Genomic DNA, 57,671 nt, shown 5'->3' with positions numbered 1-57,671 from the left:
GCATTACAACGACTTGATTCTCATTCGAAGCAAAAAAATCAGCAATTAATTGATTAGAAATTTCAAAATTAACTACCGCTTTTCCAAAATGATTATTTGTTTTTATCAATTCGCGGCTGTCTTTATAAGCACTATTTTTTAGATTTTGTTTTAATGCTTCAGCGATAATATAAGAAGACAATAATTCACCAAAACTTAAAATGGTATCCGAGGTTCTAGGAGATAATTCCCCTAAAAGAAAACAACCGTCTAACAGCGTTTCAAGATGATTGATAATTCTTTTTATATGGCTTAACAGGCTGCTTTGTTCACTTACGGGGATAAGTTCTTTTAAGGCGTCTAAATGTTTTTTCTCTAAATCGGCAAGAATTTCTTTAAAACTTTCATCTCCAGAAGCGGCTTTTTGGGAAGCAAGTTGAAGCAAATCAGTGACTTTGCTAAAAGCAGAAACCACAACGATTAATTTTTCTTCTTTTGCTTTATTGATGACGATATCTAAAACCAGTTTTATATTTTGTGCATTGGCAACCGAAGTTCCACCAAATTTTAATACTTTCATTTTTGTTTGTTTTATTTTAAAAATGCAAATGTTTATTGTATATCCAAGTACTTTCTTTCTTTAGAAAAAAAATATAACAATTGGATTATATGTAAAATGTATACCCCTAAGGGGTAGTAGTTGTTGTAGTAAATGTAACAGAAGAAGCAACCCAAAGTTGAGTTGTTATCGAAGAGTGATATGTTGTTCTGTTGTTTGTCATTTGATTTCTCAAAAGTACAGTTTTTTATAAAAAGGGAAGCCTTTAATTGTATTTTTTGCGAATATTTTAATTTTTCAATTCCAATTAGAGGATTATTGAATATTGCTTAATTTTAGGAGCTTATGTTGAAACTATTCGTATTTATATTGAAAAACCTAAAGGGTTAGTATTTCATTTTATAACTTTATGCAAATAATTAGCTTCGCTATTTTGACTTGTTTTATGAAGCATTACTGAAATTTAGTGTCGTCACTCCTTAATAATTAAAGCTTTATAGGGTATCTTTTAGTTAATTTGATTTGTAAAGTTTTATGCATAAAATATAATGTCAGGTTGTTTTTTAGTTTGAATCTTAAATTATCATCAATAAATGTTGTTTATTAATATAGATTTATTGAATTTTACCCTTTAATTATAAAATAAAAATGGACAATACACACTATATAAGTACTCAGTTACTCAGTTTTGAAACGTTAGAAGAAATTATTTCGCATCATAAATCATTGGCTTTGTCTGAAGAAGCTAAAGTAAACATCCAAAAATGCAGGGATTATTTAGACCAAAAAATGGCTTCTCATTCGGAACCTATTTATGGAATAAATACTGGTTTTGGATCGCTTTGTAATGTCAAAATAGCAAATGATAATTTATCAAAACTTCAGGAAAATTTAGTAAAATCACATTCTTGTGGTACCGGTGAAGAAGTGCCAAGTGAGATTGTTAAACTGATGTTGTTGCTTAAAATTCAATCGTTGAGCTACGGTCATTCCGGAATTCAGTTGCAGACAGTGGAGCGATTGGTTGATTTTTACAATAATGATATTCTGCCGGTAATTTATACGCAAGGTTCACTTGGAGCTTCAGGAGATTTAGCTCCTTTAGCCCATTTATCTTTACCATTATTGGGTGAAGGCGATGTTTATTTTGAAGGTAAGAAAGTGCATTCAAGTGAAGTTTTAAAACATTTTAATTGGAAACCAATCGTATTGCAATCCAAAGAAGGATTGGCTTTATTAAATGGAACCCAATTCATGAGTGCGTATGGTGCGCATATTTTGATGAAAGTCAGCAAATTTTCGTATTTGGCAGATTTGATAGGAACTATTTCATTAGAAGGATTTGATGGTAGAATAGAACCTTTTAATGAATTAATACATTTTATTAGACCTCACAAAGGACAAATTGTAACAGCAAATCGTGTAAAAGGTTTTCTGGAAGGAAGCGAAATTATCGAACAAGCAAAAGCACATGTTCAAGATCCATATTCATTTAGATGTATACCACAAGTTCACGGTGCATCAAAAGATGCTTTTGATTATGTGAAAAAAGTTTTCAAAACAGAGATTAATTCGGTGACAGATAATCCTAATATATTCATCGAAAGTGACCAAATTATTTCTGGAGGTAATTTTCATGGACAACCACTGGCATTAGCATTGGATTTCATGGCAATCGCTTTGGCAGAATTAGGAAGTATATCAGAACGTAGAACGTATCAATTGATTTCAGGTTTGCGAAATCTTCCTGCATTTTTAGTAGATAATCCGGGGTTGAATTCCGGCTTGATGATTCCGCAATACACAGCGGCAAGTATTGCCAGTCAAAATAAACAATTGGCAACTCCTGCCAGTATAGACAGTATTGTTTCTAGTAACGGGCAAGAGGATCACGTAAGTATGGGGGCGAATGCAGCTACGAAGGCTTTACGGGTTTTGGATAATTTAGAACGAATTTTAGCTATCGAACTGATGAATGCTTCACAAGCTATTGAATACAGACGTCCATTACTATCCAGTGATTTTATAGAAATGTTTTTAAGTGCGTATCGTGAGGAAGTTCCTTTGATAAAAGAAGACAGAATTTTACACTATGATATTGAAAAAACGGTTTCTTTTTTAAATAGTTTTCAAATCGAAGATGATTTGTTAACATTAGCTTAACATTAACTTTAAATAATGAAGTAATTTTGCCGAACTAAAATTTTAATGAAATGAATATAAATAATTTTTTCCAATTTTTGGTTCCTAAAGATAAAAAGTTCTTTCCTCTTTTTGAAGAAGCATCAAGTAATTTAATTGAAATTGCTACAAATTTGCACGAAGCAGTAAATCTTCCTTTGAAGGAACGTGAAGCTCTTTTTCAAAAAATAGACGCATTAGAGCAAAAAGGTGAAGACATAACGCGTCAAACTAATCTTGAGTTGAGCAGAAATTTTATTACTCCATTCGATAGAGAAGACATACACTCATTAATAACTTCTATTGATAATGTTGCTGATAATCTTCATGGTGCTGCCAGTAGAATGAAGTTGTATCAAGTGGATAAAATTACAAAATCCATTAGAAAACTGACGGAAATTAATCTTGAAGCGTGTCAAAATATTGATGTTGCGGTAAGAGAATTGAGAAGTTTCAAGAAAATCAAGAATATTACGGACGCTTGTGTGAGAATCAACAAGTTAGAAAATAAATCAGACAATGTTTATGATAAAGCAGTTCTTGATTTGTTTGAAAATGAAACCGATGCAAAAAACATTATCAAGTACAAAGAAGTGTTGTCAGTTTTAGAAACTGCAGCGGATAAATGTAAAAGTGTAGCTAGTGTTTTAGAATCAATTTCTGTAAAACATTCTTAATTCAATCGGTTTTATTCTGAAATTATAATTATGGAATTTACTCTACTTATAGTTATTATAGTCTTGGCTTTAATTTTTGATTACATCAATGGTTTTCATGATGCTGCCAATGCTATAGCAACCGTTGTTGCCACAAAAGTACTAAGCCCTTTTCAGGCGGTAGTTTGGGCGGCTTTTTTTAACTTTTTAGCGTATTGGGTTTTTGGTTTTGGTGTAGCAGATACTGTTGCGAAAACGGCCAATACCATGGATATCAACTTAGTTGTAATCCTGGCAGGTGTATTAGCGGCTATCATTTGGAATTTATTTACTTGGTGGCAAGGAATTCCTTCGAGTTCATCACATACCTTAATTGGTGGTTTTGCCGGAGCAGCGATAGCTCATGCAGGTTTTGGTGTAGTTTCTTGGTACAAAGCAGGAAAAGATGGCGGTATGCCTTCAGGAGTTTTAATCATTGTTGCTTTTATTATACTGGCACCATTGTTAGGAGCTTTAATCTCTTACTTGATATCGATATGGCTTCTTAATGCCTCTAAAAAGAGCATTTATCCAAAGATTTTTACAAGTTCTTTAATGGTTTTGACAATTTGGTTTGTAGAAAGCCAAATGGTTTATTACGATCAAATTGAAAAACCTCGTTTCGATTCTCATTTTTGGAGTGTCGCTTTTGAAGCACATAATATCAAATGGTTTTTGGTAGCTTTTATAGTCTTGACAATAAGTACTTTCTGTTTAATATTTAGTAGTTTAAATTTACATCAGGCTACTGCATGGTTGAAAAAAATGCAATTGCTATCTTCTGCAGCCTTTAGTTTAGGACATGGTGGGAATGATTCCCAAAAAGTGATGGGTATTATTGCTGCTGCTGTTGCTGTTTATATTCACACTAGTGGAGTAGCACAAGAAACATTACCAGCTTGGTTAGATGTAGTGCTGCCAAATGATGAAGGTGCCTTTAAAATGCCAGGATGGATTCCTTTAGCTTGTTATTCTGCAATTGCGGCAGGAACCTTAAGCGGAGGATGGAAAATTGTGAAAACAATGGGGTCAAAAATTACAAAAGTGACTTCTTTTGAAGGTGTTGCCGCAGAAACTGCCGGAGCATTGACATTATATTTTACAGAACATTTTAAAGTGCCTGTAAGTACAACGCATACTATTACTGGATCTATCATTGGAGTAGGACTTACTAAAAGAGTTTCAGCCGTACGATGGGGAATGACCGTTAGCTTATTATGGGCTTGGGTTTTAACGATTCCAATTTCGGCAATTCTGGCTGCAGTAATTTACTATATCTTTAGTATTTTTATTTAATGCTAAAATAACAATCATAAAAAAACCATTCTCACTGAGAATGGTTTTTTTATGCTCTAAAAATTAATTTTTTTAAAACAATAGATCTTGTATTTCTTTAGTTCTGTCAAATACACTTTTAGCAAAAGGACATAATGGTAAAATTTTGAGATTATTTGCCCGTGCATAGTGTACCGCTTCCATTACCAATTTTTTGCCCACACTTTGCCCTGCAAAATCAGGATTTACTTCGGTATGGTCAATAATAAATTTATCAGTTCCTGCCCAGGTATATGTCATTCTTCCAGCTTCGATGTCGTTATCAGCGGCTCTAAAGTAGCCGTTTTTGGTTTCGTTTATTTGTTCAATTATCATAAGTTTCTAATTTAATACTGTTGTTATTTCGATTGGGTTTGTTAAAATTTTGTGTATCGGACATTTATCGGCAATGTTTAATAATCGGGCTTTTTGATCATGGTCTAAATCTCCGAATAATTGAATGTTACTAATTATTTTGAATTTGTTTTCCACTGAATCAGTATCAAAAGTGACTTCAACTTTTACATCGGTTAAATTCCAACCTTTTCGGTTCGCATACATGCGCAAAGTGATGCTCGTGCAAGCTGCCAAAGAGGAAGCCAGTAATTCCTTTGGCGCAAAGCCTAAATCCTTTCCTCCATTACTTTCGGGTTCATCAGAAATAATAAAATTTGTTTCTGATTGTACTTCTGTTTTATAAAGTTCGGTACCAATATGTGCTGTTATTTTACCCATTATTTGTATTTTTTATTTTGCTCTGGAAGTGGAACAAATTCGGTTTCACCGGGAACTTTATCAAACGTTTGTGCCAGCCATTTTTCTTTTGCTTTTTCTATCAGTTCTTTGGTTGATGCTACAAAATTCCAATAGATAATTCGTTCTTCGGGAAAAGGTTCTCCTCCAAAAATATAAATGGTGGTGTTTTCTGCCATATCAAAGGTGCAGAGTTTACTGTCTTTGGCAATCAGAATTTGCTTTGGACCAAAAACATTTCCTTCACTTTCAATACTACCTTCTAAAATGTATAAAGCACTTTCGCCAAATAAATGCTCGCCTATAGTTACTGTTTGTTGCGTAGTACTTTTCAGTTCTAAAAGATACAGCGGACTGTAAACTGGAACAGGTGATTTTTTGCCAAGTACTTCACCGGCTATAAGTTTAAAAGCAATGTTATCCGTTTTCCACTCTGGAATTTGATTTTCAGGAACATGGAAAAAAGAAGGTTCCATTTCTTCCAATTCCTTCGGTAATGCTACCCAAATTTGAAGTCCGTGTAGCATTTTATCAGAACTACGCAAATACTCGGGTGTTCGTTCAGAATGTACGATGCCTTTTCCTGCAGTCATCCAATTGATTTTCCCGGGTTTGATTTCCATTTCAGTTCCCAAACTGTCTTTGTGCATAATGCTTCCTTCAAACAAATACGTCAAAGTTGAAAGTCCAATGTGCGGATGTGGCGGAACATCTAAATTTTCGTAATCACTCATACAGGTTGGTCCCATATGATCGATGAATGCAAATGGTCCAACCATTCTTTTTTCTTGAAAGGGAAGCAATCGCCCAACCATAAAGTTACCAATATTGCTCGGGCGTTCTTCTATTATCAGTTTGATATTTGACATTTTTAGGTGTTTTAAAATATAAAAATAAGGAAATTATTCTTCCAAATAACCGAATTTTCCCATATTCACATCATTGAATGCCTGTATGATTTCGGCTTGGGTATTCATTACAAACGGACCATGAGATGCAATTGGTTCATTAATAGGTTCTCCACTTAAAATCAAAACGATTGCATTTTCAGTTGCTTCAATTGTAAATTCTTCTCCTTCATTTTCAAATAATGCAAAATGGTCTGCAGGAACATTTTCACTGTCATTAACTTTTATGCTTCCTTCAATTACCAATAAACCAGTGTTGTAATTTGCAGGGAAATGGAAAGATGCTTTTGCTCCTTTATTCAATTTGGCATTTTGTAAATGAACAGGTGTGAATGTAGAAGCAGAACCTTTCAAATTTTCGTATTCTCCAGCTATAACTTCAATTACACCACCATTTACAGGAAGCTCAAATTTATTGATTTGGTCGTTTGTAATCCCTTGGTATTTTGGTGTTGACATTTTGTCTTTTGCCGGAAGATTGACCCAAAGCTGTACCATTTGAAAATCACCGCCATTTTTGCTGAACTCTTCTTCATGGTATTCTTTGTGTAAAATTCCCGAAGCTGCAGTCATCCATTGCACATCTCCTTCACCAATGATACCACTGTTTCCCGAACTGTCGTGATGCGCTACTTTTCCCTTATAGGCAATCGTAACGGTTTCAAAACCTCTATGTGGATGGACACTTACGCCTCTGGGTTGGTCCGTTGGCGGAAAATAAAATTTAGAATTATAATCCATCATAATAAATGGACTCATTCTTTTCATGTCTAAATGATACCCACTCGGGATAAAATTGTGGACTCTAAATCCGTCACCAACCATGTGTGGTGGAGGTGGAGCCAATACTAATTCAATATTTTTTGTTTTCATTGCTATGTGTTATTTAAATTATAGTACAAATTTACTATGGATTAAAACCAGATGCATTGATGTAGGATAAGAAATGTATGGGCGATGAATTAATAACCTGGACTTGATTAATATCAAAATGTAAAACACATTCTAAATGATTTTTTCTAAACCACATAGAAACATAGAATTTTGCATTTTAAAAAAGTCGCGTTGCTCTATTTCAGATAGTATAACTACGTTTTAAAAAATATTTTTTCTATACATCTCTTTTTTTCTATATATCTATTGTGGTTAAAAATTGATAATCTAACTGAGGTTAATACCGTTTAAAATTCCTTTTGGCTAATTCCTTGCGAACCCTGCTTAGGGTTTCAGGCGTAATGCCTAAATAGGAAGCAATCATCCATTGTGGAATTCGTAAAGTAAGGCTTGGGTAAATGGTTATGAAATCCAAATACCGTTGTTCAGCTGTTGCTCCCAATAAAAGATTGACTCGTTTTTGAAGTTGTCGAATGTGATTGTGTAAAGCAATATTGTCTTGTTGTCGAAAGGAAATACTGATTTCAGCTGCGGCATTTATGAAGTTTTTGTCGATAAAAACAATTTCGGTTTCTTCAATGGCATCAATAAACAATTCAGAAGGCTCATTGAAATAAGAACTGCTTCTATCTGAAATGATCCAATTTTCAGCCGCAAATTGAATGATGTGTTCTTTTCCGGTTTCGTCTATGGTATACGAACGCAACAATCCTTTGGATACAAAAAAAGAATGATGACAAATATCGCCTTGATGGAGTAGGACAGTGCCTTTTTCTACTTTTTTGGATTGCAACATATCTGTAATCGAAAGAAACTGGTCGTCCGTTAAATTAGTTTTGGATTGAAAGTATGTTTTGAATGAATCGAGCATAATTATTCAGGATTATAGTGACGCAATTCGTTTATTTTTAAACTCCTTCAAATATCTTTTGAGTTGGTTCATGCTAATTTATTCCACCCAAATTTTTATGAATGCGTTTGCGTTTGTAATGGGTTTGGCGAAGATTATTTTCACCGGATATAATACTGATATTTCCATCTATTTCTAGCATCGCCAATTTTACATCTTTAAAATATTCAATTCCATGTTCGCGCATGGCCTCTTTCAATTCATCAGAAGAAATATTTAATTTGCTTAATGCTTTAAAATCCAGATTCCCGTTATGGATTAGAATTTCGGGTTTTTCCTGCATAAAATCTCCAAATTTCTTGTATTTGTACATCAATTTCTTTAAAATAAAATTGATGGTAAACAATACAGTTGCTGCCGCTATTCCGCCATAAAGACTCGTGTTATTGCCAACCATAGCATTCTGAACGGAGTTGCTTATCAGTAATATCAATATCACGTCGGCGGTGTTCAGTTGAGATAATTCTTTTTTACCAAAAAGACGCAATGCAATAACCATAAAAAAATATACGGCAGCACTTCGAATAATGATTTCTAGATATGTATTCATCTATTTTGTTATAAGTTATAACCTGTTGGGTGTAATTATTCAAAACGTCAGTTCGAGTGTTTTTTGTGGATTAAAACGGAACAAAAAATGTATCGAGAACCGTTTTTAATTCAAAATTTTCTTGTTCTTGATACGATTTTCTCACGAAAATCACTCGAACTGACGAAAATTAAAATTAAAAACTAATTACACCCAGCGGGTAAGTTATAGGTTATATGTTGTAGGTTTTGATAAAACTCTTAACCCATAACTTATAACTTTTTATTTCAATTTAAAATTCTTCTCAATCGCTTTTATCATTTCGCCAGCTATGTCTTTATTGGTAGCTCCTTCAATTCCTTCCAGTCCTGGTGATGAATTTACTTCCAATAATAAAGGCCCTTTTGAAGAACGAATGATGTCAACTCCTGCCACTTTCAGGTCCATTGCTTTCGTTGCTTTTATAGCGATTTTCTTTTCTTCTGCAGTAACTTTTATAACCGATGCAGTTCCTCCAAGATGAATGTTGGCCCTAAATTCTCCCGGCATAGCTTCACGCTGAATGGCTGCAACTACTTTTCCGTCAATCACAAAACAACGAATGTCTTTTCCGTTGGCTTCTTTGATGAATTCTTGAACTAATATGTTGACATTTAAGCTTTTGAATGCATTAATAACACTCTCGGCGGCTTTTTTTGTTTCGGCTAATACGACCCCTTTTCCTTGTGTTCCTTCGAGTAATTTTACGATTAGAGGAGAACCGCCAACCATTTTTATCAAATCATCGGTGTCTAAAGGTGAATTGGCAAATCCTGTTGTCGGGATGTCGATTCCGCTATGCAATAGTAATTGCAGGGAATATAATTTATCACGGGATTGCGTAATTGAAGTGGATGAGTTCAGACAGAAAACATCCAAAGCTTCAAACTGGCGCGTTAAAGCACAACCATAAAAGGTAATACTAGGGCGGATTCGAGGGATAATAGCATCAAATTGATTTAATATTTTACCACCACGATAATGAATTTCTGGCGTTTTTGCATCCAGTTTCATATAACATTCCTTGATGTTCAGAAAATGCATTTCGTGACCCCGCATTTCGCCCGCTTCCATAATACGTTTGTTGCTGTACAATTCAGGATTACTTGCCAAAAGCCCAATGCGTAAACCTGAACTCGCTTTCTCAGAGTTTTTATATAATTCTTTTAAAGTATCTGAAGTAGGCTGACCTAAAAGATATTTTTGTTCCGGATCAACAAGAACTCTTCCGCTCATAGCTTCACGGCCTAAAAGCATTCTGAAACCCATGGAATCTCTGTTAGTCAACGTCATTTCAATAGGCCATTTTGAACTTCCTATTTGTAGATTTGTTTGAATAACATAGCGTTGTTCTCTAAATCCGCTGGAACTTTTTACGATGCGTTTGTCTACCAAAGGTGCTTCACAATGAATCACCGTTTTTAGATTATTTTGAATCGGGTTGATGTCAAATTTTACCCAGTTGCTTTCATTTTTAATAAATGGAGCAATGTTTATAGCATGTAAAGCTGATGTTTTTGCACCTGAATCCACTCGGGCTTTAATAGTAGGAATTCCTAACTCTGGAAAGGAACACCATTCTTCACTACCTAAAATAACTTTGTTATCTGACATAAATTAATTTTAATTAACCTTTTTTATAAAAATCAAATGTAAATATTTGTTTTCAAAAAAAGTGTGTTTACTGTAAAGAATAAACCCGTTATGTTATAAAAACGTAACGGGTTTATTTTACTATAATTGGTTATAAATTTAAGGATTTGTTGGTTCCCCAGCTTTATGAATCTGCACAGTTAATTCTTGTGAACCTTCTTCAATATCCATAAAAATCTCATCTCCGGAAGTAATTTTGGAAGTGATAATCTCTTCGGCAAGAGCATCTTCAACATATTTTTGAATGGCTCTTTTTAATGGTCTGGCGCCAAATTGTCTATCGAAACCTTTCTCAGCAATAAAAGCTTTTGCTTTGTCAGAAAGATTCAATTGGTAGCCTAATTCAGCAACACGAGCGAATAATTTTTTCAATTCGATTTCGATAATCAAATCAATATCATGTTTTTCTAAAGCATTGAATACAATTACATCGTCAATTCTATTAAGGAATTCAGGAGCAAAAGTTTTTTTCAATGCGTTTTCAATGATGCTTTTCGAATTATCATCGGCCTGAGCCACTTTGGCAGCAGTTCCAAAACCAACACCTTGTCCAAAATCTTTCAATTGTCTGGCTCCAACATTCGAAGTCATGATAATTATAGTGTTCTTGAAATCAATTTTTCGGCCTAAACTATCTGTTAAATAGCCGTCATCCAAAACTTGCAATAACATATTGAAAACATCAGGATGCGCTTTTTCTATTTCATCCAATAAGACAACGCAGTATGGTTTTCTTCTGACTTTCTCGGTTAATTGTCCTCCTTCTTCATATCCTACGTATCCCGGAGGCGCTCCAACTAAACGAGAGATTGCAAATTTTTCCATGTACTCACTCATGTCGATACGAATCAATGCATCTTCAGAATCGAATAATTCTTTAGCCAATACTTTAGCTAATTGTGTTTTACCAACACCAGTTTGTCCTAAGAAAATAAAAGAACCAATTGGACGATTCGGATCTTTTAATCCGGCACGATTTCTTTGGATAGAACGAGCAATTTTCATTACTGCTTCTCTTTGTCCAATTACTTTACCTTCAATAAGTTCAGGTAGTTTAGCTAGTTTATTACTTTCAGTCTGTGCAATACGATTTACGGGTATTCCGCTCATCATAGAAACGACATCGGCAACGTTGTCTTCAGTAACTTCAATTCGGTTGCTTTTAGCGTCTTCTTCCCATTGTTCCTGGGCAATAGCTAAGTCTTTTTCAATGCGTTTTTCGTCGTCACGAAGTTTAGCTGCCTCTTCATATTTTTGTTTTTTCACAACAACATTCTTCAGTTCTCGAACATCTTCTAATTGTTGTTCTAAATCCAAAATTTGTTTTGGAACTTCAATATTGGTAATGTGAACTCTTGAACCCGCTTCGTCTAATGCGTCAATCGCCTTGTCCGGCAAGAAACGTTCCGACATGTATCTGTCTGTTAATTTTACACATGCTTCGATTGCTTCTTGTGTATACGTAACATTGTGATGGTCTTCGTATTTGTTTTTGATGTTATTCAAAATGGTAATTGTTTCCGCAACAGAAGTTGGTTCCACGATTATTTTTTGAAAACGTCTTTCTAATGCTCCGTCTTTTTCTATGTATTGTCTGTATTCGTCTAATGTTGTGGCACCAATACATTGAATCTCTCCACGAGCCAATGCAGGTTTGAACATGTTAGAAGCATCCAGTGAACCTGTTGCGCCACCAGCACCAACAATGGTATGGATTTCATCTATAAAAAGAATGATATCATCATTTTTTTCCAGTTCGTTCATCACCGCTTTCATGCGCTCTTCAAACTGTCCTCGGTATTTTGTACCTGCAACAAGACTGGCTAAATCCAAGGTAACGACACGCTTATTGAATAAAGTACGAGATACTTTTTTCTGAATAATTCGCAACGCTAAACCTTCGGCAATAGCTGATTTTCCAACTCCCGGTTCTCCTATAAGTAAAGGATTGTTTTTTTTACGACGGCTCAAAATTTGAGAAACGCGTTCAATTTCTTTCTCGCGTCCCACAACAGGATCTAGTTTTCCTTCTTCGGCCATTTCAGTTAAATCCCTTCCAAAATTATCCAAAACAGGTGTTTTAGATTTTTTATTGGATTTATTGGCGGGATTGTTGAAAGTTCCTTCTTTTAGACTGTCATCTTGTCCTGAATCGTCATTGTACGATTCGTTTCGTGGCAAATTTTCTATAAAATCTTCTTCGTTTGGAGTCATGTTTAGATATTGTTCTTTAGCTACATCATAATCAATTTTCAATTTATTCAATAGCTTGGTTGTTGGATCGTTTTCATTTCTTAAAATACACAACAATAAATGCGCTGTGCTGATAGACGAACTTTGAAATACTTTTGCTTCCAGAAAAGTGGTTTTAAGCGCTCGTTCTGCCTGGCGTGTCAGGTGTAGGTTTTTCTTTTCGACATTAACTTCTACACTAGGGCTTGCAGGGCTTAGAATCTCTACTTTTCTGCGTAAATGATCTAAATCGACAGATAGGTTGTTCAATATTTGAATTGCTTTCCCATTACCGTCTCTTAAGATACCCAGCATTAAGTGCTCAGTTCCTATAAAGTCATGACCCAATCGCAAAGCTTCTTCTTTGCTATAGGTAATGACGTCTTTTACTCTTGGTGAAAAATTATCATCCATAATATTATTGGTAATTTGGTACTGTAAATTTAGTGAATTAGTGATTTAAAAACAAAAACCATTCCTTTAAGAAGTGGTGTCAGCTAATAGACAAAAATAATAATGATTTTAAAGTTAAATTTCCCTTAATTTATTAACTAAAAACGAAGTGAATTTTGTTAATAAATCATTGAAATAAGTATTCTGAAATAGGCTAAAAAATTTCAAAAAGCCGTATATTGGCACGTTTTGAAACTAATATAATTTTTTAATATAACAACTTATGTCTGAAGGAGAAAAGTTAATTCCTATTAACATAGAAGATGAAATGAAAACGGCCTATATCGATTATTCGATGTCGGTAATTGTATCAAGAGCACTTCCAGATGTTAGAGATGGCTTGAAACCAGTACATCGAAGAGTACTATTTGGAATGCATGATTTGGGTGTTAACTCAAGATCAGCCCACAAAAAGTCCGCAAGAATTGTCGGGGAAGTTCTGGGTAAATACCACCCTCATGGTGATACATCAGTTTATGATGCCATGGTTCGTATGGCTCAAGAATGGAGTATGCGTTATTTATTGATTGATGGTCAGGGTAATTTTGGGTCTGTGGATGGTGATAGCCCTGCAGCAATGCGTTATACAGAGGCTAGAATGCGAAAGATTTCGGAAGAAATCTTGGCGGATATAGATAAAGAAACCGTAGATTTTAAATTAAATTTTGATGATACGTTAGAAGAACCAACAGTGATGCCAACGCGTGTTCCTACCTTATTAATAAATGGGGCAACAGGAATTGCGGTAGGTATGGCGACCAATATGCCACCACACAACTTAACCGAGGTAATCAACGGTACGTTGGCTTACATGGATAATAATGATATTGAGATTGACGAGTTGATGACGCATATCAAAGCCCCGGATTTTCCTACTGGTGGTATAATATATGGTTACGAAGGTGTTCGTGAAGCTTTCAAAACAGGTAGAGGTAGAGTCGTAATGCGTGCCAAAGTTGGTTTTGAAGAAGTGGATGGTCGTGAGTGTATCATCGTTACCGAAATTCCTTATCAAGTCAATAAGGCAGATATGATTAAACGTACTGCTGATTTGGTGAATGATAAAAAAATAGAGGGTATTGCAAATATCCGAGATGAATCGGATAGAAACGGGATGCGTATCGTTTATATTTTGAAACGTGATGCTACGCCAAACGTAGTTTTGAATACGCTTTATAAGTTTACGCAATTGCAATCTTCTTTCAGTGTAAACAATATTGCCATTGTAAAAGGGCGTCCACAAATGTTGAATCTGAAAGATCTGATTCATTATTTTATAGAACACCGTCATGATGTGGTGACTCGCAGAACGCAATTTGAATTGAAAAAAGCGGAAGCAAGAGCGCATATATTAGAAGGTTTGATTATCGCCTCGGATAATATTGACGAAGTAATTGCTTTGATCAAAGCTTCAAAAAGTACGGAAGAAGCTAGAGAAAAATTAATCGAAAGATTCAATTTGTCAGATATACAATCCCGTGCCATTGTAGAAATGCGTTTACGTCAATTAACGGGTCTGGAACAAGATAAGTTAAGAACGGAGTACGATGAAATTATGAAGTTAATAGAGCATTTGAAAGCTTTATTAGCGGATGTAAACTTGAGAATTGTTTTGATTAAAGAGGAGCTTACGGAAATTAGAGATAAATATGGAGACGCTCGTCGTTCTCAAATTGAATATTCAGGAGGAGATGTAAGTATTGAAGATTTAATTGCTGATGAAAATGTGGTAATTACGATTTCTCATGCGGGTTATATTAAACGTACCAATCTTACCGAATACAAAACCCAGAATAGAGGAGGAGTTGGACAAAAAAGTGCTGGAACAAGAGATCAAGATTTCTTGGAACACATGTTTGTGGCAACGAATCATCAATATATGATGTTCTTTACCCAAAAAGGAAAATGTTTCTGGATGCGTGTTTACGAAATACCGGAAGGAAGTAAAACCGCTAAAGGTAGAGCAATCCAGAATCTTGTGAATATAGAAAGTGATGATAAAGTGAAAGCCTTTATTTGTACCCAAGATTTAAAAGATAAAGACTATATCAACAGTCATAACCTTATTATGGTGACCAAAAAAGGTCAGGTTAAGAAAACTTCTTTAGAGAAATATTCTAAACCAAGGGTAAATGGAGTTGCTGCAATTACTATTAAGGAAGGCGATGAATTATTGGAAGCAAAATTAACAAATGGGGAAAGTCAAATTATTTTGGCTGTGAAATCCGGAAAATTAGTTCGTTTTGAAGAAACTAAAACCCGTCCAATGGGAAGAACAGCTTCTGGAGTTCGTGGAATTACCCTTAAAGATGATACGGATGAAGTAATTGGCATGGTTACTGTAAATGACATGAGCAGTGAAATTCTTGTTGTTGCCGAAAACGGTTACGGAAAACGTTCAAGCCTAGATGAATACCGAATTACTAACCGTGGTGGTAAAGGAGTGAAAACCTTAAATATTACGGAGAAAACGGGTAAACTTATTTCGATAAATGCGGTTACGGATGCGGATGATTTGATGATTATCAACAAATCTGGACTGACTATCAGAATGGCTGTTGAAGATTTGAGAGTAATGGGACGTGCTACACAAGGTGTAAAACTGATCAACATTAAAGGAAACGATTCGATTGCAGCGGTTACTAAAGTTATGAAAGATGATGTAACAGAAGTAGTAGTTGATGAAGACGGCAATGTTATAGAAACAGAAACAATCGAAAGAGTGAAACCAGTTTTAGAAGTTCTTGAGGACGAAGGCACTGAGGAGGATGACGATGACGATGATTCTGAAGGAGATGAAGCTGATGATGAGGCAGAAGGTGATGACGAAGATGACGACGCATAAATGTAAATTAGAAACCCAAGAATAATTATTTAACAAAAATAGAATATTATGAAAAGTAAATATGTATTACTAGCATCAGCATTATTGATATCAGTAGCTACTTTTGCTCAAAAAGATCAAATTAAAGCCGCTGAAAAAGCATTGAAAGCTGGTAAATCTCAAGAAGCAGTTACCATTTTGATGGAAGCGGAATCTTTAATAGCTAATGCTCCAGATGCTGAAAAAGCACAATTTTTCTTTGTAAAAGGAAATTCTTTATTGGATTTAGCAAATAAGAATGTTGATGCTAATATCAATCTTTCGCTTGCAGCAAAAGCATACCAAGATTTAATTGCTGTTGAAAAAACTTCTGGAAAAGTGAAATTTTCAACTCAAGCTGCGACTTCAATTACCGATATTAAATTCAAATTAATTAACGGTGCAATTGCAGATTCAAAAGTGGATAAGCATTCTGATAGTGCTAAAAAATTATATGACGCTTATTTGTTAGATAAAAAAGACACTATAAATTTATATTATGCAGCTTCTACTTATGTAAATGCTAAAGATTATGATACTGCACTTAAATTGTATGATGATTTAAAAACCTTAAACTATTCTGGAAAAGGAACTAGTTATTTTGCGGTTAATAAATTGACAAGTCAAGAAGATTTTTTTACTACACTTCAAGAAAGAGACAGAATGGTGAAAATGGGAACGCATGAAAAGCCAAGAACTGAAGCGGTTTCTTCCAAAAGAGGTGAGATTTATAAAAATATGGCTTTGATTTTAGTTGAAAAAGGTAAAACGGAAGAAGCTAAAAAAGCAATCTCTGAAGCTAGAAAAGCAAATCCGGAGGATACTTCTTTGACTTTGACAGAAGCTAATCTTTACTTGGAAACAAAGGATTTTGAAATGTACAAAAAGCTTATTGCTGAAGTATTGGAAAAAAATCCTAATGATGCTGATTTGATTTTTAACTTGGGAGTATTAAGTGCTAATGCTAAAAATGTAGCTGACGCTGAAAAATATTACAAAAGAGTTATAGAAATTAACCCAAAATATATTAATGGGTATATTAATTTAGCTGCCTTGAAATTAGAAAATGAGAAAGTTATCATTGACGAAATGAATAAACTGGGAACCTCTACTAAGGACATGAAGCGTTATGATGAATTGAAAAAGAAAAGAGAAGAGTTATTTAGAGCTACTATTCCTTATCTTGAAAAAGCGGTTGAACTAGATCCTAAAAACGTTGATGTTTCTAAAACTCTTTTAGGAGTTTACAGCGCATTAGAAATGACTGCAGAGTACAAAGCGTTGAAAGCAAAGATGTAATCAATTTTTTAATTTAGTTGTAATCATTTTGTTTTTACAATACATTATTCCCGACTATATATTTATAGTCGGGTTTTTTTATAAAAGATATTGAAATTTCATGACCTGCTAGAATTGTTAATTAGTTTTTGTATCAGTTTTAAAATTATGGAATAAGTCTTTTGGATTAGAATTGCAGCAAACGGTTTGACCTGTTTGATTAGATGCATCATTTGTCAATTCAAGTAGTTTTGATATAGTCCAATTTAATTGATGAACTAAAGACCGAGGTTTAATTGGAAAAATTTGGATTTTTTAAAAAATACACAGACAACTTTACAATATATATCATTGATGGTATTGTTTTTATTTTCAAAGTATTAAGTTTTACTTAAGCAAATGTAGTATTACTTCTTTGTAAAGTATAATATTATTGTATTTTGTGATTATTAGTTAATAAGGCTAATTTTATTTACTAATTTTATTTGTTTAATGAAAATAATATTTTATTTTGGTCAAATATTGCTAAATAAAATTAACCATCTAATAATAAGAAAAACTTTAACCAATTTACAACCCTTACCTAACCAAAACCTACGTAATATGAAAAAAAAATACTTAGTAAGATTGTTGCTGTTCTTTATTTCTGTATCTGCAGTGGCTCAAAAAGATGAGATTAAAACTGCTCAAAATGAATTGAATAATGGGAATCCACAAGCTGCTTTGTCTACTCTGAAAGCTTGTGAATATTTGATTACTAATGCTAAGGATCAAGACAGATCTGATTTCTTTAATTTAAAGGGAAAAGCATTTACCAGTTTAGCTAATAAAAACATTGAAACAGCTAAAAATCTTAGTCTTGCAGTTTCTGCTTATGAGGAACTAATAGTTTCTGAAGTGGATTCAGGAAATTTAAAATATGCAGTTCAAGCTAAAACTGCTATAAAAGAGATAAAAGATAGTTTAGAGAAAAGTGCTAATGAAGATTCCAATGTCAATAAATATGCAGACTGTGCGAATAAAATGTATTATTTGTATCAAATGGATAAAAAAGACACTTTAAAATTATATTATGCAGCTTCAAATTTTATGAATGCAAAAGAGTATGATTCGGCATTAAAGAATTTTGAGGAATTAAAATCATTAAATTTTACAGGAAAGGGAATTCAATATTTTGCAACAAATAAAAAAAGTAAAATTGAAGAATTATTTGCTTCTGCAAATCACAGAGATTCAAATATAAAGGCGGGAACGCATGAGATACCTAGGAATGTAATGGCACCTTCTAAAAAAATAGATGTTTATAGAAGTTTAGCCCAAATATATACTGAAAAAGGTAATACTGATAACGCTGAGAATTATTATAAAAAAATTATAGATTTAAATCCCAAATATATTGATGCTTATATTAGTATGGCTTACCTGAAGCTGGATAAAAGAAAAGCTTTGACTGATGAAATTAGTAACCTTGGAACTTCTGCAAAAGATATGAAAATCTATGAAGAATTGAAGGCGAAAAAGGATTTAGTAATTAAAAGTGCCGTTTCTTACTTGGAAAAAGGAAATACTATTGAACCTAAAAACATAGAGATTTCAAAAATGTTATTGAATTTATACCGAGCTTTAGATATGACTAACGAGTATAATGCTTTAAAAGCTAAAATATAATATTGCTTTTTTTAGATTAAAAAACCTATCTTGAATACTAATTCTTGATAGGTTTTTTTTATACTATTTTTTTGATAACCCTTAATTTGTGGGTATGCTTGTTTGTCTCGGCATTAAATATCCCTAAATGATCGATACGGTCAATTCGTACTTTTCCACTGGCGTGAATGATATAATTATCGGCCATTATTATTCCTACATGGATGATGTTGCCTTCTTCATTGTCAAAAAAAGCTAAGTCTCCCGGCTCGCTTTCTTCAATAAAACTTAATGCTTCACCTTGTGTTGACTGTTGAGAGGCATCTCGCAATAATTTGTATCCATTGAGTTTATACACCATTTGAGTAAATCCGGAGCAATCAATGCCAAAAGGAGTTTTCCCTCCCCAAAGGTAAGGAGCATTCAAATACATAAAGGCAGTATTGATCAAGCTTTCTTTAGTTTTCTCTCCACTGGTTTTAGTTCCTTCAAAATCAAAATTTGAGATATTTATCTCATTATGATGTATAAAAGATACCGAAGAACCAAGCGGAATAGGGATCAATACATTATTTGGTGCAGTAATATATTCTATTAAATCTGCATTAAGAATGATGGCTTCAGTAGACAATTGATTAAAACTGGATTCGGAAATCAGTTGTAATTGTTTGGAATCTATCCAGCCTTCATAATCATCATATTGCATTCTGATGCGGGACCATTGTTTCAATTGTTCTAAAATTTCAAAATGTTCACCAAATAAAACTTGAGAAACGATTTCGCTTCTATCACTGGGTTCAAAGCGAAGTGGGATAATGGCTAGATTACAAATTCCGAACATTGGATAGGGTTAATAGGTTATGGGTTATAGGTTGAAAGTTAAAAATTATGAGTGAAATTACGGATAACGCTTAACTCATAACTCATAACTTATAATTATTTAAGCTCTTTCGATAACAATTGCCGAAGCACCACCACCGCCGTTACAAATAGCTGCGGCGCCAATTTTACCGTTATTTTGCTCTAAAACGTTTAGTAAGGTAACAATAATTCGAACACCGGAACATCCTAGTGGATGCCCTAAAGATACAGCGCCACCGTTTACATTTATTTTATCGTTTTCTAATTCTAGAATTTTAGCATTGGCTAAGCCTACAACAGCAAAAGCTTCATTAAATTCAAAATAATCTACATCATCAATGGATAATCCTGCTTTTTTTAATGCCTTAGGAAGTGCTTTTGCAGGACTTGTGGTAAACCATTTTGGTTCTTGAGCATAATCCGCATACCCTTTAATATAAGCCAAAGGTTTTAGTCCTAGTGAAATTGCTTTTTCTTCGCTCATTAATATTACTGCTGCTGCTCCATCGTTTATTGTTGATGCATTGGCTGCAGTTACGGTTCCGTCTTTGGTAAAGACAGGGTTTAATGACGGTATTTTGTCTAATTTCACATTCGTGAATTCTTCATCTTTAGAAACTATAATAGGATCTCCTTTTCTTTGTGGAACAGCTACAGGAACTATTTCATTATCAAATTTTCCCGAATCCCAAGCTTTTGCACTACGCTCATACGATTGAATTGCGAAGTTATCTTGATCTTCACGGGTGAAATTATATTCTGCAGCACATAAGTCAGCACACACTCCCATAGCGCTGTTATCGTAAGCATCAGTAAGTCCGTCTTTCTGCATTCCGTCAATCATGGTTGCAGGGCCAAATTTAGTTCCATTTCTTAAATTCAAGTAATGTGGAATCAAACTCATGTTCTCCATTCCTCCGGCAACTACAATTTCGGCATCACCACATTGAATTGCTTGTGCGCCTAACATAACTGCTTTCATTCCGGAAGCACATACTTTATTTATTGTGGTACAGGCCACGGAATTTGGTAAACCGGCAAATATTGCGGCTTGACGAGCAGGAGCTTGACCTACGCCAGCCTGGACAACGTTGCCCATAAATACTTCATCAATTAAATTCGGATCTAACTTTATTTTATCTAAAGCACCTTTAATAGCGATTGCTCCTAATTTTGGAGCAGTAACTGAAGATAATCCCCCCATAAAACTTCCGATAGGTGTCCTAACGGCAGAAACGATAACAACTCTTTTGTTCATGACTTTTTATAATGTTGGTTTATGTAGCAAATTTAATCTTTTTTAAACAATTTCAAATTTTGATTCTGTCATTATCTTTTTTTAAATTTATTTTTCATTCTATATGTTTGATTGTGAAGTGTTTTTGTAAAAACGATAAAAAATATTGAAAAAAAGGCCCTAAATAGTTGTGAGAAACGTAAACATGTCTTAAATTTGCAACCGCAAAACAGGACACGTTTCCTAAGAGTTTTGGAGAGGTGCCAGAGTGGTAATGGAGCAGTTTGCTAAACTGTCATCGAGTAATCGGTGCCAGGGTTCGAGTCCCTGTCTCTCCGCTTGATAATTTTGTGTTTAGAGTACTAGCATTACTCGGTTATCAATTTGATAGCTTTCATGAAAATATTATTTGGCATTTTCGGGGTGTAGCGTAGCTCGGTTATCGCGCCTGCTTTGGGAGCAGGAGGCCGCAGGTTCGAATCCTGCCACCCCGACTGATTTTTTTTTTACATGAGCAATGGAGGCATAGCTCAGCTGGATAGAGCACCTGCCTTCTAAGCAGGCGGTCGAAGGTTCGAATCCTTCTGCCTTCACAAAAACCCTTATAAGCGACTGATTTATAAGGGTTTTTTAATTTAGTTGCCATTTTCGTTGCCATTTTATACTTAGGTAGTACCTAAAATATGTTTTTTTTTTACAAAAGGAACGAAGCTTTTCTACCATCTTTTTTTTTTACGATATCTACCATTAGCGAAGAGTAACCTTTTTATTTCATTTATATTATCTACATATCAAATGCATTTATACACTCTTAAAATTGTATTATAGTATCTATATGATTTAGCGCTTAAATGTGATTAAAAATCCTGAAAAAAATCCTGAAAAATTCTAAAAATGTACTCCCATACCCCTTTATAATACGGTTTCCTTTCTCTTCCCCTTTAATGTAAAGCCTATTACCCTCTCAAATACACTACTATAAATCAAATTTTTATTTTTTTTCATTGATATAATAAAAAATAAACGTCTAATTATCAGTAACTTTATGTTTATTTTTTGATAAAAAGATACTATTAATGTTTAGGTGTGAGCGCTAATTGGTTATGTGTATTTCCTGCTCAAAAAGTCAGAACCTAAGTAGAGCATTCTTTAATTCAAAAGAGATTTTTATAAGATTAAATAATTATTAGACATGAAGAAGAAAACCACGCAATCTGATACCGAGAAGTCAGTACCGAAAAAAGTACCGAGTTACTTAGAACTGCTAAAATCAGTGCCGACCAACGACAAAGTGGGTCAAACCTTCGTAATGTTTACTAAACGGCAACCGCCAAAAGCCAAAGATTCTTAGATATGAAACAGAAGCCTACGCAATCGAATCCCGATACGTCAGTACCGAAAAAAGGACAGGGTTACTTGAAAATGCTAAACATAGAGTACATCAACGACAAGGTGGGGCAAACCTTCGTAACCTCTATGAAAAGGCAGCCGCCCAAAACCAAAGATTCGTAATACTGATAACTTTTAAATAAAAATTGATGAGAGGAAATATTATGCCCAAAATTATAGGTTAGATATTACTTATTCCCACAATAATTTTATCTTTCGGTTAAACACTTTTAATTCAAGAATAAAACCAACTTCCCATTATGCCTATTGCCCAAATCCGTTGTAGTAGCTGTTAGGCGTAGTTTATTTATTAGAATATAATTCAATTAGCTTTTTAGATAAATCTGCTTTTGTCTCTTCTTTAAGTTGTAAGTGTTTTTCATCAATACTTTCAATGATTTGTACGGACATTCCAACGGCATTAATTCTTTCTAGAACATTTACGTAATCTTTAGCTTGTTCCATTGTTGATTTATACATAACCAAAAATGTTGCGCCAATGAAATTAACAATCAAACCTGAAATTGCGGTAATGATAGCAGGTTCAATATTATCTGTCTGCTGAAATGACATATATGAGCCATAAATTATGAGGCCAAATCCTATTATCATAGCGAAAATCGACAAATGATAAATTGATTTTATTTGAGAAAGATTTCTGTCCAAGTAGCTTTCAAGCTTTATTCTAGCCAAATCCCACGCTAATTTTGGTTCGTTAGGATTTTCCGCAACTTTCTTCTCTTGTTCATTTATGATTATTTCCTTTTCCTGTTCTTTGAGTTTTTGGTTATATGCCTTAGCTGAAGATAGTATGGTTGCGCCAACTGATAATGTAGTCAGGATAATTACAAAAATAATTTGTGCCTCTTTATGAACCATATCTTCAATTCTTGGGTAAAATATTACTCCAACAATCATTGCAAAGAAAGCGATCATAAAAAAGAATGTTCCTATTAGTATAAGTATGCGTACGACTTTATTTCCATTAGTATAATTTGCAATTATTCCCAACTTGTTTAGTTTTGATTTCATTGATGTTTTTTTTTAAAATTGCCACTAACGTTCCCGCGCTCTTGCGATGGTGGGGGATTAATAATTATTTATTTTTCTGTTTTGCCGATTTTCAGCAAATACAAACTGATTTTTAAATTCAAGACTATTACCCCACTATTGCAAAGAGTGTGTTATGCGTTCGTGCTATTCTTTCGGTATTGCAAGTCAAGTAGAGTCCAAATGTGAGTGCAAGTAATCGTTTGAATAGTTGTGTTTGTTGTATCCATTTTTATATTTTAAAATGCTTGGGATTAGTCAATTTAGAGACTAATTATCCCAAGCATATTTTTAAATTTATTTCTGTTATTAGACTTGTTTAATTGCAATGTCAATCTCAATACTCCCAGCTACATTAGGAATACTTATACTTTCAATTCCAAATCTAGAGTTAACAACTGGTACGCAAGCTATAAAACTACCAGCATCAAAGATTGGAATTAATTTATTCTGTAATTGGCTATTTGCAATACCTTCTAGTGGTATTTCTCTAAGAATTGGATAGTCTAATCTTAACTTGTTAATATGTGCTTTGGCGTTAAGTATTTTACCGTTAATTAATATTTCAATGGATGCATCCAAATCAACTGTAACGCCCACACTAACAGATGACAACCGTACCCATTTCCAAGAAACTGTCCAACGAGTACACCATCTACTGCAATGAAATGTAGGAATGTGAGCCCAAAGTTCTCCTGTTGCTTTTACGGTTATTTTCGAATTTGAAATGCTTACTTTAGGGCCATTCAGCCCTAAATTAGGTTTATTATTAGCAATTACTCTTAGGTTAGAACATATCGCTTTTAACTCAAGCCCATTAGTAGTACTTAATAACGCTTCTACACCTCCATTAACAATATCCTTCAAGTATTTTTCGTCAGGAAATGAAAATATTTGGTCAGCAGAAGTTGGTATTTGAGGAGCTTCCATCGCACTTAAGCATGCTTTTGCACTTTCTATAGTTTCAGAAATATTGCTTAGAGCTTCAAGGTTAAATTTTGTTTCTATATCTGGTATTTTGGATCTACTTGGGATATTTGTTTCACTAGCTTTTGCAAAGGCCTTTAATAATTCTTCAACTCGTGGCGGGTTTAAAATTATTTCATAATCATTTACAGTTTCAGTTGTCAATAAATTTCCAGGTGGCGGTGTGTTTATGGAAACTAAAGTTAATGGAAAATGAACCGAATTAAGAAGTTTTTCGGCTGCTGATTGGTCGATTTTAGCCGAAAGGTCATTTCCGCTACCTACTAAATTTGCTTTTGAAATCATTTTAATTTGTATTTGATTTTTTGCTTACTCTATTCAGTTTTCAGCATCCCTGATGTATACTTTATTATTTGGTGTCATTGTTCTTCTTTCGCATTTGAATTAGCTTTTCAAATTTCTCAACTTCAAATTTCATTCTTTTTTTACTTACTTTTTATTGTTTTTTTCTACTTTTCCTTTATCAAAGAATTTACAATGGCTTTGAGAATAGCTGTAGTAGATTCGCTTGAGTTTTCAATAATTTTTTTATTATTCTCAGCTTTTATTTTGTAAGGATTTGTTTCTGTTGCTGTAATTTCAACTTCATATAATCCTGTATTTATTTTTAACTTTTCATAATCTACATCATTTGATTTTTTTGTAGTTGTTTCTAGATTAATCGTATCTTTTACACCTGCATTATTAGTTGTAATTGTGGTTTTTTCCTCTTTTTTTGCTTCCGCTATTTTTTTCTTTGTCGACATCGGAGGCAATGGAATCCATCCACTGTAAATTGTGTCTGTGAGTTGTTTTGTATTGCCTACATGAATCATCGGTATCGAAATTGCCGTAGTTCTCAAATCATTAATATTATATGCATCTTTGTCAATGGAAATGCTTTTGAATTTTATTTCAAGATTTAAATCAATGTAATCATAATAGCTTTTAGTTTTTGCTACTGAATAATTATAGACACATTTATCTTTAACATAGTATCTAAAAGCGGTTTTGTCTGTTGAAATATCTGGTACAAGTTCAATTTCAACAGCGAGTGTATCTATTCCTTTAATTGTTTTAATAATTCTCTTTATGGTCATTTTAGGTAAAGAAATTACATTATTTGTCTTGTAAAAATTTTCTTCGGAAGCCCAACATTTATATTCGCCTTTGTAAGCAAGAACATCTTTCTCTGTCTTTTTTTTAATACTCGTTACAACTAAATCAATCGCAGGTGGTAAAATAGCCGCCGCAGCCGCTAAAATCCCTACTACATTCTCGTTTGGTACTTCTAAATTTGTATTTACACCAATTATTGAAAGTGTAGTCTTTTCAGTAAGGATTTTTTCTCTTCCATTGGCATTATAGTTTGAAAGTTGGCTATAAACTTGAGGTTGTAGGAAAATAGTTATTACAATTGTTAAAATTAATTTTTTCATACTATTGTGTTTTGATTTTAAAATTTATTTCTAATTGATGTAAATATTGAATAAAATGTTTTTGTTTTCGCCAATGATAAGTTTAAAATGTAATGTTTTTGTTCATTTGCTTGTCTGAATCTATATATACTGTTCATTTGTTTCATTTAGTTATTGAATTCTCCATTCTCTGAGTCTGACCAAGCATGACGCATAACTTGTATATACTCGCTATAAAATAGCGGCTATACATCTGAAAATGGGCAGATTGTCGCTATTGAATAGTGTATTGTTCTCAAATATATAAATAATATTTTTATTACAAATCATCGAATGGACTTTTTATTTGTTGCAGGCTTTTTGTACTTACATGAGTGTATATTTCGGTGGTCTTGCTACTGCTATGAACTAGTAATTCTTATATATAGCGAATGTCAGTACAACTATCTAGTTGTCAATGCCCCTCTTTTAGTAATGTTTCTTATGAGTCAATTAAGGTATATATTTGCCGTTACCAATGCCTTTATGCTCCATTTGGGCTTTAATTTTTATAGTCTAAAGGTATCGGTGTCATTATCAGCGAAATATTGAATTGCTCTATAAGATTCTTCCTTGCTTATGTCATTCTTCCGTGCCGCTGGTTTCAATTCAAGGCGTTTGCGGTGTATTTCTATGCTTTCGGGACTATACACAATTTGGTCTCTCTTTTCGTCTAATTCGGCTTCGGAATATTGTAGCTCTGAATTTTGATTGACTGCATTAATATAAACATCAGCTAAATCACTACCAACGGGATAATCTAAATTCTCCAGAAAAGAACTAATTTCAATATTGAACCCGAATCCGTTTAACTCTTCTGCTTTTTTTAACCAATCGGAATACTCGGACTTATCGGGGAACGCTACTATTTTAAACTGCTTAATTGGTTTCAAAAATTCGTACTTAAAACCTCCTTTGCTTCCCGTGGCTAACCAAGTATATTCGGGCTTAAATAAGCTCATTATAACGGCTGTTTTTTCTGCTTCGACTAATGCGACGGCTTTTGTATTTTTGTTAATTAAATGAAGCCCAAATAAGCATTGATTCAAAATAAAGTCATCTAACTTTAAAAGACTTTGCACGGTGCTAATAATTCCTTTACCCTCTTTGTTTTTGGCTCTCTTTCCTGTTGTTGGTTCGTACATCATTACTTTACCGTTATGCACTTTTTCTAATTGGTTTATCTGCCAAAAAACGGTTATACCTTTCCAACCACTCCAAGTGCCTATAAAATATTTTCGGACTACTTCGTTTACTTCTTCTTCACTGAACAAGGTTCTCAAGAACTGAATAAAATTATTTTGACTGTTGCCTAAAACCGTTTTTTCAACTAATTCAAGGTCGTGGAAACTCGGGTCTGGTTTTGGAATATTCGCTACTTCAAAAGTATTTTTAAATTCCGTTTCAGGTCTTCTATGGTAAGCGCAACTTGATTCCCTGTCGCATCGTCCGAACTCATCACTTAAATAAATATTGGTTTCAGTTTCTAGATACTTCACAAAGTTTTTTTTGGAACAACTCGGACAAACAAACTTCTTACTGCTTTTATCGAGAGTGTATTTATATATTTTCATTACTGTAAAGTTTTAAGTTTGCACTTTGCATTTATGACACTTTCGACACTTTGCAAAATGTCGATAATGTTGATAATGCAAAGTGCGTTTGTAAAAAAGTAGATTTTATTCTTGTAGAATTTTTATAGTTTTTTCGTAGAAACCATGCTTAACTCTCTTGAATAGAACCGTATCTTTTAAAAAATCCTTTACCCGCCTTTCTTGAATATCAAAAATTAATCCCAATACAACCGCTTCGGCTGTCGTGAAAGTTACTTTAAGATTTTGGTAGAACCTTTTTTTATTGTCGGCTATCGTTCCCAAATATTCCGACGGGTCTTGAATAACTGCCAATACTTTAAAACTGCAATTCATAAAATAGGTGCATAATTTTTCTGCTCCTTTCACTGCTGTAAGCTCTACAAAATCACTGTCGGGGTTTTCCATCATTTGAAGCAATAAAGCCAGTCTTACAAAATGGTTGTCAAATTTTGATGCAATTTCTCCCTTTATAGAGTTGCTATATTCGTTTACTAAATCGCAATTCTCTTTTTGCCAGTTGTAAAAAAAAGCTTTGGCTTCGGTAGTCCAGCTCAAAATTTTACTGTTAATATGCCCGTTTTCTTCTACTACATTTGAACTATTGTAATAGTTTTTTATAAAAGCTTCATACTTATCAAAGATTTGATTGTTTAATTCATTATCATTTATCGGACTTTTGAAAGTAGTATCAGGAAAGGCAAATAAAAACCTTTGAAAAAATCCATTATTCAGTTTTTGAACTGGAAAGGAATTAGCTAAAACTCTAGGCTGTAACCCTCCTATAATTGACAAGTAAGGATTTTGAATAAATAAAGGAATTGGGTTTCCTATCCTGTCAATCGTGGTGGATTGGTTGCTCCAAAACGACAAATAAACCCCTATTTGGTCGCCTCTGGAATAATTATTCATTCCATCAAAAAAAGTCGCCATTTCATCACTTAAAACCGTGCAACCTCTCAAATTTTCATCCAATCTTTTATACAAAACTTCGGGCGTGAAATTGGTTAAAATGCTTTTTGTCAAAACTGGGAAAGGTGGCTCTGTCGTTCCCTCTTTTTCTGCCTTTGGTAATTTATTCCATTTGCTCCAATCCATTAAACGGCTTGTATAATTATCGTGATTAGCTTTATCTAATTCCTTTATCGGTGCAAAGATTATATTGACTGGATGCGTTTTATTTGCTCCAGCATTCCCGATAACACAACTATAAATTGATGCGTATTCAAACCAATTATTTTTCACTCTAATCTTTACACTTGTCCCTACTACTGTTGCAACTGCTGTTAAAATTGCCGTTCCTGTATAGTCAATAGGAAAGTTCAAACTTTTGTTTAAATCAATTGTTAAATCTCTGAATAGCTTTGGTAAAGATTCAACAGGAAAGGAGTTTTCGCTTGAAACTGAAACGTTCATAGCGGTATCAATTGCAGTACTTAAACTATTTAAACCGATTGTTTTTGTATCTTTGCCTTGTTCTAAACTAATAGAATTAAGGCTTTGTGTATCTGTTGTACGCATAGCCTTTTTTTTATCGTTTATATTTAAGGGATTTTACTTCTTCAAGACCTTTAGCAAATTGGGTTTGCTCTATGAATAGTCGTCTTCCTATTCTTTTGGCTTGAATTTTACCTTCTCTTATCCAGTTCCGAACTGTGAGTTCCGATACTCCTGATAATGAAGCCAAAGATTTTACTGAGTATAGTTTGTTTTCAGCTTCTTCGGGCTTGTGTTTGATGTCTAATAATAGACTTTCAATGTTGTTTAGTCTGTTAACGATTACTTCGAATGGGTTGTAATTAAAGTTCATAATCTTGTTGTTTTTTGTTTCAACAAAGGTTATTACAACTGAATATCGTGAACTGGTTGTAACCGGTTACAAATTATATAATTATTTTAAAGAAACTAAAAAACCTTTTAAATACTTGACTTCTCCAATTGCCTTACTTCTTTTGTCTTCGGGTAATAATTCAATTACACTATCTAATAATTCAATTTTATTCTTTAAAACTTTAATTGTTCCATCGGGGTTTGCCCTTCTGTTTGATTCTTTTGAATAAAATGTAAATCTTTGAAATAATTTTTCTCCAGAAGTATGTCCATAATCGGTAATGACTGTATTTGCTTTTTCTCTTGGAAGACTTGCACCTTCATAAACTAATTTTAAAGCAATTTGATTCATTGAAAGTTTTTCATCCCCATCATTAAGATTCACTTCTGATTTAGGATTGAATTTTTTTGGTGCAATAATCGTAGCTAAAGCATACAGTCTAAAACGATTGTAACGGCTCTCTAAAATACTTCGGTTTAAATTGGAACTCATTATATAAACATCATCAAAAGCTTCATTAGAGTCTCTTAAAAAGCTAATTATCTTTGGCTTGTCTGCTTCGTCAATCTCGTTAAAAAAAAGGAAAAACGCTAAACAAAATTCGTCCCTAATATATGTTTTGCATTTTTCATCGTCGGAATTATTAATAATATATTTGACTAGATTTATCATTAAACTTCTAATCTCAACATAGTTTTTAACATGCCTAATATCTGCTAAAGCACCCGATTTTGTCGTGGTTTCTATATCTTGATTGAAAAATTTATTATTTCCAAAAGAGTTAACATCAGTTCTATCATTCATAGTTTAAATTTTTTTTATTTTAAAATGCGAAATGTAAATCTTAAAAAAAGCAAGAAGTTGCAATAACAGAATTAAAAGGGAACTAACCAAAAAGATTTTTCTTACTTTTATCACTTAATATAAATTACTGACTAAAAAAGAATATTTTTACTGCTTTAAGAACAGGTTACAATTTTATTACCTTTCAGCTCGAAAACGAGAAACGCTTAACAATTTTACAATAGTAATGGCAGCAGAACAAAAACAAAAATTAGAACAACAACTTTGGAACATCGCAAACACCCTACGTGGGAAAATGGATGCTGATGATTTTAGAGATTACATATTAGGTTTTATTTTCTACAAGTACCTAAGTACTAAAATGGATTTGTATGCCAACACCATACTAAAACCAGACGGTTTGACTTTTCAGGAAATTGAAGGACATGCTGACGAAGCCTTGTTGATGCAGGAAATAAAACAATTATCGATTGATAAACTTGGTTTTTTCTTGGAACCAGCTGATTTATTCTCGGAATTAGCAAGAAGAGGGAATGCAGGTGGAAAAAACAATTTCATTCTTGGGGATTTAGCCAAAGTACTCACACATATTGAGCAAAGTACAATGGGATCTGAAAGTGAAGAAGATTTTGGTAACTTGTTTTCAGACTTAGATTTAACTTCTCACAAACTAGGGAAATCAGAAGCAGACAAAAACGAATTGATTGTAAAAGTGCTAGTGCATTTAGATGAAATCGATTTTGATTTAGAAAATACCGATAGTGATGTTCTAGGAGATGCCTATGAATATTTAATAGGTCAATTTGCCAGTGGTGCAGGTAAGAAAGCTGGAGAATTTTATACACCACAACAAGTCAGTAGCATTTTGGCTCAACTGGTAACGGTGGGTAAAGACCAACTCAAAAGCGTTTACGACCCCACTTGTGGTTCTGGTTCGTTGTTGCTGCGTGTAGCGAAAGAAGTGAATGATGTAAGTGCTTTTTACGGTCAGGAAATGAACCCTACTACCTACAACTTATGCCGTATGAACATGATTATGCACGACGTACACTACAAGCGTTTTGACATTAAGAACGAAGATACTTTAGAGCGACCACAACATTTAGACATGCGTTTTGAAGCCATAGTTGCTAATCCTCCTTTTTCTGCTAACTGGAGTGCCAGTCCTTTGTTTATGAACGACGACCGTTTCTCAGCTTATGGGAAACTTGCTCCTAGCAGTAAAGCTGATTTTGCCTTTGTGCAACACATGGTACACCAGCTGGATGATAACGGAACTATGGCAATTGTTTTGCCTCATGGAGTTTTGTTTAGAGGCGGTGCAGAAGGACACATACGCCAATATTTAATACAAGATAAAAACTACCTTGATGCTGTAATTGGTTTGCCTGCCAATATCTTTTACGGTACGAGTATACCAACTTGTATTTTGGTCTTGAAGAAAAGAAGAACTCATGCTAAAGACATTTTATTTATAGATGCCAGCCAGCATTACGAAAAGGTGAAAACCCAAAACGTATTGCGTACTGAAGATATTGATAAGATTATTAGCACCTACGAAAACCGTTTGGTGGAAGATAAATACAGCCATATTGCTCTTTTAAGTGAAGTAGCCACCAACGATTACAACCTGAATATACCTCGTTATGTAGATACGTTTGAAGAAGAAGATGCAGTTGATTTAGCTGCCATAACCACCGAATTACGAGGATTGGCAGAGCTTGGAAAGAACACAGATGCTACGATTACTGAGTTTTGTACTGAATTAGGAATCGAAACTCCATTTTAATGAGTACAGCAACTTTACAAATCGAAAAGAAAAAAACTCTTGTTCCACAATTGCGATTTCAGGAGTTTGATGGAGAATGGAAAAATAGGTCAATGAGAGATTTTACTAAAATTAATCAAGACTCCAAATTCCAATTTCAGAAAGATTCTATGAAAAATCGGATGATAATTGTTTTTATATTACCAATGAATTTTTTAAGAAAAGATTCGGCAAAAAGTTATTTCATTAAAAACCCATCTGCTTCTGTGATTTGTTATGAAGATGACATATTAATGACTCGAACAGGTAATACTGGGCAAGTTGTAACTGGGGTTCATGGGGCTTTTCACAATAATTTTTTTAAGATTAAATACGATGAAACGTGTGATAAATGGTTTTTGTATTTTTTCTTGACTTCTCATAAAACTCAACATACTATTCTAAAATTAGCGGGAGCATCGACAATTCCAGATTTAAATCATGGTGATTTTTATAAAATAACGCTTAATATCCCCACCTTCCCAGAACAACAAAAAATAGCTTCTTTTTTAAGTGCAGTCGATGAAAAAATACAACAACTTTCCCGTAAAAAAGAATTGTTAGAACAATACAAAAAAGGCGTAATGCAACAATTGTTCTCTGGGGAATTACGATTTAAAGACGAGAATGGAAAGGATTATGCGGATTGGGAGGAGAAAAAGTTGGGGGAGGTTGCGAAATTTTATAAAGGAAAAGGAATGTCAAAAAGTGAAATTTCTGAAGATGGAAAAAACGAGTGTATTCGATATGGAGAACTTTATACACGATATGGGGAAGTGATTCAAGATGTTTTTTCTAAGACAAATTTTGACATAAATAAAGCTGTAGTGAGTCAAGCTAATGATGTAATCATTCCAGCTTCTGGAGAAACTCAAATAGATATTGCAACAGCTTCTTGCGTAATGAAATCGGGTGTTATTCTTGGTGGTGATTTGAATATAATTAGAACCAATAATAATGGCGTTTTCTTATCGTATTATTTGAATAGTGCGAGAAAATTAGATATTGCCAATCTTGCACAAGGTATTTCGGTGGTTCATTTATATTCAAGTCAATTAGCATTGTTAAATTTAAATCTTCCCACCCTTCCAGAACAACAAAAAATTGCCAATTTCTTGTCAAGTATTGATGTTAAAATAGAAAGCACCAACCAACAAATAAACCAAACGCAAAGCTTTAAAAAAGGATTGTTGCAGCAAATGTTTGTATAATTGTTTATCCGATGAAAGATATTTTAGAACAAATACATGAAGTTCAACTGAAATCTTTTTGTCAATTGGAAACATTTAGACATAAAGATTATTTGAAAACTTTACCGACAAAACGAAGAGGATTGTATTGGTTATGGACAAACTTAACTTTAGAACAGTTAGAGAGCAATACTCTTCCAAATTCTAAAAAGGAAGTACCAATAAGTAGGTTAATAGGACATCGTAAACAATTAAATAATATTTGTAAGATAGAAACTAGTAATTATTTGGTCGTTTATAATGGCATTGGAGGATATAATAAATTACCTGCAAAATCTGGTTTGAGAGCAAGAATTAATCAAGAAGTTATAGGAAATGGAGATACAGTTGGTACGTTAAATATTCTAAAAAATAGCGATATTTCTAAATGGGCAGTTTCTTATTTTGATTTTGATGCTCCTGAAAATGCAGAAATTATAAATCAACTTAACTCTGCTTCACCTTATTTAGAATACGCAAAGGATTTAGAAATGTTATGGAGATTACATTATGGAACACCAATTTTAACAAGACACTAAAATGAGCCATCAATCTGAAGCCATATTAGAAAATAACCTAATCAAGCAATTGGTTGGTTTGAAATATTCATCTGTAAAAATTCAGGATGGTGCTGCTTTGGTTTCCAACCTTAAAAACCAGTTAGAAGCTTTTAACGAAACCACTTTTACAGCGAAGGAATTTGATGCTATTCTCAATCATTTAGCCAAAGGCAATGTTTTTGAAAAAGCCAAGACACTAAGAGACCGCTTTCAATTAAGCAAAGAAGATGGTACTTCGTTTTATGTTCGTTTTTTTAATGCGGAAGATAATAGCAAAAATTTATTTCAGGTTACCAATCAAATTAGTCTTGAAGGAAGCTACAAGAACCGTTTTGATGTAACACTTTTGGTAAATGGTTTACCCTTGGTACAGATAGAACTCAAACGTTCGGGCATTGAAATCAAAGAAGCTTTTAATCAAATCAATCGCTACCAGAATCATTCTTTTTGGAGCAATCATGGTTTGTTTCAATACGTGCAATTATTTGTTATAAGTAATGGAGTCAATACTAAATATTTGGCAAACAACAAATTGCAATCGGTCAAACAAACCTTCTTTTGGGCAGATGCCAACAATAAAAATATTACAGAATTACCCGAGTTTACAGCTGCTTTCTTAAACCCAGAGCATTTGGGTAAAATGATTGCGCATTATATAGTGATTAACGAAACCCATAAAGTGATGATGGTGTTGCGTCCGTATCAATATTTTGCTACAGAAGGTATCATTAAGCAAGTTAAAAACTCTAATGAGAACGCTTAAATTTGGCATACTACAGGTTCAGGTAAAACCTTAACTTCATTCAAGGCAAGCCAAATTGTGATGGAATTGCCAGAGGTTTACAAAGTGGTTTTTGTAGTGGACAGAAAAGATTTGGATTACCAGACCATGAACGAATTCAATGCTTTCAAAAAAGATAGTGTTGATGTTACGGATAATACACAATCGTTGGTAAGGCAATTGACGGACAACACGAAGTTGGTCTTAACTACTATCCAAAAATTAAACAATGCAGTCTCAGAACGTTTCAAAGGCAGCATTGAACCATTACGACATAAGAAAATCGTTTTTATTTTTGATGAGTGTCATCGTAGTCAATTTGGCGAAACCCATGAACGCATTACCAAATTCTTTGAGAAAAGCCAATTAATCGGTTTTACAGGAACACCCATATTTGCAGAAAACGCTTCTAAAAATGATTTAGGAAAACGCACCACCAAAGATTTGTTTGGAAACTGCTTGCACAAATACGTGATTACAGATGCTATTAGAGATCAAAACGTATTGCGATTTGGAATTGAATATGTAGGGAAATACAAAAACAAGAGCAATGCTTTTATTGACATTCCAGTAGAAGATATTGATAAACAAGAAGTCTTGGATTCAGCTAAGAGAATCAATAAAATAGTTGATTATATCATTGCCTATCACGATCAAAAAACCTTTAGTAAAGACTATTCAGCATTATTGGCAGTAAGTAGTATTGATAATGTGATTCAATATTATGACCTTTTTCAGCAAAAGAAAGCAGCAGGAGAACACGATTTGCGAATTGCTACTATTTATACTTATGGTGCAAATGAAGATTCAGCCGAAGCACGGGATTATCTTCCTGAAGATGATGATTTTGATATGGCAGCAGAACCAAAAGCCAATTATCAATCCAGTCACACCAGAGACAAACTAGAAGGTTATATTGCCGATTACAATACGATGTATGGCTCTAGTTATACAACCAAAGACAGCGAATCATTTCAAAAATATTTCCAAAACATCAGTAAACGATTAAAAGACCGAGAAAAAGAAAACTTCAACCACGAGAAAGACCGTTTGGATATTGTTATCGTTGTAAATATGATGCTTACGGGTTTTGATGCCAAAAAAGTAAATACGCTTTATGTGGATAAAAACTTGAAGCAACACGGCTTAATTCAGGCTTTTTCCAGAACAAATCGAATATTGGGAGAACAGAAGTCACAAGGAAACATATTGTCCTTTAGAAACCTCAAAAAAGCGACTGATGATGCCATTACTTTGTTTTCGAACAAAGATGCTGTAGAAGTAGTTACTATGCCGGATTATGAAGCCATTGCAGAGAAGTTTGAAGAAGCATTAAAACTTTTACGGGAAATTACACCAACCTATCAAAGCGTAAACGATTTAGAAAGTGAAGAGGATGAAGCACTTTTTGTACAAGCATTTAGGAAGTTAATGCGAAACATGAACGTATTACAATCCTACACTGATTTTGATTGGGAGGATTTGCCAATTGATGAACAGGAATTTGAAGATTACAAAAGCAAGTACTTAGACTTATACGAAAAGGTAAAGCGAGATACTGAAAAGCAAAAGACCTCGATACTCGATGACATTGATTTTGAATTAGAATTAATCCATAGAGACCAAATCAACGTTGCCTATATCTTGAAACTGTTAGCGCAATTGAAAGGTGCTACGATTTCTGAAGCAGCGGCACAAAGAAAGTCTATCATTGATTTATTGGGTGGTGATGTTCAATTGAGAAGCAAACGGGAACTGATTCAGAAATTCATTGATGAAAACATGCCATTCATAAAAGACGGTGATAGCATTGAAGACGAATTCGAAAAATTCTGGCAAGACCAAAAAGTACTCGCATTGGGCAAACTATGTGACGATGAGCATCTGGATAAAGCGCAATTCAAAGCCTTAATCGATGCTTACATCTATAGCGGTCGTGAACCCATAAAAGATGAGGTTTTCCAATGTTTAGATAATAGACCCAGCATCCTTCAAGCCAGAGTAATTGGCGATAGAATTATTGCTAAAATGAAGGAGTTTGTTGAGGTATTTGTAAAGGGGATGATGGCTTAAGAGAGTAGGAGATATTACGGTTAAATACTTTCATTTAAATCAAATTAAAAAATATCACAAATAGTTCAGCAGGAAAAAAATAATTATTAAGGATTGCAATTTTAGTTAAAAATGTTAAAAAAGTTAGGATTTTCTGGGAGGCTTCACTAATTTAATTTTCATCTACTTTCTTTAATGGGATTTCAATATCAAAGACTTCATCCATTGCTTTCTTTATTTCTGGCTCGCTTACATGGTAGTATGCGGTCATGGTCTCCAAATCAGTATGCCCCGTCATTTTTGCTATCATTTTTGGATGTATCTTTTCACTTATCAGCACCGTTACAAAGGTTCTTCTTCCAGTGTGTGTGCTGATTCTATCCTTAAAAATCATTTCTACTTTGATATTCTCTTTTCCTTTAGTGGTTACTTTTTCAACCTTGTTAGTATATCCCACTTCTTCAAATACTTCTTTGATAAATTTATTCTGCTTCTGGTTTGTAATCATTGGAAGTGTATAGTCATATTTTGATAAAATGAATCTTGAAAAGCTTGTTAGGGGTATTTCACGAGCCTCTTTAGTTTCATCTTTTTCTTCTTTTAGTATGATAAATTCATCTGTTACGTTGCTCCTTTTTATAGAATGCATTTCGCTATATCTAAGCCCTGTAACACATTCAAAAACAAATAAATCCCTTGATTTTTCAAGTCTTTTGCTTTTAAATTCGTGTTGCATTAATTTTTTAAGGTCTTCAACAGTTAAAGCAATTTGTTTTGTGAGCGTGGGTTTTAAAATAGTTTTCCCATTATCATCAATATTGAAATTCTCGAAGGCGTTGTTATAGGTATATTTATTTTTTAAAGCCCAGAACATAAAAGTTTTAAAGAGAGCTAAATTCTTTAAATAAGTATTATTGATATGGTTCAAATCGTTCAAACAATAGGATAAAAACAAGCTATAAAAATTCGTGTCAATTTTACTAAATGTTAATGAATAATTTTGTGCTACTTCGAAATTTTTAAGAATGTTCTTAATGTTCTGGTATCTGGTTTTAGTTCCTTTAGACCATTGCATGGTATCTATTTTACTTGCCATAAATTCGTCGAAAGCATCAAAGAATATGTTTTTTCCAGAGAGTGCTTTTTTAAATTCCTCGTCAAATACTTTTTTTAAGGTTTTAGTGGTAAATGCTTCATTTATTTTTTTGTACTGACTTTCAGTTTTTTGCATTAAATCCGAATATCTATTTAGTTGCATTTTTATACTCTCTGCAAACTTTGATTTATTCTTGCCATTGGTAAAAGGGAACTTATTTTGTACGTCCCAGTTATTAGGATGAATCTTTTCTCCAGTTGAGTAAATAAACTTCTTATTTTCATTTTTGAAAAAGCACGAAAACAAAATTGATGTCTCTTTTGCTGAATTTGGTTCTTTGAGTTTGAAGGTATATTTCATTTCGTTGCCATTTTCGTTGCCATTAATGTTAATATTCCTTATAAAAACATAATGATAACAAATATAGTAAATACTTTGGTAGTAGGGCTTTAGTATGTATAAATAGTAATTAAATTGTTAATAAGGTATAAAAGGTTCAGAAACTTCTGCCTTCACAACAAAACCCACTGAAATCAGTGGGTTTTTTGCGTTTTATACTTTTCGTGTTTTTTATTTTTCTAAAAATAAGGGATCAAAAATAACTTGGAATTGAATTTGTGAATACTTTTCTTATGTTTTTGATGCAAAACGGTAAAAGATCTTCTGTTGAAATTACAAATATGTAATAATCAATTTTTTATAGTTTAAAAACGTATTGCTTCTAGCATTTGGTTCGACATGTCCAGCATGATAGTTAATAGGATTCGAATCATATTGGAAAGTTATAATTATCAGCTTGTTATAAAAAAACCGAACCCTTTTCACTTATAAAAAGCAAATAAAACCATCTTTTTTATAAAAAAGACAACTTCGGATGTAATTCGGGGTGTAGTGTTCGAACCCTCAAAAGGTGTCTTATCAATAAACTTTAGATATTTTTCTTCAGCCTCTGAAATGCTTAAATCAAGACTTCTCAAGTCTGAATATTTCAGACTCGTTCTAATGTTAAATATAACCCTAGACATTTCAGCCTTACCTGTTTACGGATTAAATCTAATCTAACATTGTGCTAGCAAATAAATTATCTAGGCAACCGCCTTTGTTGTCTCTGTTAAATTTAAAATTAATAAACTATATACTTTAATGTAAATTAACAATATTCGTGTCTATAAAATTTAAGCTTGATACATTGATGTACATAAATATAAAAATTATATTACTTTTAAATAGTTTAAAACAAAATAAATTCTAATTTTAACCCTTTAAATAGATTAAACTTTACACAGTACTATGGCAATTAACTTACAGAAAGGACAAAAAATAAACATTGGCTTATCAAAAATAACAATTGGTTTAGGTTGGGATCCAAACGAGGGAACAGGAAGCGATTTTGACTTGGATGCTTCCGCTATTATGATCAATTCAGACAGAAAACTTTTGGGCGAAGATTATTTTATTTTTTACAATAATCTAAAATCTCCAGACGAATCTTTGGAGCACACAGGAGATGACCCTGATGGAAAAAGTAGTGACGGCGACGACGATGAAGCCATAAAAGTTGATTTAGCTAAAATTGATCCAAAAGTAAATGAAATTCTATTTGTAGTTACAATTGAAGATTTCGAAAGAAGAAAACAAAATTTTGGACAAGTCAGAAATTCATATATAAGAATTGTTGATAATGCAAGCGGGGAAGAAATTGCCAAATATGAACTGGATGAGGATTTTTCGATAGAAACAGGAGTAGAATTCGGAAGGCTTTACAAAAAAAATGAACAGTGGAAGTTTGAAGCATCCGGAATTGGATATAGAGCTGATTTAGGTTTCTTTTTGGAAAAATACTACTCAGGCGAAATCATCAAATAAAGACGCAATAAATTATAAAGTAATCGTTCATTAATAATAGTATAGACAACAATTCAATTTTACATATTCAAAAAGCGCAATGCAATCAATTGAAATATTAAGATAAATTTGTTTCTATTTAAAATCATAAGCTTGAAAATAAATTACTCAAACTACAGTCATCTTTCATTCGATTTGTGGCTAACCCTTATAAAATCAAATCCTGAATTTAAGATCAAAAGAAATTTGTTGTTTAAAGATTTTTTTGATGTAGACTGTACAATCGAAAAAATCAATGAAGTGGTACGCTATTATGACGTTTTATGCAATAATATAAACGAAAGAACGGGCTTAAATATTGACACTTATGAAATTTATTATTTAATTCTTAATGCATTAAATGTTGATATAAACAACTTTGGCACTGATAAATTAGAAATGTTTTACAAAGAGACAGAGTTGCTATTTATAAAATACAAACCACAACTTTTATATCAGAATATTCCAAATCTTTTTGATGAAATAACAAAACAAGGAAAGACGATCAGCTTATTAAGTAATACTGCCTTTATTAAAGGAAATACATTAAGGAAAATATTGTCTTATTATGAATTGGACGATTATTTCAAATTTCAAATTTATTCTGATGAAGTTGGACTTTCAAAGCCAAATGATAAAATTTTTCAATTAGTACACGATCAAGCAAATAAAATTAAAAAAACAGCTAAAAAAGAAGTGTTGCATATAGGAGATAATATTGTAGCCGATTATAATGGCGCAATTAATTTTGGATTTGATGCGCATCTATTAAAAATATAAAAGTGAATAAAAATTACAGTTTACATAAAATTCTTGAAAAAGATAATTGTCCATTTCAGGAAAAAGAATACAGTCGATTTAAGTTTGGAGATAAATTCTATGCAGAAAAATTTGCAAAAGAATTATTTAAAGGATTCGTTGATCAATATCATGATCTAATTTTATCCAATCAGGAAATTGTAATACTTCCAAGTCCTTATTTATCCATTCCCACAGCATCAAATTTTTTATGTTATTATTTCAAGAAACAGCTTAATAGCTTTTTGTTCAAAAACAACAAAAAAGCCAGCATCGAATCTAAAATTTACAGAAATCAAACTTACGTTACTGATTATGGAAATTTAGACTTTGAAGAAAGAGTAAAATTAATATCCAACGATACTTATTATATTGACAGAAATTTCATTGAAGGAAAGCTTTGCATTTTTGTTGATGACATCAAGATAACCGGTAGCCACGAACATACTGTAAATAAAATATTGGATCAATATAATGTAAATGGGGATTTTATATTTGTGTATTTTGCTGAATTAGCAAATAAAGAAATTCATCCAAATATTGAAAATCACTATAACTATTACGCCGTTAAAAATGTTGAAGATATAGTTGCAATTATAAATAGTGACCATTTTCAATATAACACCCGAATAGTGAAATTTATATTAAGTCTTAATGAAGAAGAATTTGGTTATTTAACAAATAATATTTCCGCAGAAAAAAATAACGATTTGTTTCATCTAGCAATAAGTAATAATTACCATCAGATTATAGAATATAAAAACAATATTAACGTAATTAAAATAGATTAAACTATGGCTATCAACTTACAAAAAGGGCAAAGAGAAAACATAAATGCCCCAAAATTTACAATTGGTTTAGGATGGGATACAAACAGTAGCGCAACAGGCACTGGATATGATCTTGATGCTTCCGTATTTATATTAGGAGAGAACAAAAAAATAGTATCTGACTCTCATTTTATCTTCTATAACAATCTAAAATCACCGGATGATTCTGTAATACACACTGGAGATAATTTAACAGGAGATGGAGATGGAGATGACGAGCAAGTAAAAATTGACTTAACCAAAATTAATGGAGCTGTAAAAGAAATTTGTATTGTTGTAACTATTCATGATGCTCAAGACAGAAAACAAAATTTCGGACAAGTTCGTAATTCATTTATCCGCATTGTAGATGACAGCAATAATACTGAAATGGTTAAATACGAATTGGAAGAAGACTTTTCGATAGAAACTGCAGTTGAGTTTGGAAGAATATATAACAAAGATGGGCAATGGAAATTTGAAGCTATTGGCGTTGGAATGAAAGGCGGATTAGAGGATTACTTAAATAAATATAACTAAAATATGGCAATTAATTTAGAAAAAGGACAACGTATCAATCTTGAAAAAAGCAATGGTACTAAATTACAAAACATTTGTGTTGGAGTAAACTGGGGTGCAATTGAAAAAAAGGGTCTTTTTGGAACAAAAAAAGAAGCAGTTGATTTAGATGCAAGTTGCGCCGTTTATGACGACAAAAAAAATCATATAGATTCTGTGAATTTTAAAAAATTGCAATCTAGCGATCAGGCAATCAAACACAGTGGAGATGATTTAACTGGCGATTTAAACGGAGATGACGGATTAGATAATGAGGTTATTACTTTGGATTTTTCAAGATTATCGCCATCTGCAAACCATGTTGCTTTTTTCATAAACAGTTTTAGAGGTCAGGACTTTAAAGACATTCCTTTTGCATCTATCCGTATATATGAAGGAACACCAACAAAAGTTAGTCAGGAATATGCTCGTTATGACATTGCAAATGACGCTTCTTTTTCTGGAAATGTTTCTATGGTTCTTGGTGTTTTTTATAAAAGAAATGAAGAGTGGAAATTTAGCGCCGTGGGAGTACCTACAAAAGATAGAAAATTAGAAGAAACGATTGTTACTATTCAACAAAATCATTTATAAAAAGCAACATGATAGATAATCAATTAGTTACTCAGGAAAATGTTGCATTGATTGACAAAGATGGAAATGTAAATTTAGCTTCAATTACTGAAGCAGAAGTAAGTAGTTACAAATCGATCTCGAATCAATTAAATGAAAATGATGCCAATTCAATTTTAAATTACGGCGCTGAGATTCAAAATTCTATTGCAAAACAAAGTGATACTTTTTTGACCAACGTACGAACATATAATTCTGGCGAGGTAGGAACTTTAATCAATGATTTATTAACTGAATTAAATTATGTAGATGTTGATCAGCTTGATCAAGGTCCGTTTAAACGATTTCTTTCAAAAATTCCCCTAGTCAATAAATTAGTCGTTGATGTTAAAAAATTGTTCCAGCAATATGATAAAATTACTGTAAACATTGATAAAATCAGTAATAAAGTCAAAGCAGGAATGATCAATTCTGTAAAAGACAATAGTGCATTGCAAACAATGTTTGATGGTAATGTGGGGCTTATCAAAGAGATGGAAAGACACGTTATTGCAGGGCAAATTCGTTTCAAAGAACTAAGCGAAGAGCTTGCAGTAATGGAAACCAATACTGCACAATACCAAGACTATCAAATTTCTGATAAAAGAAATTTCATAAATCGTTTGGATAAACGTTTAGCCGACATGAAAATTGTTCGTTTCATTATGTTGCAATCTCTCGCACAAATACGTGTCGTTCAAAACAATAACACATCAATTGCAGAAAAAGCACAGTCGATCTTAACGACAACAATGCCTGTCTGGAAAAACCAGCTTACTCTAGCGGTTGCTTTACAAAGACAAAAACAAAATATTGAAATACAGCGAAAAGTATCTGAAACAACAAATACCATTTTGCAGAAAAATGCCGAAATGCTAAAACAAAACAGCATTGAAGTAGCCAAAGAAAATGAAAATACAATTGTATCATTAGAGACACTGAAAATGACAACAAAATCTTTGATAGATACGTTGACAGAAGTAAAACAAATCCATGATCAAGGTACAGAAACCAGAAGACAACTTGATGCTGGATTACAAAGTCTTGAAAGTGAATTAAAAAAAGGTGTTATAAGCTAATTGAATATAAGGAATCAAATAAATGCAAGAGGAAGAGGAACGGTTCGTTCAAATAATAAAAGACAGTAACAGAAAACTTGTGATTTTAGAATTGTTGTCCAATTTCTTTAATCACAAGGATCTTGTTGGTGCTTTAATAAAAACAAAAATCATCCACACTCTTTTTCAAAACAACCAAACATTAGACATTAATAAATTAGAATTGTTTCATATTCAGTTTACAAATAGTCTTATTGATTTGTTTCAAAAAATCAAAAAATCAAAAGAACAGCACTATCTTTTAATTTCTGATGAAATCTATATCAATGATGACATTATTTCTAAACTAAAATCGGAAATCGGAGAATCAAAATTTGCCAAACAAATGCAGGTTCATTCTCAAAATATGTCTAAAAAAATTGAGGAGTTGTATCAATTATTTGTAACCGAAAAGACTGTTTTTTTTAGTTGGAATGATGTAACTATTTTTTCGGATAGCATTCAATCTGAGTACTACAGGAAAATAAGCATTAATCAATATGAACAACTCACACAGTTTAATAAAGGATTGTATGAAAATTCATTTGCGAAATTTGAGAAAAAACTATTAGGAAGATTGAATATCCTAAAATTCAAGATTAAGTTCTTGTGTGGATTAGTTTGTAACAACGAGGTTGTTGAAGTCTATGAATTTCGAGATTCTAATGACAAATTTATTTTTGTTGCCAACGACAAATCTTTCTACTTTTTAAATAATGAAAGTACCAAAGGAATTGATTTTTCAAAAAACAATTCTGTAAAAGAAGAAATTGTAATGCAATTAACGGCTAAAAACGCAGATTTGAAATTAGAGCTTAGTACAATAAAAACAACACTACCAGAAACTGTTCAGGAAGTATTAAAAGATTATCTGGATAAAATTTCATCTGTAGATTTTCTGGATGAATTGCAAAATGTAGATGAGCAAACAAATATTTTAAAGACAATGTTAAATATTAATATTAATATTAATTAAAGAAGAAAATGGCAATTAATTTAGAAAAAGGGCAAAGACAAAGTATCGATGCACCCAAATTTACTGTAGGATTAGGATGGGATAGTAATTCCAGTAGTACTGGCGAAGGTTTTGACTTAGATGCATCCGTGTTTTTAGTTGGTGCAAATGGTAAACTTCCTAATGACAATCATTTTGTGTATTATAACAATCTAAAATCACCTGATCAAGCCGTAATCCACACAGGGGACAATTTAACTGGTGATGGTGATGGAGATGATGAAAAAATACAAATTGATTTATCAAAAATAGCCTCTGAAGTTAGCGAAATCTCTTTTGTAGTTACTATTCATCATGCAGACACAAGAAGACAAAATTTCGGTCAAATTAGAAACTCATTTATAAGAATTCTAGATCAATCGAATGTAGAATTGGTTAAATACGAATTAGACGAGGATTTTTCTATAGAAACAGCAGTTGAATTTGGAAGAATCTATAAAAGAAACGACGAATGGAAATTCGAAGCTGTTGGTGTTGGAATGAAAGGTGGTTTACAAGATTATTTAAATAAATATAACTAAAAAACAACATTAAAAAACATGGCAATTAACTTAACCAAAGGACAAAAAATTGATTTAAGAAAATCAAGTGGCGAAACATTAACAAACTTCTGTGTTGGTGTAAACTGGGGAGCAATAGAAACAAAAGGATTTTTTGGATTATCAAAAAACGTAAAAGAAATTGATTTGGATTTAAGTTGTATCCTCATTGACGATCAAAATAAACTTTGTGATCATTTATATTCTCCTCTATACAGAGTGGAAGTATTACAACAATTTGGCTTGCCAAAAGGTAAATTATTGAGTGTAGATGGAGCTTTAAAACATACTGGTGATGATCTTGCCGGTGACACAGGTGGTGATGACGGTCTGGACAACGAAATCATAACCGTAGATTTATCTAAAGTTGATTCAAAAGTTAATCAAATATTTTTCTTCTTGAATAATGCAGGAAACGAAGATTTTTCGCAGATTCCTTATGCAAAAATAAGAATGTATGAAGGTACGCCAACAAGAGTAGTTTCAGAATTCGCATCCTATAATGTTTCTGCAGATTCTCAATATGTAAACAAGCGTTCAATCATCATGGGTAAACTGTACAAACGAAATAATGAATGGAAATTCAGTGCAATTGGTGACCCTACAGAGGATACTTTCTTAGGACAGACTATTCACAAAATCGTACAGTCTTACCTATAATGGAGATTAAAAATATAGACGGATTAAGAGTCTCCGAGATAAGAGATCTAGTGCAACAGGGTGCAAAATCTGTAGTGTTTCCTTATACAGTTTCATTTGTATTGATGACTCTCAAAAGAAATTCAAGTATTTATTTTATCAGGCCAGACGAAAATACTTTTAAATATTCTTTTGGTTATGTTTTATTGAATTTGGTAATCGGTTGGTGGGGAATTCCTTGGGGACCAATTTATACTATTGGTGCTTTGTATAGCCATATCACAGGTGGTAAAGATTTTACCCAATTAGTTTTAAGTGAATTAATTCAGAGCGATCCACAAGCGAACACAAGTACCTATAATGTTAATGGTATTTTAAGCTCTAATCAGGAAAATAATAGTTCCGTACAACCAACGTATAATATTCCATCCTAAAAACATCAAAATGAGAAGACTTCCCGTATACTTATTGTTAGATACTTCAGGTTCAATGTCAGGAGAGCCAATCGAAGCTGTGAAGAATGGCGTTCAGATTATGATTAGTTCTTTACGCCAAAATCCACAAGCTATCGAAACGGCTTTTTTAAGCATAATTACGTTTGATAGCACTGCTCAACAAATTATTCCATTAACCGATTTGGCATCTTTTCAAATGGTCGACATTAAAGCAACGGGAGTCACTGCTCTAGGTGATGCTTTAAGGTTAGTTGCCCATAAAATAGAAACTGAAGTTAAAAAAACAACTACCGAGCAAAAAGGAGACTGGAAGCCTTTAGTTTTCATAATGACCGATGGTATTCCTACAGATGACTGGCAAAGTGGTTTGGATGAATTCAAAAAATCTAAAGTTGCTTTTACAGTAGCATGCGCAGCAGGTAGCGGTGCAGATGCTAATATTTTGAAGCAAATTACCGATAATGTAGTGAGTTTAGACACTGCCGATAGTGCAACTATTGGTAAATTCTTTCAATGGGTAACGGCCTCTATTGGCGTAAGTTCAACAAAAGTGGAAGATTCTGGAAAGGAAGTTACAAGTTTAAAAGAATTACCTCCACCTCCGTCAGAACTTAATATTGTTGTATAAGTTCTTACTCTTGAATTAAGTCTAAAAGATATCTTTAGATACTTCAAGAGTTAGACAAAATTATGCGATACAAACAAGTGTTTCTGCAACAAAATGGATGTAGAACAAAAATTGAGCAATATTATTATTAAATCATTTTTGTAAAAAAGTAATATGATGAGAAGACTACCAGTATATTTTTTATTAGATACTTCGGGTTCAATGTATGGAGAACCTATTCAAGCTTTAAATAATGCTTTGAGTGGTATGATTAATACATTGCGTTCAGACGCACAGGCTTTAGATTCACTTTGGATAAGCATCATAACTTTTGACAGAGAAGTAAAAGAAATTGTACCGTTAACAGAGTTAGTAAGCTTCCAGCTTCCAGAAATAACCTGTCCTCAAAGTGGTCCAACAAATACTGGAGCAGGACTGGATTTTGTAATTCAAAAAGTAAAACAAGACATTGTAAAAGGTTCTCCCACTCAAAAAGGAGATTGGAAACCTTTACTTTTTGTTTTTACAGATGGTAAACCGTCAGATATACAATTTTATAGACAAAAAACACCCGAAATTAAAAGCCTGAATTTTGGAGCTATTGTTGGTTGCGCAGCTGGTCACATGGCTAATGATGATATTCTCAAAGAACTAACAGACAATGTAGTTCATTTAGACTCTGCAGATAGTTCGACTCTAAAACAATTTTTCAAATGGGTTTCAGAAACTATCGAGCAAGGGAATAGAAGCCAAGGGACTGGAGAAAGTGTAACGCTGCCACCACCGCCAAGTGAAATAACTGTAGTAATATAATATATGGAAGTACTCTCAGCAATATTAACTATTGGAACTATAATTTATCATATAATTTCTAAAATTAGTGAATCCTCAGATAATAGCACAAATAATTATTCTCATTCGGATGACTCTTATCTGGATACTTATGAATTAAGTCAAGAAGAAAAATTAGAAAGCATGAATATAGATAATTTGGTTATGTGTTATCAATCAACAAAAATTAATCATTTCTCGGTTAAAAAAGTAGAGCAAACTTTTATGAATAATTATCTACAAAATGATTTAGATATAAAAGATGTTATCATACGCAAAAATTGTATTTATATAAAAGTTATGCACTCCATACCATTCAAGGATAGAAATAAATGTTATGGAGCTTCATTTTCTATTAATTATATGGAACCCAATAATTGTGTATCTATTTATGGATCCCAGAAAACAAATTCTGATGAGCAACAAGCTTTTAAAGAAATTGCAAACGAATTAATAACGACACTTTCAAAATGATTTTCATTAAATTTTTTATTCAGATTCTAATTGTAGGCTTGTTTTTATATTCAAAACTATTACCCTATAAAGACAAGTTAAATCCTCAATACAAAAAGATTTTTGACTTTTTCAATAGTATTTTCTCGCCTATTTTTAATTTTTTAAAGAATATAGTAAAACCTTTTCAAGTTGGTATTGGATTAGCTGTTGATATGACACAAATTGTACTTTTAATTATTTTTTTAATGCTATTAAATTTCTTTTAATATGAGAAGATTACCCATTTATTTCCTAATAGACATTTCAGAATCAATGGTTGGTGAACCTATTCAACAAGTTGAAGAAGGATTAGCCACTATTATTCAAGCATTAAAAACAGATCCACACGCTCTGGAAACTGTTTTTGTTTCCATCATCGTATTTGCTGGACAGCCCAAAACATTAGTTCCTTTACAAGAAATAGTTAGTTTTTACCCCCCTAAATTCCCAATAGGGAGTGGAACGTCTTTAAGCAAAGGACTGGGGCATTTAATGCACGAATTGAGAACAAATATTGTTAAGACTACTTACGAAATGAAGGGCGATTGGAAACCTATTGTATTTTTATTTACAGATGGAGTTCCAACAGATGATAGTAAAGCCGCCATTAATGAATGGAAGCTTAACTGGCAAAAATCGGCTAATTTAATTGCTATTTCTTTTGGAAATGAAACAGACACAAAATTACTGGGGGAACTGACAGAAAATGTTTTGCATTTCAAAAACACAAATGTTCAATCCTATAAAGAGTTTTTCAAATGGGTTACAGACTCAATAAAAACAAGTAGTATAAGTGTGGAGAACAATTCGACAGGTTTTGAATTAGCAAAACTAGATGGGGAAACGCTGTCTAAAATAGATTTAACAAAGCCGGAACCAAATCGTCAATTTGTTGATGATAATTATGTTGTTTTAAACGGTAAATGTCAAAATACCAAAAGGCCCTATTTGATGAAATATCGCAAAACAATTGCGGAGTCAATTTATGCCGGTATCGAATTATCTTCTAAAAATTATAAATTGGTTGGAGCATATCAAGTTGATAACTCTTATTTTGAACTAGCCGACACTACTAATTTTAGTAATAAAGTAAATACAGATGAGCTTATAGGAGGTCCAACTTGTCCTTGTTGTGGTAATCAAATAGCTTTTGCCGTGTGTGTTTGTGGCAAAATACATTGTATTGGAGACGAAAACATAAGTACCTGTCCATGGTGTAATAATCAGGGAACCTATGGTAGTAGTGGCGAAGGTGGTTTTGATGTAAATAGAACACAAGGATAATTTTCATGGAAGAAACGAGAAAATATCTTCGATCATTTTTATCACAAAATAAAATTGAAGTTCCCATAAGTAAACATTCTCTTTTTGATGATTTTATTGCGAATGAAACAAATATAGAGTCCGTAAAAATAATTAAGGAAAATCAACAAATGATTATGGCCAACTGGATGTTAAAAACTAGAATTGACGATATTATTCTACAATCGGTATTATTACCTAATGGTACTGTGAATAAAAATTATGAATCAAAAATTGACTTTATTAAATTAGGCTGGAACGATATTGTTTATTCTGAAATTAAAAATTTAGAAGATACTGGACTTACATTTAATAATGATGATGACTTACTTTACGGAAATCCAAAAGTAAGTGGAGATTTAAAAATAAAATTATTGTTTAGAGTCGAAGGAGAGCTAGAAGATTCAATATTAAATGAAAAACTGATTACGGTTATTATAAATCCTGATCCAAAATCTTTGTGGAAAAACATCGAAAGCGATAAAAATGATCCTTTTTGGAAAGAGGATAATGTTGCTGTTTTAGGAAAATTCTTAGATAAAAATATTGTCATAGCCTCAAAAAGAGGCAGAAGCCATGCCAACGTTGGTTCGTTTAGAGATGATGATTTTGCTTTCAAAAATAGTAATGAAACCGGATGGTGTGTTTTGGCGGTTTCAGACGGAGCTGGTTCAGCAAGTTTGTCAAGAGAAGGATCTAAATTAGCTTGTGATTTAATTATCGAATATTTTGAAGAAAACTTCAAAGAAGAAAACCTAAAAGAATTTGATGAAACGCTATTAAATCATCATAATAAAACAGATGAAGATTCATCAAAAAAAATAAGCCACTTTGTTTATAATAATCTATCAAAGGCGGCACACTATACACATAAAAAAATAGAGGAATTTGCCATAAAAAATGAAAAGGAACTAAGGGATTTTCATTCTACTTTGATTTTTACATTAGTAAAAAAATATGATTTTGGATATGCTATACTAACCTTTGGGGTTGGCGATTGTCCTATAGGATTATTAAATAAAGATTTAACCGAAATAAAATTAATGAATTGGTTAGATGTCGGAGAATTTGGCGGGGGAACCCGTTTTATTACAATGCCAGAGATATTTCAAAGTGATAAATTTCCGTCACGCTTTGGTTTCAAATTAGTTGATGATTTCTCTTACTTAATGCTAATGACAGATGGGATTTACGACCCTAAATTTATGGTTGAAGCTAATTTGGAGAAAATAGAAAAATGGAATGAATTTCTAGGGGATTTACAAGGAATTAATGACGATGGCTATAAAGTTGATTTTAGTGCAGAAAACACCGAAATTACAAACCAACTTTCGACTTGGATGGATTTTTGGAGCCCTGGAAATCATGATGACAGAACTCTTGCTATAATTTATTAAATTATGAGTATAATTACCGTAAAATCAGTTAATGATACCACAAAATCATATCAATTTGTTGATAATGGTGAACCTATGCGAGGTGGTGTAAAGGATGTTTATTTTAGTCCTGACAAAAAATATGTTGTTGCTATTTTTAGAGACAAATTAGACTTTAATCAGAAAGAGCGACTTCAAAAAATAACCAATTACTATTTGCCTCAAATTCAAAGTAAGGAAGCGGGAGATTATTACTTAAATGAAGTTTTTCGATGGCCAACAGATGTTATTGAGCATAATAATCTAACGGGAATAATTGTTCCTATTTACAATTCAAAATTCTTCTTTAAAAAAGGATATGCCACAAGTGATTTAATTCAAGGCAAAGAAAAAAACGGCAAATGGTTTGCAGGCCCCAAATTCAGAAACCCGCAATTCCCCCTTAGGGTTGCGAATTCAGAATTAGGAGATTGGCTAAGTTATTTTCAAATTTCTGTTAATTTGACACGAGGAGTAAAAAAGATGCATGCAATGGGATTGGCTCATTCTGATTTATCATACAATAACGTTCTGATAGATCCAATTGAGAAATCAGCATGTATGATTGATTTGGACGGATTAGTAGTACCTGGACTATTTCAGGCTGAAGTAATCGGTACAGCGGAGTTTATTGCCCCAGAAGTGCTTTCGACTAAACATCTAAACAAAACAGATCCGAACAGAAAATTACCAAACAGATTAACCGATCTACATGCCTTACCTGTACTTATCTATATGTTTTTATTGCATCGTCATCCTTTAAAAGGAGGCAAAGTTCATGATTTAGATACAGAAAAGGATGATTTATTGTCTATGGGTGAAAAAGCTATGTTTATAGAACATCCTACAGATAGTACAAATAGGCCTAAACTCAATCAGGTTTCCAAATGGGATTTACCTTGGGCAGATATTACTAAGTTGCCTTACACAGTTACCGGACCGTATCTAAAAATATTATTTGATAAAGTATTTATAGAAGGATTGCACAATCCGATGCAAAGGCCAACCGCCGAAGAATGGGAAATTGCTTTATTGAAAACAACCGATTTGATGCAGAAATGTCATAATGTTTCCTGCGAACAAAAGTGGTATGTTTTTGACAATACCAATACTCCAAAATGTCCATTTTGCGGAACAGCTCACAAAGGTACACTTCCGGTTCTAGACTTATATTATCAATTCCAAGAAACTATTTGGAAACCGGAAAATCATAGATTAATGGTTTATAATGATCAATACTTGTTTCAATGGCACGTTAATCGTAATATTGCCAGAAGTGAAAAACTAACCCCGGAACAGAAAGTTCCTGTTGGTTATTTCACTTTTCACAATAATAAATGGGTGTTGGTTAATCAAAAACTAACCTCTTTAAAAGATGTCACAGAAGATAAAGAAATACCTATCGGTGCAATGGTAGAGCTTACCGATGGAAAAAAAATCCTTCTTTCAAAAGAAGAAGGAGGAAGAGTAATAGTGATTACAATGGCAAATAAATAAAAACAATTAAAAACAAAAATTAACTTAATAAATAACAAATGAACCAACATCCCATTTTCTCAGAACATCCTGGATTAATAGCCGTTTTTGCAGTCGCAGTAGTTATAATGCTATTACTAGATTTAGGTATTTTCAATAAAAAAAGTCATGTAGTAAGTAATAAAGAAGCAATAACCTGGTCACTGGTATGGATCAGTTTAGCAATGGTTTTTAGTGGTTTAATATACTACTTCGCTGGTTCAGCAAAGTTTTATGAATTTCAATCTGCCTATTGGATTGAAAAAGCCCTTTCAGTAGATAATCTTTTTGTATTTATATTAGTATTCAAATTTTTCGATGTCGCGAATCAGAATAAACATAAAGTTTTATTTTGGGGTATTATAGGAGCATTAGTTCTAAGAGCTATTTTCATATTCTCTGGTGCTTTCTTGATTGAACTTACCTATTTAAACAAACTTTTAAGCCTTGTTGGAATGGAGGGATTTAAATATGATATTAACTTAATCATGACTGCCTTTGGGTTGTTCTTAGTTTATGCAGGTATAAAATCATGGTCTGCTGGCGATGAGGATGATGACGAAGATTACAACAATACAAGAGGTGCAAGATTAATCAGACGATTTTTTAGCGTAAGCGATAAATATGATGGTGATAAATTTTTCACGATCGAGAACGGAAAAAAATTGGCAACGCCACTTTTAGTTGTTGTAGCAGTAATTGAGTTTACCGATTTACTTTTTGCTGTAGATTCAATACCTGCAATATTTGCAATATCTAACGATCCATTTATTTTGTACACTTCAAATATTTTTGCGATTTTAGGTTTAAGAGCGTTATTTTTCTTACTTGATAACTTTATTCATTTATTTAGTAAATTACAATATGGCTTAGCTATAATACTTGCATTTATTGGAGTTAAAATGATTATATCTCCATTTTACCACATTGAATCTCTTTATTCATTAATTGTTATTGGAGGTGTTTTATTAATATCTGTTTTAGCATCAATCATGTTACCAGAGCCAAAAGAAGCATAAAAATTAACATGTTGTCATAAAAAGAGGTCGTCTAAAAAGTAATTTTTTGGAGGCCTCTTTTCTATTGAGTCAAATTATATAATCAGTTTTATTAAAATTAAAGTTTGTTTTATAAATTTAGGTAATCTAATGCTTTCTTTTTAAATTTCTGACATCTCACCCAAAACCTTAAAATCTTCTAGTAAAAGGTTCGAATTTTGTACCATAAGGTTTCACTTAACCGATCAAGTATTTTTTTATATACTTGGTCGGTTTTTTATTTCTATATTATTGAATTATAGTTATTTACCTTATTTTTGTCTCATTATCGCATTTTTAAATTTTTTTGATCTTATTATTTTAAGTCAATGAATTTTTCGTTACTTATTTGTTAATACACTGTAAATCAATTTATTATAATCTTGTTTTTTCGTTTTTATTACAATTGGTTCGACATTGTCCTTTTATGATAGGTAATAGGATTCGAACCTTTTTTAAATGGTTGATTTGTAGTGCTTTATTATGGTTTTAAACGCAACAGTACTGTGAAAAAATCAAATAAAGTTATATTTTTATAAAAAAGTAGTTTCAAAAGCAATTCAGCTCTAAAATTCGAACCATTAAAGAGTAAGGGAAAAACAGTTTTTGCTTTATTTTCATATACCTAACTGTTTTTAGTGTCGTCATGTATTGAATGAGATTTAAATTCCAAATAAAATCATCTTCTTAACAAAATAGACAATTTTAGATGCAATTTTCGGTGAGATAGTTGAATCATTTGATTGATAATGACTAATGATTTTTAAATATTTTTCTTTAGCCTCTGAAACTCTAATATCAATATTTTCTAAATCCTGATATTTAAGATTCGTCTTAATGTTAAAAATGATTTTCAAAGGAGTATAAAGCATATCTTAAAAATCACCATCTCTATTTAAAATAATTTTAGAAGGGAATAGAAGATTAATTAGTTCCCTTTTGACCAGAGTATCTGATTTGTTATAAAAATCAGAAAAGTTTTCCAATATCATTGGAGTTTGACTACTGTTATTCTTAGAAGAGAATGAACTTACAGCAAGAAGCTGGAGTTCTTTTATGCAATCATTTAGTTTGTTTTTACAATTGGTTTCAATAGTAAGATAGTCATCATAATCAATATCTGTTCTGGTGAATAGATCACGTGCATTCACTATTTTGTCTACTAATTTCCCTGCATTTAATCTGATACGTGTCTGCTCAGAATTATTATCATTATGAAAACCGTAATAAAGATCTTTTAAAATTTCTCTGGACAATTCAAGATAAGGTTCTACTGGAATTAATTTTTCAAGAAACATTAGAAAACTATGATTTATCAAATCTGCTCTTACTCGGAATTTACACCTTAATGAGCAGTGATAGTAGTAATATCTTTCATATCTCCCCTTTGAAGCACTGCCGGTTAATATTTTAGAACAACTGGACAGAGTAAAAATCCCCTTAAGACAAGTTGATCTACTATTTTTACTTTCCCGGATACTTTCTTTACTCTTTTTTTGTTTAGAATTTCCTGTACATGATCAAATAGAAATGGTGAAATAAGCCGTTGATGTAAACCATTAACAATGTATTTTTTGTCAGTTCCAAATTCGGGAACTATTATTTTTCCGCAATAAACAGGGTTTTTTAATAATGACCAAAAGTTACTTCTGCTACATTTGAGCCCTGCTATAATAGATTGATTGAAAATGTAGTTTACGCTGTACTCACCCTTAGCCACAGTTTCAAATACATATCGCAGGATTAAAGTCTCGGGTTCATGCAGTGCAATATATTTATGTCCAGTTACCGACAATCTGTTTTGATAACCCAATGGAGCTCGACTAGTCCATTTGTCTTCTTGTTTAGCTTTGTGGATGCCTAAGCGTACATTGTTACTTCTTCGATCATTTTCTACTTCAGATGTTTCAAGATACACAGCCAGCATTATTTTACTTTCTGGAATTGTTAAATCGATAGGTTGATCAATAGCTTGTGGACTGATTCCGATATTTTTAAGTTTTTGAATCATGTAATAGGCATCAGCAATATTTCTGCTGAATCTATCCCAACTTGTAAAAAGTACTAGATCAACCCCTGATTTACCTCCTTTAAGATTTGTGAATAATTTTTGCCATTCAGGCCGATTAAATGTCTTTGCTGAATAATCCTCGAAAATCTTTTCTTTAATTTTAATACCATTCAAGTTACAGTACTTTTCTAATCTATCTGCTTGGCTACGTTGAGAGAATCCTTTGATAGCCTGTTCATCTGTACTAACTCTGATATATAAATAAGCATTTTTCATAACAAAAATTTTTTGTAATGATGTCTTGATTTGCTTTTAGAGTAGTATATCTACGTATCTCAATTGCTTATATGTATTTACGAAAATAATACTGTTTTGGATAAATTATTAAATGATATTAGTGACTTTAAATTATAAATAAACAGGTATAAATACGCAGTGGTTGATCTTTGTTAATCGATACTTTTGAAAGACAATATGGTTTTCCGTAAAAAAGATTCGTATTAAAGAATAATATTTGTTTACTTTTAATTAGTATAAAATGGTTCTCACTTGGTTTTTATTTGATAGTATGTCATTTCGAAAAAAGAAATCAAAACAAATATTCTTAAAATTTTTTTTTAAAAAAGTTAATAAAAAAAGTACTACTTTTAACATGTTTTCTAGTTTGAAATTTGATATTCTATTTGCAAATGATATCCGATACTTTAAAAATTCATACCGAATATACTGCTACTTCCCGATACAGAAATTAATAACCTAGTGTTTACTGGGGTTAACAGTTTTCGAGGTACAAATTAAGAACAAAATAAAACGAAACAACAACAAACAAACTTTTATCCATTATTTCAATTGAAGGACATTTTGTTAATCTGTGGTAAATACCTTTTTTAAAGAACACATTAACCCAGTGGTTGAAGTAAATTTATAAAATTTTGTGATACATTATAATATTTTTAAATGTCTCTTTAGGTTGTTCTAATTCTATAAGCAATGGTTCGACTCCTTATCGCCCACAATAATTTACACTTTACCTTTTATGGGGCATTTTTTGAGCTTCAGAAGTAAATTTATTTTGTTAAATGATTATCTTGATGACTATCAATAAATTTCCTATTTTATAGTCTATCGTTATGGTTTGCCATATAAAAAAGATCAATTGATATTTGAATTGACATCGGTGTTCTCCACTACAGCCTATATATCCTTTGAATCTTGATAAAATTTTGAAGGAGATATATTTTTTATTAAACGGAATTGTTTGTTAAAATGAGAAGGGCTATTATAACCACTTAAATAGGCGGCTTCTGTAATAGCATAATTATCTTCCCTAATTAATTTACAGGCATATCCAATTCGTATTTCATTTAGAAAAGACGAAAATGTTTTTTTTGTCCTATTTTTAAAATAACGGCAAAAGGCGGTTTTATTCATGGAAGCAATTTCCGCCACTTCGTCTAAAGTTATTGGATTAGAAAAATTATCCATGATATATTCGAACACCTGATTAATTTTCAAATCACCGTTAAATATGGTTTCCTTAAACAAAGGCGTGGCCAGCAGTTTATATTCACTTGATTTGGAAGCAAAATACAGAATGTCAATAAAAGACAACAGTCGCTCCATGCCTTCAAATTCTAACAGCTTTTCTATTTTGTCTGTCATTTTTTTTCCAGTTTCATTCTGAAAAGAAATACCCCTTTCTGCATTTTTAAAGAGCTCCTTAAGTTTAACGGATTCCGGCAGTTCCAAAAATTTAGTGCCTAAAAAGGTGGAAGGAAATTGAATTATAATTGCCGAGCATTTCATCTTTGAAGGATTTATTTTTTTTGGAGGATCGCTTCTCCAAACATGTGAAAGTTTTTCTCCTACTAAAATAACATCCCCTTTCGAAAAAGTTTCTATTGAGTCTCCAACAAACCTTTTCCCGTGTCCCTTTAAAATCACAACGAGTTCAAGCATATCATGAAAATGCCACTTATCATTAAAATGAGTAAGCTTGTCTTTTCGGATATGGAAAGCTTGTCCAATAGGGTCTTCTAGTTTTCTAAAATTTGCCTTCATGCGATAAATAAATGGTATAAGGCAAATATAAAGAATGCTTTTGATAATTGAGAACAAGTAAGCGTAATAATGTTGATATATCTTTGATTTTTAAAATTAACCAAAAATTTAACTAAAAAAACAACTAATTATGAAAGCAAAAGTTAATAAACTTTTAATTCTGTTTGCGCTATTCACGGTGAGCCTGACCTTTGCACAGGGCGAAAGCGTGAAAGGCAAATTGACATCTTCGGGGAGTGGATTGCCATTACCTGGGGTAAATGTTATTGTAAAAGGGACGCAAAATGGAACTACTACCGGCTTTGACGGTAATTTTGTTCTTAAAAATGTATCGCCTAAAAGTGTTTTGGTCTTTAGCTTTATTGGGTACAAAACTCAAGAAATCGTAATAA

At 32.6% G+C, this 57,671-nt stretch carries 49 protein-coding genes, 3 tRNA genes and 1 pseudogene (2 of these 53 running past the window's edge); 31 read left to right on the top strand and 22 right to left on the bottom strand.

All coding sequences use genetic code 11. The annotated features are described in order from the left end of the window. A protein-coding gene (gene thrA / locus ACNQGX_RS09065) for a bifunctional aspartate kinase/homoserine dehydrogenase I (RefSeq protein WP_417975575.1) crosses the window boundary here: on the bottom strand, positions 1–559 show its 5' end (the start). The gene continues 1,889 nt to the left of window position 1, outside the view; the window shows 559 of its 2,448 coding nt (coding positions 1–559); it begins with the start codon at positions 557–559; the stop codon falls past the left edge of the window. 627 nt (positions 560–1,186) lie between these two features. Between thrA and hutH the strand changes: the two genes are divergently transcribed. Genes hutH through ACNQGX_RS09050 form a run of 3 tightly spaced genes read left to right on the top strand, consistent with a single transcriptional unit; the run spans position 1,187 to position 4,710 of the window. After that, positions 1,187–2,701, top strand: a complete 1,515-nt coding sequence (gene hutH, locus ACNQGX_RS09060; RefSeq protein WP_417975574.1) for a histidine ammonia-lyase — start codon at positions 1,187–1,189, stop codon at positions 2,699–2,701. Positions 2,702–2,751: 50 nt separating this feature from the next. Continuing rightward, complete coding sequence (locus ACNQGX_RS09055) at positions 2,752–3,396, top strand: DUF47 domain-containing protein (RefSeq protein ID WP_131915845.1); 645 nt, start codon at positions 2,752–2,754, stop codon at positions 3,394–3,396. 30 nt (positions 3,397–3,426) lie between these two features. After that, positions 3,427–4,710, top strand: coding sequence for an inorganic phosphate transporter (locus tag ACNQGX_RS09050; RefSeq protein WP_417975573.1), 1,284 nt, complete (start codon positions 3,427–3,429; stop codon positions 4,708–4,710). A 72-nt stretch (positions 4,711–4,782) separates the two neighbouring features. On the opposite strand, the gene ACNQGX_RS09045 is transcribed toward ACNQGX_RS09050, so the two are convergent. The 8 genes from ACNQGX_RS09045 to ACNQGX_RS09010 form a co-directional block, all read right to left on the bottom strand. After that, positions 4,783–5,064 (bottom strand): GNAT family N-acetyltransferase, encoded by a 282-nt coding sequence (locus ACNQGX_RS09045; RefSeq protein WP_417975572.1) that lies wholly within the window; start codon positions 5,062–5,064, stop codon positions 4,783–4,785. A 6-nt stretch (positions 5,065–5,070) separates the two neighbouring features. Beyond that, entirely contained in the window at positions 5,071–5,463 is a 393-nt protein-coding gene (locus ACNQGX_RS09040) for an OsmC family protein (RefSeq protein WP_417975571.1), read from the bottom strand. Continuing rightward, entirely contained in the window at positions 5,463–6,350 is an 888-nt protein-coding gene (locus tag ACNQGX_RS09035) for a pirin family protein (RefSeq protein WP_417975570.1), read from the bottom strand. The genes ACNQGX_RS09040 and ACNQGX_RS09035 overlap by 1 nt, the downstream gene beginning before the upstream one ends. A gap of 33 nt (positions 6,351–6,383) precedes the next feature. Further along, a complete protein-coding gene (locus tag ACNQGX_RS09030; RefSeq protein WP_417975569.1) occupies positions 6,384–7,262 on the bottom strand; it encodes a pirin family protein in 879 nt (292 codons plus the stop codon). A 298-nt stretch (positions 7,263–7,560) separates the two neighbouring features. Further along, positions 7,561–8,157: a Crp/Fnr family transcriptional regulator gene (locus ACNQGX_RS09025; RefSeq protein ID WP_417975582.1), complete on the bottom strand. Its 597-nt coding sequence runs from the start codon at positions 8,155–8,157 to the stop codon at positions 7,561–7,563. 70 nt (positions 8,158–8,227) lie between these two features. After that, positions 8,228–8,743 (bottom strand): DUF421 domain-containing protein, encoded by a 516-nt coding sequence (locus ACNQGX_RS09020; RefSeq protein WP_417975568.1) that lies wholly within the window; start codon positions 8,741–8,743, stop codon positions 8,228–8,230. 261 nt (positions 8,744–9,004) lie between these two features. Continuing rightward, on the bottom strand, positions 9,005–10,375 hold the full coding sequence (gene rimK / locus ACNQGX_RS09015) for a 30S ribosomal protein S6--L-glutamate ligase (protein WP_417975567.1): 1,371 nt from the start codon (positions 10,373–10,375) through the stop codon (positions 9,005–9,007). 138 nt (positions 10,376–10,513) lie between these two features. Then, a complete protein-coding gene (locus ACNQGX_RS09010; protein ID WP_417975566.1) occupies positions 10,514–13,060 on the bottom strand; it encodes an ATP-dependent Clp protease ATP-binding subunit in 2,547 nt (848 codons plus the stop codon). Between the two features lie 262 nt (positions 13,061–13,322). Between ACNQGX_RS09010 and gyrA the strand changes: the two genes are divergently transcribed. The 3 genes from gyrA (at position 13,323) to ACNQGX_RS08995 (ending at position 18,908) form a co-directional block, all read left to right on the top strand. Further along, positions 13,323–15,944: a DNA gyrase subunit A gene (gyrA, locus tag ACNQGX_RS09005; RefSeq protein ID WP_417975565.1), complete on the top strand. Its 2,622-nt coding sequence runs from the start codon at positions 13,323–13,325 to the stop codon at positions 15,942–15,944. A gap of 48 nt (positions 15,945–15,992) precedes the next feature. Beyond that, complete coding sequence (locus tag ACNQGX_RS09000; protein ID WP_417975564.1) at positions 15,993–17,261, top strand: tetratricopeptide repeat protein; 1,269 nt, start codon at positions 15,993–15,995, stop codon at positions 17,259–17,261. A 582-nt stretch (positions 17,262–17,843) separates the two neighbouring features. After that, the gene (locus ACNQGX_RS08995; RefSeq protein WP_417975563.1) at positions 17,844–18,908 is read left to right on the top strand and encodes a tetratricopeptide repeat protein; all 1,065 of its coding nucleotides are present in this window, start codon (positions 17,844–17,846) and stop codon (positions 18,906–18,908) included. Positions 18,909–18,966: 58 nt separating this feature from the next. On the opposite strand, the gene ACNQGX_RS08990 is transcribed toward ACNQGX_RS08995, so the two are convergent. Together ACNQGX_RS08990 and ACNQGX_RS08985 are read right to left on the bottom strand one after the other, a co-directional pair. Next, on the bottom strand, positions 18,967–19,728 hold the full coding sequence (locus ACNQGX_RS08990) for a C40 family peptidase (protein WP_417975562.1): 762 nt from the start codon (positions 19,726–19,728) through the stop codon (positions 18,967–18,969). A gap of 99 nt (positions 19,729–19,827) precedes the next feature. Then, on the bottom strand, positions 19,828–21,006 hold the full coding sequence (locus ACNQGX_RS08985) for an acetyl-CoA C-acyltransferase (protein ID WP_417975561.1): 1,179 nt from the start codon (positions 21,004–21,006) through the stop codon (positions 19,828–19,830). A gap of 233 nt (positions 21,007–21,239) precedes the next feature. Between ACNQGX_RS08985 and ACNQGX_RS08980 the strand changes: the two genes are divergently transcribed. The 3 genes from ACNQGX_RS08980 (at position 21,240) to ACNQGX_RS08970 (ending at position 21,578) form a co-directional block, all read left to right on the top strand. Then, positions 21,240–21,323 (top strand) — tRNA-Ser (locus tag ACNQGX_RS08980). An 81-nt stretch (positions 21,324–21,404) separates the two neighbouring features. Further along, a tRNA-Pro gene (locus tag ACNQGX_RS08975) sits at positions 21,405–21,479 on the top strand. Between the two features lie 25 nt (positions 21,480–21,504). After that, positions 21,505–21,578, top strand: a tRNA-Arg gene (locus ACNQGX_RS08970). A gap of 1,099 nt (positions 21,579–22,677) precedes the next feature. Here ACNQGX_RS08970 and ACNQGX_RS08965 read toward each other — a convergent pair. From ACNQGX_RS08965 to ACNQGX_RS08935, 7 genes are all read right to left on the bottom strand, one after another. Further along, positions 22,678–23,406, bottom strand: a complete 729-nt coding sequence (locus ACNQGX_RS08965; protein ID WP_417975560.1) for a TRADD-N-associated membrane domain-containing protein — start codon at positions 23,404–23,406, stop codon at positions 22,678–22,680. Positions 23,407–23,733: 327 nt separating this feature from the next. Further along, the gene (locus ACNQGX_RS08960; RefSeq protein WP_417975559.1) at positions 23,734–24,696 is read right to left on the bottom strand and encodes a hypothetical protein; all 963 of its coding nucleotides are present in this window, start codon (positions 24,694–24,696) and stop codon (positions 23,734–23,736) included. Between the two features lie 164 nt (positions 24,697–24,860). Beyond that, positions 24,861–25,829: a hypothetical protein gene (locus tag ACNQGX_RS08955; protein WP_417975558.1), complete on the bottom strand. Its 969-nt coding sequence runs from the start codon at positions 25,827–25,829 to the stop codon at positions 24,861–24,863. Positions 25,830–26,356: 527 nt separating this feature from the next. Beyond that, positions 26,357–27,421 carry a DUF6371 domain-containing protein gene (locus ACNQGX_RS08950; protein ID WP_417975557.1) on the bottom strand — a complete coding sequence of 355 codons (1,065 nt, stop codon included), beginning with the start codon at positions 27,419–27,421 and terminating at the stop codon, positions 26,357–26,359. 105 nt (positions 27,422–27,526) lie between these two features. Next, on the bottom strand, positions 27,527–28,960 hold the full coding sequence (locus tag ACNQGX_RS08945; RefSeq protein WP_417975556.1) for a DUF3987 domain-containing protein: 1,434 nt from the start codon (positions 28,958–28,960) through the stop codon (positions 27,527–27,529). A 10-nt stretch (positions 28,961–28,970) separates the two neighbouring features. Further along, positions 28,971–29,249, bottom strand: coding sequence for a helix-turn-helix domain-containing protein (locus ACNQGX_RS08940; RefSeq protein WP_417975555.1), 279 nt, complete (start codon positions 29,247–29,249; stop codon positions 28,971–28,973). Between the two features lie 81 nt (positions 29,250–29,330). Continuing rightward, positions 29,331–30,074 (bottom strand): hypothetical protein, encoded by a 744-nt coding sequence (locus tag ACNQGX_RS08935; RefSeq protein WP_417975554.1) that lies wholly within the window; start codon positions 30,072–30,074, stop codon positions 29,331–29,333. A gap of 226 nt (positions 30,075–30,300) precedes the next feature. Here ACNQGX_RS08935 and ACNQGX_RS08930 point away from each other — a divergent pair, with 226 nt between their 5' ends. From ACNQGX_RS08930 to ACNQGX_RS08915, 4 genes and pseudogenes are all read left to right on the top strand, one after another. Beyond that, positions 30,301–31,863: a type I restriction-modification system subunit M gene (locus ACNQGX_RS08930; protein WP_417975553.1), complete on the top strand. Its 1,563-nt coding sequence runs from the start codon at positions 30,301–30,303 to the stop codon at positions 31,861–31,863. After that, a complete protein-coding gene (locus ACNQGX_RS08925; protein WP_417975552.1) occupies positions 31,863–33,092 on the top strand; it encodes a restriction endonuclease subunit S in 1,230 nt (409 codons plus the stop codon). Before ACNQGX_RS08930 ends, ACNQGX_RS08925 begins: the two co-directional genes overlap by 1 nt. A gap of 11 nt (positions 33,093–33,103) precedes the next feature. Next, positions 33,104–33,649 carry a hypothetical protein gene (locus tag ACNQGX_RS08920; protein WP_417975551.1) on the top strand — a complete coding sequence of 182 codons (546 nt, stop codon included), beginning with the start codon at positions 33,104–33,106 and terminating at the stop codon, positions 33,647–33,649. Position 33,650: 1 nt separating this feature from the next. Then, a pseudogene (locus ACNQGX_RS08915) lies at positions 33,651–36,524 on the top strand (type I restriction endonuclease subunit R). 151 nt (positions 36,525–36,675) lie between these two features. Here ACNQGX_RS08915 and ACNQGX_RS08910 read toward each other — a convergent pair. Beyond that, on the bottom strand, positions 36,676–37,959 hold the full coding sequence (locus tag ACNQGX_RS08910) for a tyrosine-type recombinase/integrase (RefSeq protein ID WP_417975550.1): 1,284 nt from the start codon (positions 37,957–37,959) through the stop codon (positions 36,676–36,678). 930 nt (positions 37,960–38,889) lie between these two features. Here ACNQGX_RS08910 and ACNQGX_RS08905 point away from each other — a divergent pair. From ACNQGX_RS08905 to ACNQGX_RS08825, 17 genes are all read left to right on the top strand, one after another. Continuing rightward, a complete protein-coding gene (locus ACNQGX_RS08905) occupies positions 38,890–39,465 on the top strand; it encodes a TerD family protein (RefSeq protein ID WP_417975549.1) in 576 nt (191 codons plus the stop codon). Positions 39,466–39,597: 132 nt separating this feature from the next. Continuing rightward, on the top strand, positions 39,598–40,263 hold the full coding sequence (locus ACNQGX_RS08900; protein ID WP_417975548.1) for an HAD family hydrolase: 666 nt from the start codon (positions 39,598–39,600) through the stop codon (positions 40,261–40,263). A gap of 2 nt (positions 40,264–40,265) precedes the next feature. Next, complete coding sequence (locus ACNQGX_RS08895) at positions 40,266–41,072, top strand: phosphoribosyltransferase family protein (protein ID WP_417975547.1); 807 nt, start codon at positions 40,266–40,268, stop codon at positions 41,070–41,072. A 3-nt stretch (positions 41,073–41,075) separates the two neighbouring features. Continuing rightward, entirely contained in the window at positions 41,076–41,630 is a 555-nt protein-coding gene (locus tag ACNQGX_RS08890) for a TerD family protein (protein WP_417975546.1), read from the top strand. A gap of 3 nt (positions 41,631–41,633) precedes the next feature. Beyond that, positions 41,634–42,242 (top strand): TerD family protein, encoded by a 609-nt coding sequence (locus ACNQGX_RS08885; RefSeq protein WP_417975545.1) that lies wholly within the window; start codon positions 41,634–41,636, stop codon positions 42,240–42,242. 8 nt (positions 42,243–42,250) lie between these two features. Continuing rightward, positions 42,251–43,339: a toxic anion resistance protein gene (locus ACNQGX_RS08880; RefSeq protein WP_417975544.1), complete on the top strand. Its 1,089-nt coding sequence runs from the start codon at positions 42,251–42,253 to the stop codon at positions 43,337–43,339. A gap of 22 nt (positions 43,340–43,361) precedes the next feature. Next, the gene (locus ACNQGX_RS08875) at positions 43,362–44,333 is read left to right on the top strand and encodes a hypothetical protein (RefSeq protein WP_417975543.1); all 972 of its coding nucleotides are present in this window, start codon (positions 43,362–43,364) and stop codon (positions 44,331–44,333) included. An 8-nt stretch (positions 44,334–44,341) separates the two neighbouring features. Beyond that, a complete protein-coding gene (locus ACNQGX_RS08870; protein WP_417975542.1) occupies positions 44,342–44,893 on the top strand; it encodes a TerD family protein in 552 nt (183 codons plus the stop codon). 18 nt (positions 44,894–44,911) lie between these two features. Next, on the top strand, positions 44,912–45,571 hold the full coding sequence (locus ACNQGX_RS08865) for a TerD family protein (protein ID WP_417975541.1): 660 nt from the start codon (positions 44,912–44,914) through the stop codon (positions 45,569–45,571). Beyond that, complete coding sequence (locus tag ACNQGX_RS08860) at positions 45,571–45,984, top strand: hypothetical protein (RefSeq protein WP_417975540.1); 414 nt, start codon at positions 45,571–45,573, stop codon at positions 45,982–45,984. The genes ACNQGX_RS08865 and ACNQGX_RS08860 overlap by 1 nt, the downstream gene beginning before the upstream one ends. A 10-nt stretch (positions 45,985–45,994) precedes the next feature. Next, the gene (locus ACNQGX_RS08855; protein ID WP_417975539.1) at positions 45,995–46,633 is read left to right on the top strand and encodes a vWA domain-containing protein; all 639 of its coding nucleotides are present in this window, start codon (positions 45,995–45,997) and stop codon (positions 46,631–46,633) included. Positions 46,634–46,789: 156 nt separating this feature from the next. Further along, positions 46,790–47,425, top strand: a complete 636-nt coding sequence (locus tag ACNQGX_RS08850) for a vWA domain-containing protein (RefSeq protein ID WP_417975538.1) — start codon at positions 46,790–46,792, stop codon at positions 47,423–47,425. A 3-nt stretch (positions 47,426–47,428) separates the two neighbouring features. Further along, positions 47,429–47,917 carry a hypothetical protein gene (locus tag ACNQGX_RS08845; RefSeq protein ID WP_417975537.1) on the top strand — a complete coding sequence of 163 codons (489 nt, stop codon included), beginning with the start codon at positions 47,429–47,431 and terminating at the stop codon, positions 47,915–47,917. A 249-nt stretch (positions 47,918–48,166) separates the two neighbouring features. Further along, positions 48,167–49,222: a TerY-C metal binding domain-containing protein gene (locus ACNQGX_RS08840; protein WP_417975536.1), complete on the top strand. Its 1,056-nt coding sequence runs from the start codon at positions 48,167–48,169 to the stop codon at positions 49,220–49,222. Between the two features lie 5 nt (positions 49,223–49,227). Next, positions 49,228–50,637 (top strand): PP2C family serine/threonine-protein phosphatase, encoded by a 1,410-nt coding sequence (locus tag ACNQGX_RS08835; RefSeq protein ID WP_417975535.1) that lies wholly within the window; start codon positions 49,228–49,230, stop codon positions 50,635–50,637. 3 nt (positions 50,638–50,640) lie between these two features. Continuing rightward, the gene (locus tag ACNQGX_RS08830; RefSeq protein WP_417975534.1) at positions 50,641–52,152 is read left to right on the top strand and encodes a helix-hairpin-helix domain-containing protein; all 1,512 of its coding nucleotides are present in this window, start codon (positions 50,641–50,643) and stop codon (positions 52,150–52,152) included. Between the two features lie 38 nt (positions 52,153–52,190). After that, positions 52,191–53,189, top strand: a complete 999-nt coding sequence (locus tag ACNQGX_RS08825; protein ID WP_417975533.1) for a TerC/Alx family metal homeostasis membrane protein — start codon at positions 52,191–52,193, stop codon at positions 53,187–53,189. A gap of 893 nt (positions 53,190–54,082) precedes the next feature. Here the strand turns inward: ACNQGX_RS08825 and ACNQGX_RS08820 are convergent. The 3 genes from ACNQGX_RS08820 to ACNQGX_RS08810 form a co-directional block, all read right to left on the bottom strand. Continuing rightward, the gene (locus ACNQGX_RS08820; RefSeq protein WP_417975532.1) at positions 54,083–54,505 is read right to left on the bottom strand and encodes a hypothetical protein; all 423 of its coding nucleotides are present in this window, start codon (positions 54,503–54,505) and stop codon (positions 54,083–54,085) included. Positions 54,506–54,609: 104 nt separating this feature from the next. Beyond that, complete coding sequence (locus tag ACNQGX_RS08815) at positions 54,610–55,494, bottom strand: recombinase family protein (RefSeq protein WP_417975531.1); 885 nt, start codon at positions 55,492–55,494, stop codon at positions 54,610–54,612. 918 nt (positions 55,495–56,412) lie between these two features. Continuing rightward, entirely contained in the window at positions 56,413–57,279 is an 867-nt protein-coding gene (locus ACNQGX_RS08810) for an AraC family transcriptional regulator (RefSeq protein ID WP_417975530.1), read from the bottom strand. Between the two features lie 130 nt (positions 57,280–57,409). On the opposite strand from ACNQGX_RS08810, the gene ACNQGX_RS08805 reads away from it, so the two are divergent. Beyond that, positions 57,410–57,671, top strand: the beginning of a protein-coding gene (locus ACNQGX_RS08805) for a SusC/RagA family TonB-linked outer membrane protein (protein WP_417975529.1). The gene runs 2,759 nt beyond the window's last position; the window shows 262 of its 3,021 coding nt (coding positions 1–262); its start codon is at positions 57,410–57,412; the stop codon falls past the right edge of the window.

This window comes from Flavobacterium glycogeni (assembly GCF_048286775.1).
Taxonomy (GTDB): domain Bacteria; phylum Bacteroidota; class Bacteroidia; order Flavobacteriales; family Flavobacteriaceae; genus Flavobacterium.
The sequence above is the reverse complement of the archived record's forward strand: the minus strand, read 5'-3'. Positions and strand labels throughout refer to the sequence as shown.

What these genes read in the sequence shown, in the direction of transcription:
- ACNQGX_RS08850 (WP_417975538.1), top strand. Translation starts at nt 46,790, where the DNA reads ATGAGAAGACTACCAGTATATTTTTTATTAGATACTTCGGGTTCAATG.
- ACNQGX_RS08985 (WP_417975561.1), bottom strand. Translation starts at nt 21,006, where the DNA reads ATGAACAAAAGAGTTGTTATCGTTTCTGCCGTTAGGACACCTATCGGA.
- ACNQGX_RS08990 (WP_417975562.1), bottom strand. Translation starts at nt 19,728, where the DNA reads ATGTTCGGAATTTGTAATCTAGCCATTATCCCACTTCGCTTTGAACCC.
- ACNQGX_RS08860 (WP_417975540.1), top strand. Translation starts at nt 45,571, where the DNA reads ATGGAGATTAAAAATATAGACGGATTAAGAGTCTCCGAGATAAGAGAT.
- ACNQGX_RS08825 (WP_417975533.1), top strand. Translation starts at nt 52,191, where the DNA reads ATGAACCAACATCCCATTTTCTCAGAACATCCTGGATTAATAGCCGTT.
- ACNQGX_RS08855 (WP_417975539.1), top strand. Translation starts at nt 45,995, where the DNA reads ATGAGAAGACTTCCCGTATACTTATTGTTAGATACTTCAGGTTCAATG.
- ACNQGX_RS08810 (WP_417975530.1), bottom strand. Translation starts at nt 57,279, where the DNA reads ATGAAGGCAAATTTTAGAAAACTAGAAGACCCTATTGGACAAGCTTTC.
- ACNQGX_RS08930 (WP_417975553.1), top strand. Translation starts at nt 30,301, where the DNA reads ATGGCAGCAGAACAAAAACAAAAATTAGAACAACAACTTTGGAACATC.
- ACNQGX_RS08960 (WP_417975559.1), bottom strand. Translation starts at nt 24,696, where the DNA reads ATGATTTCAAAAGCAAATTTAGTAGGTAGCGGAAATGACCTTTCGGCT.
- ACNQGX_RS09040 (WP_417975571.1), bottom strand. Translation starts at nt 5,463, where the DNA reads ATGGGTAAAATAACAGCACATATTGGTACCGAACTTTATAAAACAGAA.
- ACNQGX_RS08910 (WP_417975550.1), bottom strand. Translation starts at nt 37,959, where the DNA reads ATGAAATATACCTTCAAACTCAAAGAACCAAATTCAGCAAAAGAGACA.
- ACNQGX_RS09010 (WP_417975566.1), bottom strand. Translation starts at nt 13,060, where the DNA reads ATGGATGATAATTTTTCACCAAGAGTAAAAGACGTCATTACCTATAGC.
- ACNQGX_RS09050 (WP_417975573.1), top strand. Translation starts at nt 3,427, where the DNA reads ATGGAATTTACTCTACTTATAGTTATTATAGTCTTGGCTTTAATTTTT.
- ACNQGX_RS09020 (WP_417975568.1), bottom strand. Translation starts at nt 8,743, where the DNA reads ATGAATACATATCTAGAAATCATTATTCGAAGTGCTGCCGTATATTTT.
- ACNQGX_RS08925 (WP_417975552.1), top strand. Translation starts at nt 31,863, where the DNA reads ATGAGTACAGCAACTTTACAAATCGAAAAGAAAAAAACTCTTGTTCCA.
- ACNQGX_RS09055 (WP_131915845.1), top strand. Translation starts at nt 2,752, where the DNA reads ATGAATATAAATAATTTTTTCCAATTTTTGGTTCCTAAAGATAAAAAG.
- ACNQGX_RS09045 (WP_417975572.1), bottom strand. Translation starts at nt 5,064, where the DNA reads ATGATAATTGAACAAATAAACGAAACCAAAAACGGCTACTTTAGAGCC.
- ACNQGX_RS08870 (WP_417975542.1), top strand. Translation starts at nt 44,342, where the DNA reads ATGGCAATTAATTTAGAAAAAGGGCAAAGACAAAGTATCGATGCACCC.
- rimK (WP_417975567.1), bottom strand. Translation starts at nt 10,375, where the DNA reads ATGTCAGATAACAAAGTTATTTTAGGTAGTGAAGAATGGTGTTCCTTT.
- ACNQGX_RS08940 (WP_417975555.1), bottom strand. Translation starts at nt 29,249, where the DNA reads ATGAACTTTAATTACAACCCATTCGAAGTAATCGTTAACAGACTAAAC.
- ACNQGX_RS09030 (WP_417975569.1), bottom strand. Translation starts at nt 7,262, where the DNA reads ATGAAAACAAAAAATATTGAATTAGTATTGGCTCCACCTCCACCACAC.
- ACNQGX_RS08835 (WP_417975535.1), top strand. Translation starts at nt 49,228, where the DNA reads ATGGAAGAAACGAGAAAATATCTTCGATCATTTTTATCACAAAATAAA.
- ACNQGX_RS08950 (WP_417975557.1), bottom strand. Translation starts at nt 27,421, where the DNA reads ATGAAAATATATAAATACACTCTCGATAAAAGCAGTAAGAAGTTTGTT.
- gyrA (WP_417975565.1), top strand. Translation starts at nt 13,323, where the DNA reads ATGTCTGAAGGAGAAAAGTTAATTCCTATTAACATAGAAGATGAAATG.
- ACNQGX_RS08880 (WP_417975544.1), top strand. Translation starts at nt 42,251, where the DNA reads ATGATAGATAATCAATTAGTTACTCAGGAAAATGTTGCATTGATTGAC.
- ACNQGX_RS09035 (WP_417975570.1), bottom strand. Translation starts at nt 6,350, where the DNA reads ATGTCAAATATCAAACTGATAATAGAAGAACGCCCGAGCAATATTGGT.
- ACNQGX_RS08885 (WP_417975545.1), top strand. Translation starts at nt 41,634, where the DNA reads ATGGCAATTAATTTAGAAAAAGGACAACGTATCAATCTTGAAAAAAGC.
- ACNQGX_RS08965 (WP_417975560.1), bottom strand. Translation starts at nt 23,406, where the DNA reads ATGAAATCAAAACTAAACAAGTTGGGAATAATTGCAAATTATACTAAT.
- ACNQGX_RS08905 (WP_417975549.1), top strand. Translation starts at nt 38,890, where the DNA reads ATGGCAATTAACTTACAGAAAGGACAAAAAATAAACATTGGCTTATCA.
- ACNQGX_RS08815 (WP_417975531.1), bottom strand. Translation starts at nt 55,494, where the DNA reads ATGAAAAATGCTTATTTATATATCAGAGTTAGTACAGATGAACAGGCT.
- ACNQGX_RS08955 (WP_417975558.1), bottom strand. Translation starts at nt 25,829, where the DNA reads ATGAAAAAATTAATTTTAACAATTGTAATAACTATTTTCCTACAACCT.
- ACNQGX_RS08820 (WP_417975532.1), bottom strand. Translation starts at nt 54,505, where the DNA reads ATGTTTCTTGAAAAATTAATTCCAGTAGAACCTTATCTTGAATTGTCC.
- ACNQGX_RS08995 (WP_417975563.1), top strand. Translation starts at nt 17,844, where the DNA reads ATGAAAAAAAAATACTTAGTAAGATTGTTGCTGTTCTTTATTTCTGTA.
- ACNQGX_RS08920 (WP_417975551.1), top strand. Translation starts at nt 33,104, where the DNA reads ATGAAAGATATTTTAGAACAAATACATGAAGTTCAACTGAAATCTTTT.
- ACNQGX_RS08875 (WP_417975543.1), top strand. Translation starts at nt 43,362, where the DNA reads ATGCAAGAGGAAGAGGAACGGTTCGTTCAAATAATAAAAGACAGTAAC.
- ACNQGX_RS08865 (WP_417975541.1), top strand. Translation starts at nt 44,912, where the DNA reads ATGGCAATTAACTTAACCAAAGGACAAAAAATTGATTTAAGAAAATCA.
- ACNQGX_RS08890 (WP_417975546.1), top strand. Translation starts at nt 41,076, where the DNA reads ATGGCTATCAACTTACAAAAAGGGCAAAGAGAAAACATAAATGCCCCA.
- ACNQGX_RS08840 (WP_417975536.1), top strand. Translation starts at nt 48,167, where the DNA reads ATGAGAAGATTACCCATTTATTTCCTAATAGACATTTCAGAATCAATG.
- ACNQGX_RS08830 (WP_417975534.1), top strand. Translation starts at nt 50,641, where the DNA reads ATGAGTATAATTACCGTAAAATCAGTTAATGATACCACAAAATCATAT.
- hutH (WP_417975574.1), top strand. Translation starts at nt 1,187, where the DNA reads ATGGACAATACACACTATATAAGTACTCAGTTACTCAGTTTTGAAACG.
- ACNQGX_RS08935 (WP_417975554.1), bottom strand. Translation starts at nt 30,074, where the DNA reads ATGAATGATAGAACTGATGTTAACTCTTTTGGAAATAATAAATTTTTC.
- ACNQGX_RS08945 (WP_417975556.1), bottom strand. Translation starts at nt 28,960, where the DNA reads ATGCGTACAACAGATACACAAAGCCTTAATTCTATTAGTTTAGAACAA.
- ACNQGX_RS08845 (WP_417975537.1), top strand. Translation starts at nt 47,429, where the DNA reads ATGGAAGTACTCTCAGCAATATTAACTATTGGAACTATAATTTATCAT.
- ACNQGX_RS09000 (WP_417975564.1), top strand. Translation starts at nt 15,993, where the DNA reads ATGAAAAGTAAATATGTATTACTAGCATCAGCATTATTGATATCAGTA.